Below are 55,492 nucleotides of genomic sequence, written 5' to 3'. Positions count from 1 at the left end.
GGCCAAGGCCGGTGGCTTCGGCGTCCTCGGTGCCGTCGGCTTCACACCCGAAGAGCTCGAAATCGAGCTGAACTGGATCGATGACCACATCGGCGACCGTCCTTACGGCGTCGACATCGTGATTCCGGGCAAGTACGAGGGCATGGATTCCAACCTGTCCGCCGACGAGCTGACGAAGATGCTGCAGTCGATGGTGCCGCAGGAAACCCTGGAGTTCGCCCGTGGAATTCTCACCGACCACGGCGTTCCTGTGCCCAAGGACGACGACGATAACGCGTTGCAACTTCTCGGCTGGACCGAGGCCACCGCCACGCCTCAGGTCGAGGTCGCGCTGCAGCATCCGAAGGTCACTCTCATCGCCAATGCGCTCGGTACTCCGCCTGCCGACATGATCGCGCACATCCACGACTCGGGTCGCAAGGTTGCGGCGCTGTGCGGTTCCCCGTACCAGGCCCGTAAGCACGCGGATGCCGGAGTCGACATCATCATCGCCCAGGGTGGCGAGGGCGGCGGACACTGCGGCGAGGTCGGCTCGATCGTCCTGTGGCCGCAGGTCGTCAAGGAGGTCGCGCCTGTTCCTGTGCTGGCAGCCGGCGGCATCGGCAGCGGCGAGCAGATCGCCGCTGCGCTGGCGTTGGGCACGCAGGGCGTCTGGTCGGGTTCTCAATGGCTCATGGTCGAGGAGGCCGAGAACACGGCGGTCCAGCAGGATGCCTACATCAACGCAGGCAGCCGCGACACCGTGCGCAGCCGTTCGTTCACCGGCAAGCCCTGCCGCATGCTGCGCAACGACTGGACCGAGGCGTGGGAGAAGGACGAGAACCCGAAGCCGCTCGGCATGCCTTTGCAGTACATGGTTTCCGGCATGGCTGTTGCCGCCACCCACAAGTACCCGGACGAGTCCGTCGATGTCGCGTTCAACCCGGTGGGCCAGGTCGTCGGCCAGTTCACCAAGGTGGAGAAGACCTCCGCGGTCATCGAACGGTGGGTCCAGGAGTACCTCGACGCGACAGGCACCCTCGAGCGACTGAACAACGCCGCGAACGCATAGAACTCCGCCCGTGCGTGGTTCTGGTAGCGGGGACTACCGGAACCACGCACGGGCGGTCACGCCGGTGGCGTCATGAGTTCCCCGAGGTTCGTCGCCGAACCTCCGCCATCGCGGCACAACTGCACCGTCGCGGCCCGTCGGCCCGGGTACTCGATGCACGGCATGTTCCTTGCCCCTCGCACCGCAATCGGCGAATCGGCGGGCAGTTTGCAGTACAGATCCGTCGGCGTCTCCGGCACATCGAGCTCGGTAGGGGAGCGCCGCTGCTCGGGCGGAAGGAAACCCTCGATGCACGGCGGAGGATCGTTGTACGAGTTGACGAAATAGGTGTTCTGCGAAGGATTGTCGACGTTCGGCAACCCCGCGGATTGCGTCGACGCCATGATCGACGGGAACAACACCAGCATCTGCTCGAGCGAGGGACGGTACACGGCCGCAACCTGTTCGACGGTGATCAGGTTCGCGAGCAGCAGCGGCATCGTCGGCTCCATCTCCTCGAACATCGCCTGCACCTGCGCAGCGGCGGGTGCAGCGACATCGAGCAGCGCACGAATGTCCGCATCGGATTCGCGCAGTTGTGCGGTAGTTCCCGCGAGGGCGCCGGCCCATTGCGTGATCGACTCCGACGCCGTGATATTCGTTTCGAGCAGGGGGCCCGCCTGATCGAGCAGCGCCGCGATGGTGTCGGCGCTGTCGGCACCGTCGGCGCTCACGGCCGCGGCAGCGTCGATCAGCGTCCGTAGAGCCTCATCGGATTCACCTACTGCCGTGTAGGTTTCGTCGAGTAGCGTCGCAAGGCGGTCGTTCCCGACGGACTGCAGGGTCTCGTCGAGTTGGTCCAGCGCCCCGGCGATGGGCTCGGGAAGCGACACCTGCGCTGCGGCGACGACGGCACCGTCGCGCAGATACGGTCCCTCCTCGCTCCCGGGCAGGAACTCGAGGTACTGCTCACCCACCGCCGACATACTGCGGACCTGCGCCGGTGCATCCATAGGCACAGCGACCCCGGAATCCAGCGAGAGCACTGCTTCGGCCCCCGAGGTGTTCATCGCGACATCGGTCACCCGTCCTATCTCGAAGCCCCGATAGGTGACATTCGCCGACGGATACAGTCCTGCGGCATCGACGAGTTCGACGCGGACCTCGTACCTGCCGACCCCGAGCAGCTGCGGCAGGTTCACGACCCACAGCGCCACTGCCAGCACCGCAGCGATACCGATCGTGAAGAACACGATCAGCCGGGCACGCAGAGCTACGGTGGGACTCATCGGGTTGCCTCCTCGATGGGCGGAACCAGCAGCGACACGAGGTCGGGGATCGGAGGACCCGACCCGGTGAGAGCGCCTTCGAACGGCGTCCCGAGCAGCAGTGCGTTCTCCAGCGTCGGGAGCGTGAGGTCGAGGATGACCGTGCCGTTCGCATAGTCACCGCGGACCGCATTCTTGTAGGTGTCGATGGGGAACGGGAACGTCAGCAGGTAGCGCAGCGACTCGGTCAGCGAATCGCCCGTGCCCGCGAGCGCCGCGAGGACCGGCTCGAGGTCTCGGAGATTCGCGACGGCGTTGTCGCCGCCGGCTTCGACGACCTCCGTGGCGACACGGCCGAACTGCCCCAGAGAATCGACGGCCCTCGTCAGATCTTCACGCTGCTCGTTCAATACCTCGAGAGTGGGGGCGAGCTGATCGGTAGCGGCCGCGAGGCGCTGGTTGTGCTCGGCGACCTCCGCGGCGAGCGCGTCGACGGATTCGATCGCCCCGATGATCTGCTCTTTCTGACCGTCGAGTCCGACGAGCACGGTGTCGAGACGGGTGATCAGTGCCCGCGCCGACTCCTGACGTCCGTCGAGAGCGGTGTTCAGTTCGCGGCTGATCTCCTGCGCTTGTGCGAGCCCGCCGCCGCTGAGTACCAGCGACAGCGACGACAGCGTCTGCTCGGTCGTGGGGAACAATCCCGCCCGGTCGAGCGGAATGACGTCGCCGTCCTCCAACCGGCCCTGCGGCGCTTCGGCTGTCGGTGCGTCCAGCTCGACGTGCGCGGAACCGAGCAGGCTGGTCTGCCCGATCTTCGCGGTCGCGTTGGCGGGAAGCTCGCTACCTTCGTCGAGCATCACCGTCACCACCGCGTGCCCGTCGGCGAGCTGCAGATCGGCGACGCGCCCGATCGTGACGTCGCCGGTCCGTACACGCGAATTCCGTTCGAGTGTGGTGACATCGGGCATCTCGATGATGACCTCGTATGCGCCGTCGCCCCGGCCATGGGTGCCGGGCAGTTCGAGTGAATTCAGTCCGCGCCACTCGCACCCCGCGACCAGCACGGTGAACATCAGTGCAAGTGCGATCTTCGACAGTCGTGAGGTCACGGTCCCCCCGGGAGCAGGAGTTCGGAAAGGTCGAGTGGAGCGACCACCGGCACCGGTGGAGAAAGCACCTGCTGGGGTTCGAGATCGGCTTCGGTGTACACCAGCTGATCGGGCAGCGCCCCGACCCCGCGAGTGGGATTGATGCGCACGGGCGGGTATTCCATCGTGAGCAACGGAAGGATCGGGCCGAGGTACTGCACGCACAGTTCGGAGCCGGTATGGGCATCGACCTGCTCCGCCGCGGCAAGGGCCGAGCACACGAACTGGGCCGGATTCGCGAAGTTCGACAGCGCCAGCGCGGACACCACGGTGTTGTGAGCGGGCTGGTAGATGCTCTGCAGGTTCGACAACGCGGTCGGCGCGACATGCAGGACCTGCGCGATTCCGTCGCGCTGCGCTGCGAGCGTCTCGGTGAGCGCGGCGGTGCGATCGAGCGTGGTGTCGATGTTCCCACGGTTGTCGCGCACGAAGCGTTCGACGTCGACGAGCACCGTGTCGAGGGTGGCGAGCGCGGCGCCCATGTCGTCGCGGTTGTCGTCGAGAGTCTGCGTCACGGACGCGAGGTGGGTGTGAAGAGAGACGATCTGGCTGCTGCTGAGCGACAGTGCCTCCACGAACACCTGGAGATTCCCGATGGTGCCGAACATGTCTTCACGTCCGTCCGAGATGGTGCGCAGCGCAGCAGACAACTGTTCGAGGGACTCGCGCATCGCCGGACCGTGCCCTTCGACGTTGGCGGCAGCGGTGTCGAGGACCTCTCCGAGAGGGCCCTGCGGGTCGTCGACGGTCGGCCCGAGTTCGGTGGTCAACCGGGTCAGTTGTTCGGTGATCTCATCCCATTCGACGGGCACTGCCGTGCGCTCGAGCGGAACCGCGGCTCCCGGGGAAAGTTCCGGCCCGCCCGTGTACGCGGGAGTGAGCTGCACGAACCGCGCCGAGACCAGCGTCGGGGCGAGGATCGCGGCCTGCGCGTCTGCGGGTAGGGGCCGATCCGAAGTGAAGGTCACCAGAACGTGGTTGCCGCGCGGTTCGATATCGGTGACCCGCCCGACCTCGACGCCCATCACCCTCACGTCGTCGCCGACGTACAGGCCGCGACTCGTATCGAACTCGGCGGCGTATTCGACCGACGAACGCCACGGCGCCACCGTGAACGACAGCACCGCGACGAGTGCCAGCACGACCAGGGGAACGAGCCAGGTGAGAAGGGGGCGTACGCGGGTCATCGGCCACCTCCCACCGGGGCGATACCCGCACCTTCGAGCGCGGCGGTGAGCGCGGGCTCGATGATCTGCGCAGGCAGCAGATTCTGGATATACGAGTTGAAGAACGGGCCCGACGCGACCGCTTCACCGAGTTCGGTCGCGTAGGGGCCGAGCCGCTGGATCGCCAGGGCGATGTCGTCACGGTTGCGGGTCAGGATGTCGAGCACCGAGTTGACCTTCTGCAGCGTAGGAGCCAGCTGCGCTTCGTTGTCGACGATGAGGTTTCCGATCTCGACCGACAATGCCTGCACGTTGGCGAACAGCGTCTCGAGCGAACTGCGGCGGCGGTCGAGTTCGGTGAGAATGCGATCCGCGTCGACGATCAGCGAATCGATTGCGGTACTCCGCTCGGCAAGCACGGTGGTGACTTCTTCGGCGTGCCGAAGCAATTCGCGCAGGGATTCGTCGCGGGAGGCGACCGTGCCGGACAGTCGCACGACTCCGTCGAGGGCTGCGGCGACGTCGTCGGGGGTGTCGCGCAGGGTGTCGGACAGGACGTCCATGGAGGTGCGCAGTTGTTCGGCATCGAGTTCTGCTGCGGTCTCGGTGAGATCGCCGAGGGCATCGGTGAGCTGATACGGAGCGGTGGTGTGGTCGACGTCGATGGTGGTGTCGGGGTCGAGGGTTCCCGGCCCGGCGGGGCGCACACGCAGGTGCCGTGCGCCGAGTGCTGTGGCCGTGGCGATCTCGACGGTGGTGTCGGTGCCGAGGACGACGTCGTCGGTGACGGTGAAGGTGACGGCCACGGCATCGTGGTCGATCTCGATGTCGGTGACCCGCCCCGCGTCCTTGCCCGACACCTGCACGGCGTCGCCGGTGTTCAACCCGCCGGCGTCGACGAATCGGGCGCGATAGGTGCTGCCGTCGTCGACGAACGGGAGTGCCCGGATATTCAAGGCGCACAATATGAGCACGATGATCGCGACGGAACCCACGACGCCGACTCGGACCTGATTCATCTCACGGAATTGGGTCATTGTGGAGTGCACCTGCCCGTGGTCTGCCCGAACAGCGGAGAGGTGAGGGTGTTTCCGGACGGATCGCTGACCTTGATGAGCATGCCGCACAGGTAGTAGTTGAAGAACCCGCCGTAGGCGCCGAGGCGGGTGAGCGAGGCATACGCTTCGGGAAGTTCGGTGGTCAGTTGTTCGATGGTGTCGCTGCGCGAGTCGAGTAGCGTTGCCAAGGTTCCTGTTTCGCGGATTGTGCCCGCGAGTGGGGCTCGAGCCTCGGTGAGGAGCGCGGCCACCTCTGCGCCGGCCGCGTCGATATGGGCGACGGAGTCGGCGAGCAGGGTGCTGTCCTGAGCGAGACCGGACGCGAGTTGCTGCGCGCGGTCGAGAGCGGTGTCGATCGTGTCGCGGTGTGCGGCAAGGTTTGCCAGCACCGAGTCGAGGTTCGCGACGACCTGACCGACGAGGGCATCGCGGTCGGCGATACTCGAGGTGAGCGACGCGGCGTGCACGAGAATCGATTCCACGGAGCCACCCTGGCCCTGGAGCACGGTGATGAGATCGGCGGACAACTGGTTGACCTGCTCGGGTTCGAGCGCCCGGAACAGGGGCTTGAAGCTGCCGATCAGCACGTCGAGGTCGAGCGCGGGTTCGGTGCGGTCGGTTCCGATGATCTCGCCGGGTTCCATGGGGGTGGCGTCGCCCGGCCCGTCGGACAGTTCCAGGTACCGGTCGCCGACCAGGTTCAGATAGCGGACGGTGGCCACGGCCGCTCGGGTGGGTGTGTACGAGGACTCGACGTCGAACACGATCTCGATGCGGTTTCCGTCGGTGTACTCGACCGACGACACTTTCCCTACCTCGACACCGGACACACGCACGAACTGGCCTTCCTCGAGTCCGGACACGTCGTCGAATACCGCCCGGAATTCGGTGGTGTCGCCGAATCGGACCTGGCCGAACACGACGAACAGTCCGCCGAGGATCAGCAGCATCACCGTCGCGTAGATGCTCGCCGCGACTGCCGTCCTGGTCATGAGGGCGCTCCGGAGAGCAGTTCGAACAGTGAGTCCGGCACGAACACCGGCGACGTGTTGCCCCGCTCGAAGGGATTCGCACCGGTGCGCGCGACGAGGTAGGGGGCCGGTGTCTGTTCGGGTTCGACGACCGGCAGCAATCCGCAGCGAGGTCCACCGGTGGCCTCGACGACCGGCAGGTGCCGCGGGTACTCGTACGGATCCACACCCAGCAGGAACGTGGAGTTGAGCATCATGGTTGCTCCGTTGCCTCCGGACGCCGGTTCGGCGAGCATGCGGGCGCGGTCGGCGCCCTGGAAGAAGCAGGGCAGCACCGGGGAGTATTCGTCGAGGAGTGATGCGGTGGGACGCAGCAGCTCGAGGACTTCGACGATCTCCTCGGTGTGCGGACCGACCACGCGGAGTCCTGCGTCGCTCATGCCGGTGGCGGCGAGGAGGACTTGGTCGAGGTCGTCGGCGCGGTCGACGATCGTGCCGCCGGTGACGGCGAGGTTGTCGAGCGCATCGACCAGATCGTCGGTGGCGCCGGCGTAGATGTCGGCGGAGGCCTCGGCTGCGGCCAGGGCGCGGTCGATGACGTCGAGCCGAGGTTCGATCTGCGACAGGAGCACGTCGGCATCCTCGATCGCTCCGCCGAGGGCATCGCCACGTCCGCGAAGCGCGGAGGACAGTGCACCGAGGGTGCTGTTGAGCTCGGCGGGATCGACGGCCTGCAGCACACCCGACAACGACTCGAAGACGGTGTTCGTCTCCACCGTGACGTTCGAGGCGAGCAGAACGGTGCCGTCGGACAGTCCCGTCGGTCCCGGTATCGGCGGGTCGGTGAGGGTGACGTACTTGGCGCCGAAGACCGTGGTGGCGCGAATGTCGGCTCCCACCCCGGCAGGGATCCGTGCAGCATCGTCGGGGTCGAGGCTCAGTTCGACGACAGCTCCGGACGGAGTGTGCGCGACAGAGGTGACAGTGCCGACCTGCACCCCGTGCGCTTTGACCATCGATCCGCGTTCGAGCATCAAACCGGCCCTGTCGCTCTCGACGGTGACGGTGATTCCGGGGGCGAACGAGCCGCGGAAGCTGTGGTAGACGAGAAGCAGGACGGCGGCGATCACGACGACCAGTGCGGCCGTGACGACCTTCGGGAGCCATGTGGGGGACTGACCGGCGGGCATCGGATCACCCAGCCAGGTGCAGCTGCCGGCTGCTTCCGTAGAGGGCCAGGGAGATCAGCAGGGTCACGGTGACCACGCCGATCAGCGACATCCGCACGGCGCGCCCTGTTGCGACACCGACGCCGGCCGGGCCGCCGGTGGCGGTGTACCCGTAGTAGCTGTGCACGGTCATCACGACGACGGCCATCGTGATGGCCTGGAGGAACGACCACAGCACGTCGGCGGGACGCAGGAATGTGGCGAAGTAGTGGTCGTAGACGCCAGGTGACTGGCCGAGCACGACGACCGTCGCGATGCGGCTCGACAGGAACGACGCGAGCACCGACAGCGCATACAGGGGGACGACCGCGATGAGGCCTGCAAGGATGCGGGTGCCCACCAGATACGGAATCGAGCGGATGGCCATGACCTCCAGTGCGTCGATCTCCTCACTGATCCGCATCGCACCGAGCTGGGCCGTGGTGCCCGCGCCGATGGTTGCGGCCAATCCCACACCCGCGACCACGGGCGCGACCACTCGGACGTTGACGTACGCGGACAGGAACCCGGTGAGCGCTTCGACGCCGATGTTGCCGAGTGAGGTGAAGCCTTGGACTGCGACGGTGGCGCCTGCGAACAGCGTCAGGAAGCCCATGATCGCGACGCTTCCGCCGATCATCGCGAGGACGCCTGTGCCGAGACCGATCTCGGAGACCACACGCAGGGTCTCGCGCGGGTAGTGGCGTGCGGCACGGCCGGTCGATACGAGAGCGCCGACGAAGAACATGACCTGGCGACCGACGGAGTCGATGCCCCGCGACACGGATCGGGCCGCACGTTTTCCCGCGAGTACCCCGCGGCTCGCCGTGAACGCCACGAGGTTCATCGGCCCATCACCGCGATCCCGACCGTGGTGAGCAGCATGTTGGCGAGGAACAGTGCGACGAACGCGAACACGACGGTCTCGTTGGCGGCCTCGCCGACACTTTTCGGGCCGCCGGTGACCGAGAGTCCCCGATAGCACGCGATGAGTCCGGCAAGGAGACCGAACACGGCGGCCTTGAGTTGGGAGAGCAGGAGTTCTCCGGGCCCTACGAGCAGGGTGACCCCCGCGGCGTAGGCGCCGGGGTCGACGTTCTGCAACATCACGGAGAAGAAGAACCCGCCGGTGAGCCCGATCGCGCACACTGCACCGTTGAGCGTGACGGCGACGGCGGTCGAGGCGAGTGCCCTGGGGAGTACGAGCCGTGCGGCGGGATCTATCCCGAGTACTTCGAGCGCGGCGATTTCGTCGCGGATGGTGCGGGAGCCGAGATCGGCGGCGATCGCGGTCGCGCCCGCGCCGGCGACCACGAGGACCGTGACGAGGGGCCCGATCTGGGTGATCGCCCCGAGGCCCGCGCCGGCCCCGCTGAGGTCTCCCGCGCCGATCTCGAGCAGCAGTGTGTTGAGGGTGAACACCACGAGCACGGTGAACGGAATCGACATCAGCACGGTGGGGACGAGGGAAACCCGAGCGATGAACCAGAATTGGGTGAGGAATTCACGCCACTGGAACGGCGCGCGGAACAACCCGGTGAAGGCGTCGAGCGACAGCGAGTAGAAGCCACCGAGTGCGGATGCAACGTTCCGAGACACGGAGGTTCGAGACACGGAGGTTCGAGACACGGAGGTTCGAGACACTGAGGTTCGGGAATTCGACACCATCGGTGCTCTCGCCTCCCCCACGGATCACGCTCCCGAACTACGGGTTCCGCCAGACCATACCGCAGGGTATGTGGGGCGACAAGGGAATCGGCATGCGTTGCGCCGGATAAGGCGTTCTATGCTCAGGCGGTGGAGACCTTGTCCATGTTGTGCGCGAGTTCGTCTGTCAACAAATGGAATTCGTTCTGGCCACGTTCGCGGACCCACACGGGATCCGAACAATGCCACCGTTCGGCGGACAGTGAGCGCGTGAGGATCTTGAACGTTGCAGTGCGGGGAAGACTACGCGCCACCCGAACGAATGTCGGGAGCTGTTTGGGGCCGAGATCGGCCTGTGCATCGAGGAATTCGGCGAAGGAGATCGGGTCGAAATCGTCGTCCACAGTGGGAACGACCGCGGTCATCACCCGGTCGCCCACATATCGATCGGGCACGCCGTAGACCGTCACCTGCGCGAAGCCCGGATAGCGCAGCAGGACCCGCTCGATAGGCGCCGCGCCGAGATTCTCACCGTCGACGCGCAACCATCCGGAACTGCGGCCGGCGAAATACACGAAGCCGTCGTTGTCCCGATAGGCGAGGTCGCCACTGTGGTATCTGCCGTCGCGGATCCGCTCTGCATCGGCCTCCGGATTCTTGTAGTAGCCGGAGAACGCGCCTGCGCCTTCGTTGTTGACGAGCTCGCCGGTGGCCTCGTCGGCGTTGACGATGCGGCCGTCCGCATCGAATTCCGCGGCCGGACACTCCAGTCCGGTCTCGGGGTGAAGGATCACGACATTGCCGGGAAGTCGGCCCAATGCCCCGGGCGGTGCGCCGGGTGTCGCGGCGATCGACACACCACCTTCGGTCGAGCCGAACCCGTCCACGACGACCGCATCGAAACGTCGGGAGAACTCGGCGACCGCGGGCGCACTGCCCTCGTTGCCGTACATGATCCGCAGGGGATTGTCGGCGTCGTCGGGCCGCGCCGGTGTTGCCACGATGTACGACAGCGGCTTGCCCACGTAATTCGCGTACGTCACCGAGAACTTACGCAGGTCGGGAAGGAATCCCGACGCCGAGAACCGGCGGCGCAACGCGACCGAACTCCCGGCGGCCAAGGCGACGCCCCACCCTGCCATCATCGCGTTCGAATGGAACATCGGCATCGAAAGATAGACGGTGTCGGCCGGACCCAGCCCGAACCTTTCGGCCAGCATATGACCGGGCCCGGAAATCTTCGCGTGGGTACAGCGCACCGCTTTCGGGTCGCCGCTGGTGCCGGACGTGAAGATCAGCATGAATAGGTCGTCCGGATCGGTGGTGTCGACGATCTGCTCCGATCCCGCGTACGAGGAGATCATCGTGTGCCACTCGTCGGAATCGATGTCGATCACCCGCACCCCGGAGAGGTCGAGCCCCTCGAGCAGACTCAGGTGGGTGGTCTCGGTGAACACCACCTGGCAATCGGCGAGCAGGATGTCGCGGGCGAGCGCCTCGCCGCGCCTGGTGGTGTTCAGACCCGCAACCACCGATCCCGAGAACGCGGCCGCTCCGAGCAGGAGCGAGAACTCCGGCACGTTGTCGAGCAGCAGACCGATGTGCCGGGGACGCGACGGATCGAGAATGCTGCGCAGTAGCGCCGCGCGATCGTGGGAGAGCGCGACCTGGTCGCGCCACGAGACGAAGGAGTCCTCGAACCGCATGCCCCGGTCGTCGACCGTGTCGAGACGCCGGAGCAGTGTAGTAACGGTGTCGGGCATGATGACTTCCTCCGAACGTCAGGGCAGGGGAGCGTCAGGCAGGAGCGTCGGCGAGTTCCCTGCCGAGTGCACGCAACTGCGCCGTGGCCGATCCCAGCAAGAACTCGTGATGCTTCGCAACGAGGAAGTACCGGTGAACGGGATGGTCCTCGTCGAGCCCGACACCGCCGTGCACGTGCACCGCGGTATGCGCGACCCGATGCCCGGCGTCGGCGGCCCAGAATGCGGCGGTGCGCAGTTCCTGTTCGTGAGGATCGCCCTCGGCGATGCGGAAGGCTGCCTGCCACAGCGTCAGGCGCACGCCTCTGACGTCGATGTACGCGTCGGCCAGGCGTTGTGCGACGGCCTGGAAACTGCCGATGGGACGATCGAACTGGACCCGCTCGCGGGCGTACTCGGCGGTGAGTTCGAGCGCCCGGTCGAGGACACCGCACTGGTAGGCGGCCGATCCGAGAAGCAGGTGGTCGCGCAGCCGGGCTGCGACGGCTGCACCGTCGGAACCGAGAATGCGGTCAGGTCCGAGCGCAACCCCGTCCAGTGTGACGATGCCGGTGGACCCGAAACCGGTGGTCTGTTGCGGAGTGACGCTCACACCGGGATCGTCGGCGCGGACCAGGAACACCGCGACCCCGTCGTCCGTCGCGGCAGGCACGAGAAAGCCGTCGGCGACGGGTGCGGTGTCGACGACGATCTTGGTGCCGTTCAGCACGTGGCCGGAACCGGAGACGATGGCCGAGGTGGTGGGATGGAGCGGATCGTCGTGGATCTCTTCGGCCAGCGCGGCGGTGAGGATCTTCTCGCCGGATGCGGCTGGTGCACCCCACTCCTCGAGCTGTGACTCTGTGCCGAATTCTGCTATGACGGAAGCAGATACGACGATCGACGTCAGATAGGGGACGGTCGCGGCGCCGCGACCGAGTTCGATGAGGACGGCGGCCTGTTCGAGGGGGCCGAATCCGTCGCCGCCGACCGAATCGGGCAACGCCGCGCCGAGAACACCCGAGGAGGCAAGGGCATCCCACAGAGTGTGGTCGGTGCGATCATCGGCGGCATCGAGACTGCGCTGATGGTCGTTGGTGACGATGTCGGTGACGATGCTGCGCGTGAGTTCCGAGAGGTCCTGCTGCGCTTCGGTGAGGGTGAAATCCACGGTGGGCGTCCTTTTCTAGCGCTTGGAAGGCGGCAGGCCGAGTGCGGTCATCGCGATGATGTCGCGCTGCACTTCGTTGGTGCCGCCGCCGAAGGTGAGGATCAGCGAACTGCGATGCATCCGCTCGATGCGTCCGCGCAGCAGTGTGCCGGGGGAGTTCTGACGCACTGTCGCCGCCGGGCCGAGAATCTCCATGAGCAGGCGGTACGCCTCGGTGGCGAACTCCGTTCCGAAGACCTTGTTGGCCGAGGCAGGTGCGGGTCCGAGGGGGCCGGTGCCGGAGGCGATGTCCCAGTTCATGAGCTGGAGGTACTCGGCCTTCGCGTGCACCCGCGCCAGGTTGACCTGAACCCATTCCTGGTCGATCACGCGCCGCCCATCGGGAAGGTGCGTGTGCTGTGCCCAGGCCCGAACCTCGCGCAGTGCGCTCAGGACGGGGCCGGCGGAGGTCAGCGCGACCCGCTCGTGGTTGAGCTGATTGGTGATCAGGGCCCAGCCGCCGTTCTCCTCGCCGACGAGTGCGGAGGCGGGGACTCGGACATCCTGGTAGTAGGTGGCGCTGGTGTCGGGGCCGGCCATGGTGTGCACGGGCGTGTAGGAGAAACCCTCGGCGTCGGTGGGGACGATGAGGATGCTGATTCCCTTGTGCTTCTTGGCATCAGGATCGGTGCGTACTGCCAGCCACACGTAGTCGGCGTAGGCGATCAGGCTCGTCCACATCTTCTGGCCGTTGATCACCCATTCGTCGCCGTCGCGTACGGCGCTGGTGCGCAGTGACGCGAGGTCGGTGCCTGCCTCCGGTTCGGAATATCCGATGGAGAAGTGGAGTTCACCGGCGGAGATGCGTGGGAGGAAGTAGGCCTTCTGTTCGTCGGTGCCGTAGTGCATGATCGTCGGCGCGACCGAGTCGATGGTCAGGAATGGAACAGGCGCGCCGGCGACGGCGGCTTCGTCGCTGAAGATCAGCTGGTCCATCGCCGGACGATTCTGGCCGCCGAACTCTTCCGGCCAGCCGAGCGTGAGCCACCCGTCTTTGCCCATCTGCTGAACGACCTCGCGGTACACGTTGCCCGAGCCGTACTCACCGGTGGTGGCGGCGAGTGCCTCGCGTCGTTCTTCCGTCATCAGGTCTGCGAAGTACTCGCGCAGTTCCTCGCGTAGCCGTTGCTGCCCGGGGGTGTAGTCGATGTCCACGAACGCTCCTCCGTCGTCTCAGGATCCGACGAATCATTGCACAGAATTGTAACGCGTTCTAGTCTGAGTTCGAATGACTCCTACGGTGAGGAATGAGGTCCGGAGATGGATGTCGAGGTCGACTTCGACCGCTGTGAGGCCAACGGTGTGTGCGTGGGTATCGCACCCGACGTCTTCGATCTGAACGACGACGACGAACTGATCGTCGTGCATCCCGTTCCCGCGGGGAGCGAGGATCTCGTTCGTGATGCGATCGCGCAGTGCCCCCGCGCGGCGCTGTCCGAGGTTTCGGCAGCGACGAGCTGACGGCGAGTTCGCGGGTCTTGTCATAAACAGCAACAAGTTCTAGATTCCGGGGCGGCTTCGGATCCCCGGAGTGGACCACGGGTGAGGGCATCTTGGATGTCTTGCCCGACTTCGCAAGGGAGTGCGTGAATGAGTGCTGTCGGTAACGGTCGCGACGGGGATGTGTCGCTCGAGGGCAAGGTTGCGGTCGTCACCGGTGCCGGCGCGGGACTCGGACGCGCCGAAGCGCTCGGTCTCGCCAGTGCGGGAGCGAGGGTGATCATCAACGATCTCGCTCCGGGCGACGCGGTGGAGGACACCCTCGCGCAGATCCGTGCGCTGGGGGTCGACGCCGACTTCGTGCCCGGCAGTGTCGCCGAACGTGCCACCGCCGATGCGCTGGTGTCCCGTGCTGTGGATCGGTTCGGTGGGCTCGACATCGTGGTCAACAATGCCGGTGTCGTCCGCGACCGGATGCTTCCGAACATGTCGGACGAGGAATGGGACACCGTCATCTCGGTGCACCTGCGTGGCCATTTCCTCCTGTGCCGCAACGCCGCGGCCTACTGGCGTGGCAGGTCGAAGGAGATCGGTGGCCCGGTCTACGCGCGGATCGTGAACACCTCGTCCGAAGCCGGACTGCTCGGCCCCGAGGGGCAGGCCAATTACGGTGCCGCGAAGGCGGGCATCACTTCGCTCACCGTATCGGCGGCGCGCGGTCTGGCGCGGTACGGCGTCCGCGCCAACGCGATCTGCCCGCGGGCGCGCACCGCGATGACCGAAGCGGTGTTCGGGGATGCGCCCGACGGCGAGATCGATCCCCTTTCGCCCGATCATGTCGCATCGCTGGTGTCCTACCTGGCCTCTCCCGCGGCAGAGAACGTCAACGGCCAGGTCTTCATCGTCTACGGCCCGATGGTTGCGTTGATGGCAGCGCCGACCGTCGAGCAGCGCTTCGACGCCGACGGGCAGTGGACCCCTGCTGCGCTCGCTTCCGAACTCGGTGGGTACTTCTCGGACCGGGATCCGGGCAGGACGTTCTCGGCATCTGCCGCGCTCGCCCTGTAATTCGCCTCTAAGCTTCGTGGCAGGTCCGATCCGGACGCTCGTCCGGATCGGGTTTACTGCAACCGGCAGTGTCGGTTACTGTTGCACTCCGCGCGCCTCCGGGCGTCGGCGCCCGGCTCCGGCTGTGAAGAAAAGCAGCTTTCTCGATGCCGAAACAACATGGGAATCTGTTCTAGTTTTTCTGCCGGAGCAAGTCGATTTCGATGTAGCGGCAGCATGGCGTCGGCAATTCGGAAAGGTTGCCCGGTGATGCGCATTCTCATCAAAACCCCAGTGTAAACCGGCTTATGTCCGCTTGGGATCTTTGAACCCGCCCATGTTTTTTCGTCAGTAGCACCGACATTCCAACCGTGGAAGCGACGCATCTTTGACACGTGAACACGTTCTAGTTAATATGGCGCGGGTCACAGCAATACTGCTGCTGTGGCGTGGGGCAAGCACATCATCGAACGAAGGGGAAACGCGGTGGTAGACCTCTTCGAAGTCCCCCTGCGGGCCGTCGGTGGCTTGTTCGCCATGACAGGCGAGACCGCGCGTGCCGCCTTCGTCCGTCCGTTCCAGCGCCGCGAATTCATCGATCAGGCATGGTTCGTCGCCAGGGTCTCCCTGATGCCGACCATCCTCGTCGCGGTCCCGTTCACCGTGCTCGTCAGCTTCACGCTGAACATCCTGCTGAGGGAGATCGGCGCGGCCGACCTCAGCGGTGCGGGAGCCGCCTTGGGTGCTGTCACCCAGGTCGGGCCCATGGTCACCGTGCTCATCGTCGCCGGCGCCGGAGCCACCGCGATCTGCGCCGACCTCGCCGCCCGCACCATTCGCGAGGAGATCGACGCGATGAAGGTGCTCGGTATCGATCCGATCCAGCGCCTCGTCGTACCGCGGGTCCTCGCGTCCACCGTGGTCGCGCTTCTACTCAACGGACTCGTCTGCACCATCGGCATCCTCGGTGGCTTCGGCTTCTCCGTCTTCTTCCAGGGCGTGAACCCGGGCGCCTTCGTCAACGGCATCACTCTGCTCACCGGATTCGGAGAACTCATGATCTCCCAGGTCAAGGCAGGCCTGTTCGGCATGATCGCCGGACTCGTCGCCTCATACCTCGGTCTGAACGTCAGGGGCGGTGCCAAGAGTGTCGGCGACGCCGTCAACCAGACGGTGGTGTTCGCATTCATGGCGCTCTTCGTCGTCAATCTCCTCGTGACCGCAGTCGGCATCAAGCTCACGGGCGGATGAGGGGGCACACACGATGGCATTGATGACAGGCCGATTCCCCAGAACTACGCGACGACTCGGCAAGACGTCGAAATCGATCGACAGGCTCGGCGAGCAAGCATTGTTCTTCGCCCGCGCACTCGGCACCATGCCGCGCGCGGTGATGCACTACCCGAAGGAGACCGTGCGGCTGATCGCGGAGATCAGCATGGGCACAGGCGCGCTCGCCGTCATCGGCGGCACCGTGGTGATCGTCGGCTTCCTGACCTTGTTCACCGGCGGAATCATCGCCGTGCAGGGATTCAGCTCGCTCGGCAACATCGGAGTCGAGGCCCTCACCGGCTTCTTCGCCGCATTCATCAACGTGCGCATCGCCGCCCCGACCATCGCAGGTATCGGACTCGCCGCGACGATCGGCGCCGGTTCCACCGCGCAGCTCGGCGCGATGCGTGTCTCCGAAGAGATCGATGCCCTCGAGACCATGGCGATCCCGTCGATTCCCTACCTCGTCTCGACCCGCGTGATGGCAGGAATGATCTCGATCATCCCGCTGTACTCGCTGGCGGTCATCGCGTCGTTCATCGCCAGCAGGTTCGCGACCGTCGTGCTCTACGGGCAGTCGGGCGGCGTCTACGACCACTACTTCTCGACCTTCCTCATACCCACCGACATCCTGTGGTCGTTCGTGCAGGCGATGGTGATGGCGGTCGCGGTGATGCTCATCCACACCTACTACGGTTTCACCGCAAGTGGAGGCCCCGTCGGCGTCGGTGTCGCGGTCGGCAACGCGGTGCGGGCCTCGTTGATCGCGGTCGTGACGGTGACCCTCCTCATCTCCCTCGCGGTGTACGGCACCTCCGGCAACTTCAACCTGTCGGGATAGGGCGGCGCGCATGGATACTCCTTCGTGGAAGAAGAAGCTTGCCGCCTTCGGGTTGGTCGGGGGACTGGTGGCGATCGTCGCCGTGGCGCTGACATTGTTCGTCGGTGGCTTCACGTCGACGACACCGATCACCGTCACCTCGGCCCGGTCCGGGCTGGTGATGGAGACCGAGGCCAAAGTGAAATTGCGCGGCGTCGAGGTGGGCCGGGTCGCATCGATCGAGCACAGCCCGAACGGCGCCGTGCTCGAACTCGCGATGCAGCCCGGACAGATGGACCTGATCCCGTCGAATGCTCAGGTAGCGATCGAATCGACCACGGTGTTCGGGGCGAAGTTCGTCAACATCATCGTCCCCGACGACCCGTCGTCGACGCCGATGCAGGAGGGCGCGGTGATCGCGGCCGACAGCGTGACCGTCGAATTCAACACCGTTTTCGAACATCTCTCCGACGTCCTGGCGCAGATCCAGCCCGAGAAGCTCAACGCAACCCTCGGCGCGTTGTCCGAAGCGCTCAACGGGCGCGGGGACGAACTCGGCGCGACCCTCGTCGCGGCCGACGAGTACCTGGCCGAGATGAACCCGTCTCTGCCACAACTCGAATACGACCTCGAGGTCGGCGCGACTGTCGCGCAGCTCTACGCCGATGTCGCGCCCGATCTGATGACCACGATCGGGAATGCGACGGAGGTGGGCAACACCGTCGTCGACGAGCAGGAACAACTCGATCTGCTGCTGATGAACCTCACCGGTCTCGCCAATACTGGGCGGGACGTACTGGGGGAGAACGAAGCCCAGCTCACCACCGCGCTCGATGCCCTGACTCATACCACCACGCTGCTCGGCGAGTACTCGCCCGAACTCACCTGCTTCATCACCGGTCTCAACGATGCGCGGGTCGCGTTCGAGCCGATGGCGGGCACCGGTAAGTACGCGGCATTGACGCTCAGTACCAGTTTCATGGGCGGAGCGACCCCCTACAACCACGAGGAGGACCTTCCGGTGGTCGGTGCGTCGGGCGGCCCCAACTGCCACGGAATGCCGAATTTCGATCCGGTCCGAGACGGGAATGCGCCGTTCCTGGTGACCGACACAGCGACGGTCCCGTTCAAGCCCGCCACTGAGGCATGGATCCGGTACCCGACGATCTTCGGATTCCTGTTCGGCGACTACCTTCCGGCAGGGCAGTGACCATGAGGGAATCCACAGTCAAGTTCTCGATCTTCGCCCTCGTCATGGTGCTGGTGTTCGCCGGCCTCACGGTGGTGTTCAGCCAGGCACGCTTCACCGGAACAGAGGACTACCACGCCACATTCGACGACGTATCAGGGCTCGAAGCAGGCGACAAGGTGCGTATCGCAGGAGTTCAGGTCGGGTCGGTGACGGGCGTCGACATCGGGGACGGCAATCACGCCGAGGTCGATTTCAATGTCGACTCCAAGCACACACTGTTTGCGAGCACTCGCGCGACGGTGCGTTACGAGAACCTGGTCGGCGACCGCTATCTCGAACTTCTCGAAGGACCCGGCAGTCTCGACATCCTCGCTGCGGACGGCAGCATCCCCCTCGAACAGACCGAACCCGCCCTCGACCTCGATCTTCTGCTCGGCGGATTCAAGCCGCTGCTCAGGGGCCTCGATTCCCAGCAGGTCAACGACCTGTCGGGTGCGTTGCTGCAGGTCTTCCAGGGGCAGGGCGACACCCTGGTGTCGCTGCTCGGCTCCACCAACTCGTTCACCAACTCGCTTGCCGACCGCGACCAGTTGATCGGCGACGTCATCGACAACCTCAACGGCGTTCTCGGGACGATCGACGATCACGATCGTGAGTTCACCGAGACCATCGATCAGCTGCACAGCCTGGTCGGCGGACTCGCCGACGACCGCGACCCGATCGGCGCTGCCATTCCGCAGATCGCCGCAGGTACGGCCGATCTCGCTGCACTGCTGCAGAACACGCGTCCCGACCTCCAGTCGGTGATCGCCGAAACCAACCGCACCATGACGCAGCTCGACATGGGAGAGGACGACATCAACACGACACTCTCGCGGCTGCCGTCGGACTACAAGAAGCTGATCCGCGTCGGTGCGTACGGAAACTTCTTCCAATTCTTCCTGTGTGCCAACACCTTCAAGCTCTCGGGACCGGACGGGACGACCATCCGATTCACGACTGCCGCACAGACGACCGGAAGGTGCGCGAAACTCGAATGAGCGGAATACGAGAACCCGACACACTCAGGATCGGCGCGGTCGGTCTTGCGGTGTCCGTCGCGATCGTCGTGGCAGGACTCCAATACGACCAACTGCAGTTCCTGTCCGGTGGCCTGACGTATTCGGCCCGGTTCGCCGATGCCGGCGGTCTCGTGTCCGGCGACGACGTCACCCTCTCCGGCGTCGACGTCGGTGCGGTCACCGACGTCGCCCTCGACGGTGATGCCGTGCTCGTGACCTTCAGGATCCGCGACGGCATCGGCCTCGGCGACGGCACAGGCGCCGACATCAAGACCAACACCGTGCTCGGTGCGAAGTCCCTCGCGGTGCGTCCCGGCGGCCGGGGTGTGATGCGACCGGGTTCGGTGATCGCCCTCGAACGCACCAACTCGCCGTACTCGCTGACGGACGCCCTCGGCGATCTCACGACGACCACGTCGGACCTCGACACCGACCAGATCAACGAATCGCTCGAGGCACTGTCGGATACGTTGCAGGACACACCGCCCGAGATCCGCGGGGCCCTCGACGGCATGACACGCCTGTCGCAGTCGATCAACGCGCGCGACGAATCGCTGTCACAGCTTCTCGCTCGCGCGGAGGGTGTCACCGGCATCCTGTCGGAGCGCAGCGATCAGGTCAACGAGCTGATCGTCGACGCGAGCTCGCTCTTCGGTGAGCTGAGCCTGCGGCGCGACGCCATCACCGAACTCATCGCGAACATCTCGTCGGTGTCGCGGGAGCTGACCGGCCTCGTGCAGGACAACCAGGCCCAGATGGGACCGACGCTCGAGGTGCTCAACAGGGTGACCGAGAATCTGCAGGCGAACAAGGAGAACATCGCCGGTGCTCTCGACGGGCTCGGTCCCTACATCAGCGCTCTCGGCGAATCCGTTGCGAGCGGACCGTTCTTCAACGCCTACGTGTCGAACATCCTCCCGGCGCCGTGGTGGAAGGCCATAGTGGACAGTCAACTGGCACCCGACCTGCTGCCGCAGGATCTACAGGACGTGATTCCGAAGGAACCGCCGTCGATCAAGAGGGATGGCGAATGAACGCCCACACCACACCCGCCGAGAGCGCGGCCCGCGGCCGACCGAAATGGCTCCTCCCTGCGATCGCCTGCGTCGTGGTCATCGCGCTCGTCGCGGTCGGACTCGCAGTGTTCTCCGGACTGGGTAAACGAACGATCCATGCCGAATTCCTCTCCACGAGTGGCCTGTACGAAGGCGACGACGTGCGGGTGCTCGGGGTGTCGGTCGGGAAGATCACCGATCTCGATCCCGGCGACGAGATCGTGCGAGTAACCATGCAGGTCGACGACTCGGTCGATGTCCCGGCCGACGCCAAGGCCGTGATCATCGCCCAGAGTCTCGTCTCCGCGCGGTTCGTCCAGCTGACACCGGTCTACTCCGGCGGAGAAGCGATCGCCGACGAAGCGACGATCCCGGTGGAGCGCACCGCATCCCCCGTCGAATGGGACGAGATCAAGACCGAGCTGATGCGGTTGTCGGAGGCACTCGGACCGGAAGAGCTCGACCCGCAGGGTTCGCTCGGACGGTTCATCGACACCGCCGCGGAGAACCTCGAGGGCAACGGTGCGACGATCAACAGCACCCTTCGGGAACTGTCCGACACGATGCACACGCTGTCGGAGGGACGCACCGACCTGTTCGGCACTGTCCGTAATCTGCAGGCCTTCGTGTCGGTGTTGTCGCAGAGCAACGAGCAGATCGTGCAGTTCGGCGGTCGCCTGGCGTCCGTGTCGAATGTGCTGGCCGAAAGCTCCGACCAATTGGGAGTCTCCCTTTCCGATCTCAATATCGCCGTCGGGGACGTCCAGCGGTTCATCCAGGACAACCGCGCAGGGCTGACCGAATCGGTGGAGCGACTCGCCGACGCCACCGAGGTGCTCGCCCGTAAGCGCCCCGAGATCGAACGTGTGCTGCACTCCGGCCCGACGGCGCTGTCGAACTTCTACAACATCTACAAGCCGGCCCAGGGCTCGCTCACCGGCGCACTCGCCATCAACAACACGGCGAACCCGATCGAGTGGATGTGCGGGTCGGTGGGTGCTGCGGCGAATGCGACGTCCGAGCGCAGCGAAGAATTGTGCCGACAGCATCTCGGTCCGGTCTTGTCTTCGATCCAAGCCAATTACCTTCCGGTCCTGGCAAATCCGTTGGCCGGTGTCCAGGCGTTCCCCGACCAGATCGAGTACTCCGAGCCGGGGCTCGAAGAGGCGTCGGCCGGGCGTGGAACCGCTCCGGAACAGCCCGCGATGCCTGCGTCGCCGCTGGACAGTGTGCTTCCGGGGCTTCCAGGGATCACGGTTCCGGGCGATCTCGGGTCGCTGCTGCAGCCGGGAGGAGGACGATGAGAATTCGGAGCAGAGCAGTGCGGTTCGCCGCAGCGGCAACGACGGTGGTCGCGGCGGCCACGCTGTCCGGGTGCGAATGGAACGGGCTCAACTCCGTTCCGATGCCCGGTGCGGCGGGTCGCGGCGCCGACTCGTACCAGGTTCAGATACGAATGCCGAATGTCACTACGCTGACACAGAATTCGCCCGTGCGAATCGACGACGTCACCATCGGTTCCATCGAGAACATCGAGGTCGAGAACTGGCACGCGCTGGTGACGGTGTCGCTCGAAGGAGACGTCGAGTTACCCGCCAACGCGACCGCCCGCATCGGTCAGACGTCGCTGCTCGGATCGCAGCATCTCGAATTGGCGGCGCCGACCGCCGAGCCTCCGCAGGGCCGGCTCGAACCCGGCGACATCATTCCCCTCGAGCGTGCGGGCGCCTACCCCACGACGGAACAGACCCTCTCGTCGCTGTCGCTGGTACTCAACGGCGGCGGACTCGCGCAGATCAACGACATCACCACCGAACTCAATGCGGCCCTTGTCGGGCGCGAGGATTCGATCCGCAATCTGTTGCCGCGTGTCGACGAGCTGGTCTCCACCCTCGACACTCAACGCGACGACATCGTGTCGGCACTCGAGGGTATGGATCGTCTCGCGTCCACGGTCGACAATCAGAACGAGACGCTGGTCAGAGCATTGGAGGAACTTCCTCCCGCGCTCGAGGTACTCGCAGGTCAGCGGCAGAACCTCACGGCGGCGATGACGTCGCTGGGAGAGATGAGCACGGTCGCGAGCCGGCTCGTGGAGAACAGCGGTGAGGATCTGAAGACGAACCTGCAGGCGCTGTCTCCCACGCTACGTGCGCTCGCCGATTCGGGTAGTTCGCTCACGGAGGTGCTCGGTGTGCTGCTGACCTACCCCTTCCCGCAGGCGGGGATCGATCAGGTCATCCGCGGCGACTACGCGAACCTCGCGATGACCATCGACCTGACTCTCGAGCGGCTCGACCTGAACTTCCTGACCGGAACCCCACTGGCCGGACGACTGGCGGGCCCCGAAGGCATCCTCGGTACGGATGCAGGACTCGCAGCACAGGCGGTAGACCCGTTCCAAGCGCCGCTGGCGCCTCCCCCTCCGGCGCCGCAAGGCACGGAAGGGACGGTGACCATCCCGGGCATCGGCGAAATCAAGATTCCGGGACTGCCCTGGGAGGTGCCGACACCATGATGCTCACCAAGTTCGTCCGCATCCAGCTCTCGATCTTCGCGGTACTCACCGTGATCGGGCTCGTGGTGATGTCGTTGATGTACGTGCGTCTTCCACAGTTGGTGGGTATCGGTCAGTACAACGTCACCGTCGAGCTCCCGTCGACCGGTGGGCTGTATCCGCATTCGAACGTGACGTATCGCGGAAACGCCGTCGGCAAGGTCACGAGCGTGACGTTGTCGCCCGGCGGTGTCGATGCGGTACTGGCCATCGATTCCGACCAGAAGATTCCCGCCGACGTCGATGCCGCGGTGCGCAGCGTCTCGGCGGTCGGCGAGCAGTACGTCGACCTCGTGCCGCACGAAGGCGCATCGGCAGATGCTCATCTCGCCGACGGCGACGTGATCCCGGTCGATCGGACCACGGTTCCGCAGGAGGTCGGTGCGCTGCTCGATCAAGCGGATGTTCTGCTCGCCAGCATCTCCGACACACGATTGCAGACCGTCGTCGACGAGGCATTCGACGCGTTCAACGGGACCGGCCCGGAACTGCAGCAGCTCCTCGACTCCACACGGCTTTTCGTACAGGAGGCCTCGGCGAACTCGGGTGAAACGCGCAGGCTCCTCGACGAGCTCGGGCCACTACTGGACACCCAGGTGGTCACCAGCGATTCGATCCGATCGTGGACCCGCGACATGGTCACATTCACCGACCGACTCCGTGAGAGCGACCCGGACATACGTTCCGTCATGGAGAAGGGTCCCACCGCTGCTGCGGAGGCGGAAACTCTTCTGCAGGAACTGCGCCCGACGTTGCCGCTGCTGCTCGCGAACCTGGTGAGTGTCGGTGAAGTGGGCGTCATCTACAACGCGGGAATCGAGCAGATCCTCGTGCTGTACCCGCCGATGACGACCGCGTTGATCACCGCTGCGGGCGGCGGCCCCGCCGAAGACGGTGCGGTCGTGGACTTCCACCTGCAGTTGCACGACCCGCCGCCGTGCCTGTCCGGCTTCGTGCCTCCCGAAGAGTGGCGAAGCCCGGCGGACACGTCGATGGTGGACACGCCCGACGACATCTTCTGCCAACTGCCGCAATCGGATCCGAATGCCGTACGCGGTGCACGGAATGTACCGTGCATGGAGTACCCGGGGCGACGTGCGCCGACCCCCGACATGTGCCGCACGGGTTACACGCCGGGTTACACGGACAATCCGTGGCGGGGCCCGCCCACGCCGGTCGCATCGGAGAACGACATGCCGACACCGGCTTCGCACACGGAAAACGGTGCCGACGAAGTTCCGGCAGGCGTGACCGCGCGACGGATCGATCCGGATACGGGCACGTACATTGGTCCGGAAGGCAACGTGTTCCGGCACGCCGACCTCGGAGATGGAGCGAGTTTGGAAACTTACATGAAGGCGCAGCAGGGCTGATGGCCGACGACGAAGAGAAGAAGGATCCCGAAGCTCCGGTCGAATCGGACAGTGCCATCGAACCGGACAGGGCCGTCGAACCGGACAGGGCCGTCGACCTGACGAAGGCGGACGGACCTGAACGGCATTCGGAACCTGAGCGCGTAGACCCGGCTCCCTCTGCGAGTCCGCGTTGGGCGAAGCTCGTCACCGTCGTAGCGTCGGTACTGGTTGTCGCGCTCATCGCGGCGGGGGCGTGGTTGCTGTTCGAGAGGCAGTCCGCCGCCGACCGCAACGACCGACGCGAAGAGTATCTGCAGGCAGCACAGCAGACCGTCCTCAACCTCACGAGCATTCGAGCCGAGACCGCCGATGCCGACGTCAAGCGGCTCATGGAAGGCGCGACCGGAGACTTCAAGGCCGAGTTCGAAGGCCGAGAGGGACCATTCGTCGAGGTCGTGCAGCAAGCGGGGGTCACGACCACCGGCGAAGTGCTCGAAGCGGGTATTCAAACCGAGGACGGGCCCTGCACGGCATCGCTCGTGGCGTCACGGGCGATGGTGAGCAATGCCGATCAGACCGAGCCCGCACCCCGCGATTTCCGACTCCGGGTGACGATCTGTGACGAGGAAGGCCGCTTGTTGGCATCGAAGGTGGAGTTCGTGCCATGAGTGATGACCGGAAGGAAGACCCTGTGACAGCTGTGGACGCCGACACCACCGACGCCGAGACCAAGACCGCCGCCGGGAGCGTGTCGGATGTCGAGCCGTCGAAGTCGCCTCTGCCGCTGATCGCCGGTGCCCTCGGTGTGGTGGCGGTGGTGTTCGCGGTGCTCGTCGGCTGGTTGGGCTACGGCACGATCCAGGATGCGGCCGCCGAGTCCGCCCGGACGGACGCGGTGGCCGCGGCGCAGGAGCAGGCAGTTGCGATGCTCGCGTACGACTTCGAGAACGTCGACGAGCAGACCGCGGCCGCGGCCGACGGACTCACCGGCGACTTCCGCGACGAATACATGAATCTGATGCAGAACATCATCGCGCCCGGCGCGAAGGAGAAGTCGATCAGTGTGCAAGTGAACGTGCAGGCGTCGTCGGTGGTGTCGGCCGACGCCGATCACGCAGTGACGCTGCTGTTCCTGAACCAGATCACCACCAGTTCGGAGAATCCGGAGGCGGTGAGTAGCGGAAGCCGGGTGCGGGTGGAACTCGAGAACCAGGATGGGCGTTGGCTCGTGAACCGGTTGACTCCCATCTAGAACGCGCGGTCAGTTCGGCTCGCCGGTCTCCGCAGGCGCGACCAGCGCCGGTCCGGCGGCCCCTTCGTGCGCGAGCGCGTCGAGGAACGCGTGGGCCCATCGATCCACGTCGTGGGTGAGCACCTGACGACGGAGGGCCCGCATCCGCTTGCGGCCTTCCTCGCGGGTCTGTGTCAGTGCGGCTTCGAGCTTGTCCTTGACGTCTTCGAGGTCGTGCGGGTTGCACTGGTATGCCTGTTTCAATTCCTCGGCGGCACCGGTGAATTCGCTGAGAACCAGCGCTCCGCCCAGGTCGCTGCGACACGCCACGTATTCCTTGGCGACGAGGTTCATGCCGTCGCGCAGGGGAGTCACGAGCATCGCGTCGGCTGCGACGAAGAACGCGATCAGGTCTTCGCGGGGGACCGGGCGGTGGATGTAGTGCACGACGGGGCGGCCGACTTCGGCATACTCGCCGTTGATGCGGCTGACGACCATCTCGATCTCGCCGCGCATCTGCACGTACGACTCGACGCGTTCACGGCTCGGTGTCGCGAGTTGCACCATCACCGTATCCGCGGGGTCGACGCGACCTTCGGCGATGAGCTCCCGAAGTGCGTCGAGCCGGATGTCGATGCCCTTGGTGTAATCGAGCCGGTCGACGCCCAGCAGGATCTTCGTCGGGTTGCCGAGTTCCTTGCGGATGGCCTTGGCACGCGCCCGGATTTCCTTGCTTCGAGACTGCTCGTCCAACGTTCCGGACGCGATCGAGATCGGGAACGCTCCCACCCTCACGGTGCGGAACCCGACCTGCACGACACCGAGTTTGGACCGCACACCGACCGTCCCGCGGGACGTCTGGTGTCCGGCGAGGCGACGGGCGAGGTAGAGGAAGTTCGTGGCGCCGCCCGCGAGATGGAAGCCGATGAGGTCGGCGCCGAGCAGGCCCTCGACGATCTCGGTGCGCCACGGCATCTGCATGAACAGCTCGACCGGCGGGAACGGGATGTGGAGGAAGAACCCGATGGTGAGGTCGGGCCGCAGCATGCGGAGCATCTTCGGCACCAGCTGGAGCTGGTAGTCCTGGATCCACACCGTCGCGCCCTGCGCGGAGGCCTTCGCCGTGGCTTCGGCGAATCGCCGGTTCACTTCGACGTAGGAATTCCACCATTCGCGCCGGTACTCCGGGCGCACGATGACATCGTGATAGAGCGGCCACAGGGTCGCGTTCGAGAAGCCTTCGTAATAGTCGGAGATCTCGTCTGCACTGAGCGGTACGGGGTGCAGGACCATGTCGTCTTCGACGATGGGGTCGATGTCCGCGTCTGCGACACCCGCCCAGCCGACCCATGCGCCTCGGTTGCTGCGCAGGATCGGCTCGAGCGCGGTGACGAGACCGCCGGGACTGCGTTTCCAGCGTGTCGTGCCGTCCGGTAGGCGTTCGAGGTCGACCGGGAGGCGGTTCGCCACGACCACGAAATCCGATTCGGTGAACGTGTCGGAACCTTGGCGTGGTATCGCCTCGCCAGTCGTCACATCGTGTCCTCTCCGCCTGTGGTTCGTGTGATCAGTGCTTGTCGACGGGGGCGATGCCGAGCATCGACAGGAGCATGCGGCACTCATCCGCATCCTCGGCGTATGCGGCGACGACGCGCTGCGCCTGGCGTGCGGTTTCGTCGGCGAGGGGTTCGAGATCCTCGTCCGCGATGTCTTTCGCCGTGGGTTCCGCGGCCATGATTATCCTCCCGGGGTGACTGCTGTGAGCAGGCGCTCTACCTGACTCTATGAGAATTGGACACCTCGACGCCACCCGCCTTCCGCTGGACCGAGTTCGGTACCTGGACCGGGCGGGGCGATGACCCACCACGGTACGGTGTATCGGGAGTTGCGCCACCGCGTCGACGCGTGGCGCTGTTCGCTATTCGCCGAGGAAGGTTTTCATGCCCATCGCCACGATCAACGGAATCCCACTGAACTACCAGGTCAAGGGTTCCGGCGACCTGGTCGTCCTGATCATGGGAACCGGCAGCCCCGGCCGTGTGTGGGATCTGCATCAGGTTCCTGCGCTGGTGAAGGAGGGGTACCGCGTCGCGACGTTCGACAATCGCGGTATCGCACCGTCGGGGGAGAGCCTCGGCGGTATCACCATCGAGGACATGGTGAAGGACACCGCGGGTCTGATCGAGTTGCTCGGAGGGCCGGCGCACGTCGTCGGGACGTCGATGGGTTCGCGCGTTGCGCAGGAACTCACACTGGCCCGGCCGGATCTCGTGCGAAAGGCCGTGTTCCTCGCGGGGCATGCTCGGATGGATCACTTCCAGATCATGCTGACCGAAGGTGAGCGTCAGCTGTACGACAGTGGAGTGGAACTGCCCGCGAAGTACAAGGCCGCGCTCACCGCGGTGATGAACCTGTCGCCTGCGTCGCTGGCCGACGAGAACACCGCCCGCGACTGGCTCGACGTGTTCGAATTCAGTGGTGGTCGCGCATCCCCGGGTGTGCGAGCCCAGCTGGGGATGGATCGCGAATTCGATCGCCGTGCTGCCTACCGGGCGGTGCGTGTGCCGTGTCTGTCGGTCGGTTTCGCCGACGACCGGATGATTCCGTCGTACCTGTCGCGTGAGGTCGCCGATGCGATTCCGAATGCTCGGTACGAGGAGATTCCGGACGCCGGTCATTACGGGTACCTCGAGCGTCCGGAGGCTGTGAACAAGCTCCTGTTGGACTTCCTGGCCGACTAGAAGCGGCAGTAGAACGCGTGGCAAGCGCGGCGGAATCCCTATGGGGTTCCGCCGCGCTCGTGCATTTCCGGGCATTTCGGGAGCGGTCGGGATGTGTCCGATCGGAGATCCCCACGGAGCGGACTTCGCTTGGTACGCTCCCCGAACCAAGGTTAGCCTGAGCTTTGTTCAGGGGGTTGAGGCGAGCCGGCTGCGGGCATCTTGCCCCCGACAACGGAAGTTGAGTGATGATCGACCGATCCAGCACATTCACCGGTCAATCGGAGGTGCAGGGCGACCCGCACGGGGAGGTCTTCGACCTCGTCGGTATCGGTTTCGGACCTGCGAACCTGGCGTTGGCCATCGCGATCGAGGAACACAACGAAACCTCTCCGCGCGACGAGGTTCGCGCGTGTTTCTTCGAGCGTCGTACCGAGTTCGCATGGCATCCCGGAATGCTCCTCGAAGGCTCCACCATGCAGATCGCGTTCCCCAAGGATCTGGTCACCTTCCGCAATCCGACCAGCAGCTACAGCTTCTTCTCCTACCTTCATGAGCACGACCGGCTCGTCGACTTCGTCAATCATCAGACGTTCTTTCCTACCCGGCTCGAGTTCCAGGATTACCTGCAATGGGCTGCTCGACGGGTCACTGCCGAGGTTCGCTACGACTCAGGCATCGTGTCCGTCGAGCCTCTGCGCAACGCGCGGGGAACCGCGGACCTGTTCGCGATCCGTGCTGCCGACGGAAGCGTCGTGCATGCTCGGACGGTCGTGATGGGTGTCGGCCTGCGGGCCCGCGTTCCGGAGTGGGCGAGCGAGTCGTCGCGCTGCTTCCACAACCACGACTTCCTGTTCCACCTCGAGGAGATGCCTGCGCCGGTCCACCAGCGATTCGTCGTGGTCGGTGCCGGTCAGAGTGCTGCAGAAGTGGTGCAGTACCTGCACACCAACTACCCGCAGGCCGAAGTCCACAACGTCTTCGGCCGGTTCGGATACAGCCCCGCCGACGACAGCCCGTATGCCAACCGGATCTTCGACCCCGAAGTGGTCGACGAACTGCACGGAGCCCCGATCGAGGAGCGCGAGCGTCTCCTCGCGCTGCACAAGGGCACCAACTACGCGGTCGTGGCGCCCGAACTGATCGAAGCGTTGTACGCAGCCGAATACCGGGAGCGGGTGCGTGGGCCGCGCCGCCTGTTCATGCGTCGTGCATCCGAGGTGGTCGCGGCCACGGAGACCGCCGCGGGCATGGAAGTGGAAATTCGTAACAACCTGGGCGGCGTGTCCGACACACTGAAGTGCGACGCCGTCGTCCTCGCGACCGGCTTCGAGCCGACGCAGCTCGGCTCGGTGCTCGGAGATCTCGCGTGGGATACCCCGGTGCCGCCGGTGGCGCGCGACTACCGTCTGGAGTTGCCGGACGACGTCGCAGCCGACATGTATCTGCTGGGAGGGACGGAGAAGACTCACGGTTTGACCGCGTCGCTATTGTCGAATGCGGCGGTTCGGGCGGGAGAGGTCCTCTCCTCGGTCCTCGAGCGCCGGTTGCGGGAGCAATCGGTGGAGCACGCAGGGATCGGCGAGCTTGGTAGAATACCGAACCAGCACACCTACGCAACAAGTGAGGCGAGATGAGCACGAATCCATTTGACGACGAAGACGGCCGCTTCTACGTTCTCGTGAACGACGAGGAGCAGTACTCGCTGTGGCCGACCTTCGCCGAGGTCCCGCAGGGGTGGCGGGTGGTATTCGGCGAAGAGTCGCGCGCCGCATGCGTCGAGTACGTCGAGCAGAACTGGACCGATATGCGTCCCAAGAGCTTGCGCGACGCGATGGAGGCCGACCAGAAGGCCCGCCAGGGTAGCGCCTAGGAACTTCTTCTACATTCGACGAGAGTCACGCAGCCGACGAAATCGCTGCGTGACTCTCGTCTTTTGTGTAGGCATCGGTGCGGTGGAGAGCGGTGACGTCGGAAGCGGTCCTGTGCCGTCGAACATGGGTAGGGCCCCGGTGGTGCCGTCGATGACCGGGATCGGTCCGGTCGTTGCGGTGGCGCTGGGGCGGTCCTCTGCTTCTTCCCGGGCCGTCCGCGACCCGGTTCGACGCATCTGCGGCCGGCGCAACCCGCTCGCTGCGGCGCCGAGGAGAAAACGAGGATGACGTGTCGTGCGGGCGAGCCACTCACCCAGGGTCACCCCCGCGGCGAGGGCGCACCCGATGCCGAACGCCGAGAACAGCGCCGTCATGCCGCTGGTGACCTCGTTGCGCAGCATCGCGTACAGACCCCGGTACAGGGCCAGACCCGGCAGCAGGGGAGTGATACCGGCAACCGCGACGACCAGCGGCGGGATCAGAGCGCGGCGAGCCATCAGACCACCCGCGAAGCCGATCACCGTCGCGGCTGTTGCCGACGAGACGATCGGACCGAGGCTCAGCCCCAGCGACAACTGGTAGACGAGGGCACCGGCGGCGCCGGCAAGTGCCGCCACCGTCAGTGCCCGGCGCTCCGCATAACAGGCCAGGGCGTAGAACAGGGCGGCCGCGGCACCCGCAGTGACCTTCGTAGGCAACTGAGCCAGATCGGGTAGCGCAGCGTAGGTGATGAGGGGAAGCTCGGCTCCGAACACTTCGGCGATGCGCAGCGTCGTCGCCACGCCCGCGATGATCCCGCCGGTCATCATCAGCAACTCGAAGAACCGCGCAGATGCGGTGATCGGTGCGCCCGTGATGGCGTCCTGCACCGAGCCGACCAGAGAGAGGCCGGACAGCAGCACCGTGACGCCCGCCGCGATGATCAGTCCCGGCGAAATCTCGAAACCGAGCGTTTCGCGGAACCCGTACAAGGTGATTGCGGGGGCCGTCGCGATGATGCCGCCCATCACGTGCTGGAAGAAGAACGGCAACCCTGCACCGTTGAGAAGCCGGTTGGCGCGGTCGATGACGAACGTCGACCCGAAGGCCACCAATGCGACGAGGAACCCGCCGCCGAGCAACACGGAGATCGCCGCGGCCATGCCCGACCATGCGACCGTGGCGACCCAACGGTTGTAGGGGTGAGGCGCTGTGGTGAGCGCCATGAGTTCTTCGTGGGCCTGCGCCGGAGAGATCGCGTCGCGTCGGATTCTTCGAGTGAGGCGATCGACCGCGGCCAGACGCGTGAAGTCCATCGACCGGTACTGCACCACGCGCATGCTGCTCGCCGGAGGCATCGTCTGTCCGCGATAGGCCGACAGCACGATCGAGTTGTACGTGACGTCGACGTCGCACTGGGCCAGTCCGTACGTCGCGGCGACGAACCGTACCTGTTCGGCGGTATCGATCGCGCCGGTGCCCGCGGCGAGCAGAACTTCACCCACGCGGACTGCGACATCGAGGGCTTCGGCGACCACTGCGTCGTCCGTCAGATCGATCGGCTGGAGCGGCGCGGGTGCGGCGGTGACCGCGTCGATCGTCGCGCGGCGCTTCCCGAAGATCAGATTCGCGGCGTCATTGAGGATGTTCACCGGCGACCGTCCACAGCGAACTCGTGGCAGGCAAGGGTGAAACGCATGGGACCCACGGTAACCACACAGGGTGGATGTGCGCGGCGAGTGTGACGCACTATATGATGGGCCGCGCTCGAGATGCCTCCTTAGCTCAGTGGTAGAGCACTCGCCTTGTAAGCGAGCGGTCGTCAGTTCAATCCTGACAGGGGGCTCGGGACTGTTTCACGTGAAACAGCAGGTCAGGGGCCGATTCCGGAGACGGGGTCGGCCCCTTTCGCTGTATTTGGACCCCGAATGGACGCGGACGCCTCCAGTGCGTGTGCCACATCGTCGAGATCGTCCTCGAACAGGGCCGCGTAGGTGTCGAGCGTCATCGCCGCCGATTGGTGGCCGAGGGACCGCTGGATGGCCTTCACGTTCGCTCCGGCCGAGACCATCAGGGATGCGGCGGTGTGGCGCAGGTCGTGGACCGTGACGCGGGGGAACTCGCCCCGGAGCTGGCATCGCCGGACCGCCCCCGATAGCCACGAGTCGTGCGCGGAGGGTGGCCCGAGGAAACCGCCGGTCTGGGATGGCCATAGCAGGTCGTCGCGGGCTTTGCCCTCGCACTGCCGCGCCAGCGCTTCGGCGACGAACCCGGGCATGACGACCTCGCGGGACTTGTGGCCCTTGAGCGTGCCGACCCGGCCGTTGACGGCGTTTCGCTCGAGTCGCACCCGTCGCCGCAGGAAATCGATATCGCTCGGGCGCAGGGCGGCAGCTTCACCCCACCGGAGGCCGCAGTAGGCGAGCAGCAGGACGAGCGAGCGGTAGCGCTCGGGGGCTTCGTCGGCGAGGTGGCCGACCTGCTCGTGCGATAGGAATACGTGACGTGGCGGAGGCTTGCGGGGTAGACGTACCCCCCGCGCCGGGTTCGACGCCAGCAGGCCATCCCGGACGGCGTCTTCGAGTATCCGCGACAGCACCGAATACGCGGTCTGGACGATCACCGGCCCCCGTTGGGCGGCGATCTGGGCTACCCACGCCTGGACATCGGTGTATTTCACCTTCGACACCTGCACCCGCCCCCAGGATGGCTCGACCCAGATCCGCCACGCACTCTCGTAGGAACGCCAGCCGGACGGCTTCATGTGGCCGCGCTGGCGTTCGAGCCAGGCTGGCCCCAACGACCCGATGGTGGCTCGTCCCGCCGAGGTGGCGACGAACGCGCCCTGGGCGATCGACACCCCGAGGTGGTCGGCCCAGCGTTGGGCGTCACGTTTGGTCTGAAACCCGCGTTTGCGGGAGGTCGTGTTATCGGGCTTCCGGTACCGCACTTCCCAGCGGTCGCCGCTGCTGGTGGCGTACCGCCGGACGCTAGCCACGGCGAAGCTCCTGGACGAGCTCGCCGACGAGGTTCCGCGTCACATTGCCTCGTGCCTGGGCCCCGGGGCCGGACCGGGCGTCTCGCTCCTCGGTGAGCGTCCGGCCCCACAGCCGCTGGGCCGCTGCCACGACCTGCGCTATCGGGATGTCGAGCTTGCGCGCGGTCCGCTCCTCGGCGAGGCCGATACGTGGCTCCGGCTCGACCCAGCGCGACGCGACTCCGCCCACGAGGGCCCCGGCGAGTTCCTCCGGCTCGAACCGGAGGACTTCGTTCACCTGGACGGGCCCCTCGGTGGCCAGCAGGTCCGCGACCGACACCGGGGGCCCTCCGCGTAGCTGGCGCAGGCTCGAGAGCGTGGCCGCGACGGCGATCACGGTCGGCAGGGCGAGACCGACCCGGCCGTGTTCCCAATCGGACCAGCGCCCGACGGACCACTTCAACCCGTGTTCCCGCGCGGTCTGTGCGGCCAGCTCCAGCGGTATTTCCATCGCGGTTCGCTCCCGCCGGGTGGCGGCTCCGAGTACGTCGCTCAAGTCCATGCACGGGATATTACGCGACGTTACCGGAAACCACGGAACTTGACGTCACGTGGATTACCGTGTTTCCATATTTCCGGTAACGCCGCTCCGGCGGCCCCACTTCGAGAGGAACCCTCAGATGAACACCGAAGCCCGCAAGACCCAGACCGCAGCAGTCCGCAAGGCTGGCCAGTTCGTCAAGACCACCACAGCGTGGCTGGCCTCCGGCTGGACCGAAGCCCGCCACGGTCGCCACCAGGCCGCGATGGACTGGGCCACCGGAGCCCGCGACGAGGCACAGGCCGCCCTGCGTCTACTGGATGGCATCTACACCCGTACAGCCGTCGCCCACCGGAACGCCGCCCTCGACATCCTGGAGCAGGTCGCCGCGATCTACGCGGCCGTGGCCTCCTCGACCGACCCCGTCGCGGCCGAGGTCATCGACGACATCGCCGCCGGAGCCACCGAGGTGGCCTGGCTGAACGGTGACGCCTCGAGCCTGGGAACCGCCGCAGATGGCCGGTCCGCCCTCGTCCAGAAGCTCTCCGGCGGGCGGTTCTGCTGGACGATCTTCGACACCGACGGGAATATCACCGAGACGGGCCAGACCTACGGCCGGGAGTCGGCCCGTGGAGCGGCTACGGCACGCCTCCGGGCGTCCACCCCGGCCGAAATACCCGCCCCTGCACCGGAAGCCCAGGACGTGGCTCCGGAGGCATCAGACGATACCGCCGACGCCGACGACCTCGCCCAGGCGTGGGCCGAGCGGGTCTCCCAGCGCTACATCGACGGGGAACGCGGGCTGATCCGGGAGCAGGTTGGAGAGCTCGAAATCGACCTCGCCATCGACCAGGACCGCGACCTGTGGGTGGCCTCCGCGCGCCGGGGCGACGACCTGATGGCGGAGACGTTCGCGCCCCGGCTGGGTGAAGTGATGCTCTGGCTGATCCGCCAGCTCGAGGAGGAGGCCACGACCGCGTACGAGATCCAGTACTGCTACCGGGGCCGCTGGTTCACCGAGGAGGTCAAATACGCGGGGGCCGAGGCTGACCGCCGGGTGGACCAGCTCCGCCAGCTCTCGCCCGAGCGCAGTTTCCGGGTCCTCGTGCGGTACCCCGCGTCCGTAGACGTCTGATCCCTGCACCCGAGGGCCGGGGGTGTCCTTAGCACCCCCGGCCCGCCACCACCATATCCACCCCCCCGAAGGAGTTCCCGTGAGCACACTCGCCACCCCGTCCGAGGTCGCCCGCTATCTGGGCGTGTCAGTCGGTTCACTCGCCCAGATGCGCCACCTCGGACGCGGACCCGCGTTTACGAAGATCGGTTCCCGCGTCCGGTACCGCTGGGCATCGGTCGAGTCGTACGTCGACCAGCAGACCCGCCAGCAGACCAGCTAGACCCCGCAACACCAACGAAGGAGAAACCATGTCCGAGAACACCGCCCCCGCCACCATCGATTTCGCCGCCGAAATAGCGGCCAGGTACGCCGAGATGGAGGTCAAGTACGGGCCCTGCTTCGACGACGAGGACCCGAACGCCACCGAGTGGATCGAGGTCTCGGACGCGGTCCGCATTCGAACTAACGACTGCCTGGTCGAGGCTGACATCCTCGGAACCGAGTTGACCCTCGACGCGGAGGGGGCACACACCCTGGTCGACGGCCTGCAGGTGGCTCTGCAGCGACTCCGCGCCGCCGAAGTGATCCCCGCGCTCGTCCTCGGTCCGGACGCTGGCTGATCTTCCGAGCACGAGACCCGCCCCCGAATGCCGGGTGGCGGGTTTCAGTGTCTCCGAAGGCAAAGGAGGGGGCGTTGCTGTATCAGTCGCCGAACGAGTAGTGCACGGAGCCACCCACCGACGCCCCCAACAGGCGATGGTGTTCGTCCGTGAACAGGAGTGCCGCATCGGGGTTCGACAGCGTGCCGGACTTCGTCCACGGACCGATGCCCTTCGCGTAGGACACGTGACCTACGAGGGCCGCTGTGGTCAACGCACCCCGGACTACTTCCAAGGCCACGAGGCGGGCAGACGGGCTATCGGAAGGTGTATTCGGCGCGATCTCGAGGATGCGCTTATTCGCGGCTTCGAGCAGCAGCGCGGCTAGCTCGGTTTCCTGCGCGGACAGCGGACGCCACAGCGCGACGAACTCGGACGTGGTTAAGAACTGCATATTTCCTCCTTGGATACGACGACGCCCCCGACTCCGGGGGTGGAGGCGGGGGCGTTGACGAAGGGGCGAATGGATCAAACCATGTCGTCCCTCGGCGCATCCGCAATTTTACTACAGGTGTAGTGGACGACGAAATCCGATGTGGCACAACGGATCCCACTTGCACCCATTACGTGACCTGGTGTTGACTTTTTCGTGGGGCCACTCCGGACCCTTACGAGACAGGAGCTTTCGATGACCGAACCCACGGTCGAGATCACCGCAATCGAATACGCCCAGCTCGTCCACGACGCGGCCCTGTGGCGTAAGTGGCGCGAGCGTCGGAACGAGCAGGAAGCGCGGCGCAAGGCCCGCAAGGCCGCACAGCAGGTGGCCGAATGACCGCCCCGACGACGAAGAAGCGCGGGCCGGGCTACTACGGCTACCAGGCCGCGCGAGGGCTCCGGGTTTATCTCAATAAAGCCGAGGACCAGGGATGGCCCGGCGCGCATATCAAGGCCGGGGGCGTCTGGATTGATGCCGAGTTCGCCGAGGATGGCGACCTGCTGCTCCAGATCGAGGGTGGCCCCACGCAGCGACTCGAGTTCGAGGACGCCCTCGAAGCGGTCCGGCAGGCCGCGATCGCCGCTGCTATTTGTCGACTCACCCAACCCGCATAGAAGAACCCCCGTCCTGTGGCATCAGGTCGGGGGCCGAAACGGAACCTTGGTGGATGGTCACGTCACACGACCAGCCTACCGGGTTCAAGACCCGAAGGACCATTACTATGGCGTTCTCAACCCACGCTCCTCCGCTGGCCGAACGCGGTTTCCGCGTTGTGCCGCTCATCCCGAGGACCAAGCGTCCCCGGTTCGCGAACTGGCTTAACGTCGCGACTTCCGACCCTGAGACAGTCGAGCGCTGGAGCCGTCAATACGGGCACTGCGGGGTGGGTCTCGTGCCCGCATCGCAGCTCGTCGTCGACATCGACGACCCCGTCCCCTTCCACGAATACCTCGCCGAACGCGAGGTCACGTTGCCCCCGACCTGGACGGTCGCGACCGCGCGGGGTGAACACCGGTGGTTCGCCCTCCCAGGCGAAACCAGCCTGCCGAACACGAAGATCCCGGGGGCGGACGTCAAGGTTCGAGGTCTGCTGGTCGGGCCGGGTTCGACGCACCCGACCGGAGTGGTCTACCGCGTCATCGACGACCGCCCCCTCGCGCCTGCTCCCGAGTGGCTGTTGAGCGACCTCGCCGAGCGTGCCGCACGTCGGCAGGCGGTCCCGCAGCAGGGAGCAGTGGGGGGTGCCGCTGGGGGCCGGAAGAGCGACTCCCGCCGGGTTATCGGCCGGGTCCACGCGGCGCGCGCTGGGGAGCGCAACGACATTGCATTCTGGGCGTTCTGCAGGGCCGCAGACGAGCGAGACGAGTCCTACGTATCCGGAGTCCGTGACGCGTGCGCAGCGATCGGGCTGGACGACGACGAGATCGAGACGGTCGAGCGCTCCGCGCGCCGCCGGACGGGATGGACCAAGTGAAGATGCCCGGTAACGACGACGACAACGTCGACCCGCTCGACGAGATCCTGGATTCCGGCTCCCGCGTCATGCTCGACGATTCGCCGCTGTCCGGGTTCCTCGCCCGTCGGCTCGTCGAACGCTACTGCTTCGCCCCTGGCCTGGGATGGCACCGGTGGACCGGAAAGGTCTGGGCGCGCGAATCCGAGGAGCGCATGACGAAGGTCGTTCAACGCGAGTTCGCGCGGCTCTGGACTTCGGAGGCGTTGACGGCCGATAACGATCGCCGGAAACGGCTCTCGTCCCTGCTCAACGCGGGGAAGATCCGGGCCGTGAAGCAGCTCCTGCGCGGTCTGCTCCTGCGGGAGACCTCGGGGTTCGACTCGCTCCGAGAAGCGCACCTGCTCAACGTCCAGAACGGGGTCGTCGACCTGCGGACTGGCGACCTGCGGCCCCACGACCCGGACCTGCTGTTTACGAAGATCGCCGCAGTGGACTACGTGCCGGGGACCAGTCATCCCGATTGGGACGAAGCGCTCGGGGCGTTGCCGGACGATGACACCCGCGACTGGCTACAGCTGAAACTTGGGCAGGCGATCACCGGGCATCCGCCGACCGACGACATCATGCCGATCCTGTGGGGCGGGGGCGCAAACGGCAAGTCGACGATCCTGGCCTGCCGGTACGCGCTCGGGACGTTCGCGGGAGTCGTCCCGGACCGGGTCGTGCTGGCGCGCCCGAATGACCACCCGACCGAGCTTATGGTCCTTCGGGGCTTGCGGTTCGCGGTCCTCGAGGAGCTGCCCGAGGCGGTGCTGTCGGTGCGCCGGTTGAAGCACATTCTCGGGACGTCGCAGATCACGGCGCGGGAGACCGGGGCGAACAACGTGACGTGGGACGCGACGCACACCCTCGTGGTGTCGACGAACTACCGACCACGGGTGATGGAGACCGACCACGGGACCTGGCGACGGCTCGCGCTGGTGGCGTTCCCCTTCCGGTTCCGCAAGCGGTCCCAGACGCTCGAGCGGCCCGAGGACCGTTACGGCTCCGAGGGCCTGCGCGAGCGCATCGAGCGCGGCCGGAAGCAGCGCGAGGCGGTCCTCGCCTGGCTCGTCGAGGGAGCCGTCCGGGTGTACCAGGGTGACGACGAGCAGCAGCTCCCGGAGCCCTCGGCGCGGGTGAAGGCCGACACCCGGGAGTGGCGGGGGACCGTGGACCTCGTCCAGCAGTTCATCGAGGAGCGACTCGAGTTCGACGAGGGGTGCGCGGTCCTGTCCACCGACCTGTTCGCCGCGTTCACTCGAGGGCTCGGGACGACCGGCAACGCCGAGTGGACGGACCAGACTTTTACGGACCGTTTTTCGGCCCACGAGGCCGTACTCGACCAAGCCGCAGTGAGGAAGGAACGCGTCCGGAACGCCGCGCGGCTCCGGCTCTCGCGACCGACGTGGAACCACGACACGAAACCCGTCACGGGACGTCGGACGGTCTGGCACGGACTGCGTTTCCGGGCCCCCGAGGATGGTTAGTCCGCCCTAAATGGACAGGGGTGGACAGGGTTCCAAGGTCGTCTTTTAGTGACTTCCCGTTTTAAAGAACGACCTTTTAACCCCTGTCCACCCCTGTCCACCCCCTCCGACCTGGGGCGGAGCAATCACCCCCAGGACCTACAGGAGCAGGGGTGGAGAGCCGACCCCCTTCCCCACCACTGCTCCCGTCAAGCAACCACGAACCCCACAGGAGACCGCATGACCGACTACTCCGAAGCGCAGCTAGAAGCGCAGGGCCGACTACGCGAACGAGCGACATTCCGCGACGACTGCTGGCTCTTTCCGACCCCCCGGGGGTGCGACTACGGCCAGCTCTCGTTCCGCTCCCGGCGGTGGCGCGCCCACCGGCTGGCGTGGTTCGCCTGGTTCGGTGAACCCTCAGGTGGCTACCGAGTTTCGCAGGACTGCGGCCACAGCGCGTGCGTCAACCCGGCCCACCTGCGCTGCGAACGCGCAACGAGCCGCGTGCAGTCCGGCCGGGAGCCGGTCGCGTGGACGACTGAGAACCTGCGGGCACTGCTCGGTAGCGGCGACGTGGTGTTTACCCCGACCTGCTGGGTTTGGCGCGGGAAACTCTCGACGTCCGGACGGCACCCGCAAGCCCGCGTGGCTGGACACCGAGTGGAGGCGTACCGCGCGGTTTGGGAACTCTACCGGGGTCCGATACCGCGCGGCCAGGTGGTGAACCGCGACTGCGGACGCCGGAACTGCGTTAACCCCCTGCATATGTCGCTCTCGTCGTTCGCGGAGACGAACCGCAGGGGCAACAGCCCGTCGGCGATCAACGCCCGGAAACGGCTTTGCCCGGAGGGGCACCCGTACCCGCCATACGAGCCTGGCGAGACTCGGGTGTGCGCCATCTGCCACCCGGACGCACCCCAGGAGCGGACGCCGAAGACCCACTGCCTCAACGGCCACCCCCGGACACCGGAGAACCTCTACGCGGTCAAGCTGGGGGGCTCGCTGGCGTGTCTGGTCTGCCGGAAAGAGCGTGAGAAGGCCCGCTGGCAAGACCCGGAGTTCAAGGCGCGCCAACGGGAGTTGGCGAGGGCGCGTCGGCAGACTCCAGAGGGTCGCGCCAAGGCCCGCGAGCACGAGCGTCGGAAGCGCGCGCGTCGCAAGGCCCGGAATGCCCAGTAACCGGGGCATTACCCCACTACTAGGGGTCCCCCCTTCTTATGGAGAGAGAAAACGCCAATTGATTTAAACGGGATTGGCGGTGGGGGGTATCTCGATAGCTCCGGAGCCACTCCGCCCCAGTAGAACTCGTCCCCCTGAACCTGAACACCTCCCGAATCCTCGCGTCACGTTTCAAAGGAGCGCAGATGGCAAACCAGCGGCTCGACTTCCGACCGTACGACCTACCGGCGGAGGCCCGAGTGGCCCTGTGGCTCCGCGACGAACTCGAGCGCGGCGTCCGTAGCCCGGCCGTTCCGATCGTCTTCGACGCGGACTTTGCCCTGAAGTACGGCTGTCCGGACGAGGACACGCTCGACCGGGCGATCGCTCAGGTGGCGAACCCCGGCGAGAACTTCGAGCAGCTCTACCGGCGCGTACTCGAGTGGACGGAGCACGTCCAAGCCTTCGAGGCCGACCCGCTCTATCGCGTCAAACAGAAGCGCCGGAAACGCCCTCGCCCCCACGGAAATACCCCCGGGCGCTCCTGATCGCTCCCGAGGCAAACGAAATACCCGAACGACCCATCTACGAAGGAAGACACCATGAACCTCAACCCGTTTAACCGCGACGACCGCGATAACAACCCCCTCGGCCTGGATGGCGACCCCGACGAGGTCGATATCGTCGCGACCTGCGCGGCGCAGCTCCAGATGAAGAACCCCACGGTCCGCGTGTCGATCGAACTCGACCCCGAGGGTGGCCGGATGGATACCGGGGTCGGCGAACACCTGTCGTGGCTGGAGGACGTCGAGGAGGCCGAGGAACTCGAGGATGAATTCCTGGGCGTCACCGAAGACCAGGACCTCGGCCCGCGCTCGTGGGGTATCGACGACGAGGACGAGCTGTGACCAGCCACGTAGTGGCCGGGGTGCTGCTCGACGCCGATGATGCCCGGTTCCTGGCGCAGGTCCTCGACGCCACGGGGCCCGTACTCGCTCGTGGCGGTGCGAAACTCCCACCACGGGCGGTGGCACTGGCGCGGTTCCTCGCTGACGCCAGCGCTGATGCGGACGCCAGCGCACCAGTTCCGGCCGACCCTGGGCTGGTTTCGTTGATCCCAGACGCCGACCCATTCGTGGACTCGGCTACGGCAGCGGCCCACCTGGGTTGCACGACCTCGAACATCCGCGACCTGTTGCGACGCGGACGGCTCCAGGGAGTACGCCACAACGGTCGGTGGCTGGTCGACGCAACCAGCCTCCACGAATACACAAACAGGAGTTCCGATGGCAAACGCTAACTTCCTCGTCCCCTCGCTCAACGAGGGTGGCACGAAGCTCACGGTCGAAATGGCCCTCAAGATGCCGACTACGATCCGGCAGCGCATCGCCGAGGTCGTCGCCCGCCGGACCATCGCCGGGGCGTTCTTCTCCGCGACCGGCTCGAAGGTCGAAGGCGGTGGCATCCTGCACTCGGTCCTGAAAGCCGAAGACTTCTACGCCTCGGACCCCGTGGACCGCGCCCCCGGCTCGGAGTACGAGCGCATCGACACCCCGGAGCCGACGTACGACCTGGCAAAGCTCCAGGACTTCGGCGGGTACTACGAGATCACCGACGAAGAGCGCGACCGGAACATGACCGATGTGATTATGGAGCGCACCGACACGGTTTCGAACTCGATTCTTCGGTCGCTGGATCGTCGCGCCATCGCCGCTATCGACGCGGCCGTCGCGAAGATCCCGGCGGGAGGTGGCATCGTCCCCGGTGTGGACGTGAGCGCGATCGAGCTCAACGGCGACCCCACCACCCAGACCGCGACCTCGGCCCGGTTCGAGGCGACGCTGTCGGCCCTGAACCTCTCGGTCGAGATCGACGAACTCGGGTTCGAGCTGGACACGCTCGTCCTGCACCCGAGCGAGAAGAGCCAGCTCGCGTTGGCCTACGGCAAGGACCTGTCCGAGCTGCTCGACGCGTTCGGCTTCAAGATCATCTCGTCCCCGCTGGTCACCGCCGGTACCGGGTACGCAGTGGCCACCGGGCAGGCTGGCCGCATCGGTTACGAGAAGGCCCTCACGGTCGAGTCGATTCCGCAGCGCGAACGCCGCACCACTCGGGTGCAGGCGTACATCGTCCCCGCGTTCGCCGTGACGAACCCGTACGCCGTGAAGAAGATCACCGGGATGGCGGGCTGATCATGAACGAGCAGATCAGGGCGGAAGCCCAGGACCGCGTCCACCGGGCATTGGCGGACGGCCGAATCCTCGGCTCCCGCGTCGAATTCTGGACCGCGCAGCTGACGCAGCAGAACGAGCTGCAACGGGAGCGAGCGGCCGAGGTTCTCGACGGCCTCGAGAACGGCCTGCCGGTCGGCGACTGGTTCGACTAACTGAAGACGTCCCGATGAACCGCTTCGCGTCGGTTCCGCTCGGGTAGCAGGGACGAGGGTTCTTACTCCTTCTTTGACTCGTCCCTGAGTAGTGCGGGATTCGTTACCCCGGCGACTGCAAAACCGGAGGTTTGAGTGGTGCCTTACTCCGGGTGCTGAAGACCCCCGGTCTGGACGCCGGGGGTCTTCGCATATCTGGACACGGTTTGGACCCGAACTGCCGTGATGTGGACGAATCCCGCGTTACTGGAAACCCTGTAACACCCGAGGTGGGGGCGTTTCTGGCCGCATCGCCGCAGGTCCGGCAGGCGGCGCGGGAGAGTTCAATCCTGACAGGGGGCTCCAGTGACGGGGCTCTGACCAGCCGAAATGGTGGTCAGGGTCCCGTCTTTTGCTATCCAGGTCCCGTGACGGGCTGCGCCTCACCTCATGCGTGGTGTGAGTTACGAGTTCACGAGTTGGCTGGCTCGTTGGAAGGTAACGTCGAGGATCGCACCGATATCGCGGACGGGGACGTTACGTTCGGCCAGGTCGTGGGCGAGCGCTTTGGCGTCAGCAAGGGCGCGGGCTCGAGGCGCAAAGCCTCGGCACGGTGGCTGCGGACGGTGCCCGGACGTCTCTACGGGCACGGGAACGCTCTGCGGTGGGGGATTCGGCTGGTCGCTGTGCACGAGACCGGAGGCTACCGGTCTGCTCCGACACCTCTGCGCGAGGAAAACGTCCTCACCAGGAGGTTTGGGGGAGACGGTGCGATAATGACAATTTTCGTCGGTCACGCCGCGCATACCAGGAGTGACAAACCCCCAGGTCACGAAAAAGCGCCCGATTTATCCTATTTCTTGGTTTCTATGCCACTCGAAGGGCGACGTGAGACTTCCCTGAGACTCTGCACGAAAATTTCAGTGGTGCGACCTGCGGTTTCGTCAGTGCATGTCAGTGGCTCTCGTCACGAGAATGTCAGTGGCCGCGGAGAGAGTCCGTCCCGGGGATGTCAGTGCGGTGAGCTGGGGTTTCCCTCCGTGGTAGTGGGCTTCCACTCGATGTTGGTAGGGGCCCGGTCCGACCAGGCTGGACGGGCGGGATCAGCACACGGCGTCGGGGAACATCCCGGGAAGGTTGAGGACGGCGGTGCTGTGGAGCCAGCCGTCGCGCCACGGGTGCAGGGCCGGCAGCATCAGCCCGCACATGCGGGCGGTGCGGTGCAGTCCGCCGTCCCTGCCGATCGCCTCGGCGAACAACCGATCAGCGGGTCCGGTGCGTGTTTCTTGGAAGACGACGGCGGCGTGCAGCAACGGTCTCGCCGGTGGTGGGATCACCCACACACCCAGGTCGGCCGGGTGACCGGCACCGCGGGTACCGGTGAAGATGATCGTGTCCCCGGTGACGGCGCACCGCTGAAGAAACGTCAGCTCCCGATAGGCGGCGCCGGTGAACAACACGGTGGCCAGCGCGGCGGCGTGCGCCGGGTTCGCGACGTGGGCCCGGATCCGGGCGATGACCTGCTCAGTGATCGGGGTGGTGCTCAGGCCCACCCCGACCATGTGGTTCAGGTTCGGCGGCAACGTCAGCGTCAGACCGTGCCGTTCGAACGCAGCCCGGGCACCGCGGAGCCGGATGAGGGTGTGGGTGCGGCCGGGACTGTCGGCCACGAGATCACCGAGGAGTCGGCAGAGGCCGACGGTGGCATGCCAACGGCGGGCCCGACCGTGCGGGATCGTGCCGTAGAGGGTGCGTAGGTGGGAGCGCTGCGCGGGCAGGTAGGCGAGCATCCGCTGCGCCAGATCGGGGGACCGGCCGCAGGTGGTCAACCGCCTGCCGGTCGTCTCGGCAGCGTGATGGTAGATGGCGGCGAAGCGGGTGTAGTCGGCGCGCGAGAGTACGGCGGCCGCGTCGAGGAGGAAAGTAGCGCAGTCGCTGTCGGGCACTGCGGGCAGTTCCGTCGTGTCCGTCGGCGGGCGGGTGTCGCGTCGCGGGGGAGCGAGACGGTCTGTGACGGCGGTCAGGTCGTCGGTGATGTGGTGGCGCACCCCGGCCGGCATCTCGAGGCGGGAGGTGAGCGGGTCGCGGCAGTGCCAGACGAGCACGAGGTGCAGCCCGGTCGTGGCGTAGCCGAAGCAGCCGGGTGTGCTGAGCGGTCGACAGTCGGTGGGCGCGCAGCACGATCAGGTGCCGGATGCCGTCGCCGTGGACCCATGCGGTCACCGCCCGCCACGCCGAGTCCGGGCCGGTCGCTCCTGCTGCCCCCGCTCGGTCGAGCGAGTGCCCCAGCGCGAGCAGCAGGTCGTGGGCCAGCATGACCGCGGTCGACATCCCGGGGGTGGGGTGCAGGGTCACCACCGCGGACGCAGGGTCGTGGGCCCGCAGCAGGGTGTGGGTCAGGTGTGCGTCGTCGTCCCGGTCGAGCAGCACGGTGACCGGGGTGAGAGCGGCGGCGTGGGCACCAGTGGGCGGGGACGTCGCGTCACCCGCTGCGGCCGGCCATCTTCGCGAACACCGAGCCGAGCACCTCGCGGTCGACACAGTCGCGGTCGAGGCGCTGCAGTGCACGGACGGTGTGCGCGGTGAGCTTGGCCCAGGACCGGAAGTTGCCGTGCCCGGCGTGCGCATCGGCGAAGGAGAGGACGTCCGGATCGATGTGCTCCCACACCGGGTGGAACGCCGGAATCACCCGGAGTATCTGTTCCGGGGTCATCCGACGGAATTCCTGCCACACGTACACCCGGCTCGAGAGCATCGTTCTCTGGGGGAACTGGACCCGTGGCGTGATGTCGTGTCGCTGACACTCCGGAGGGGTTTTGCGTCGGTTCTCTGGGGCGTGTAGCTCTGTGGCTCCGTAACGATCGAGAACGGAGAACGGAGTGGTGGTGCGAGCATTTTTGGTGAGGATGCCGTCGGGTGGCCGGTACTGGACGGTGATCGATGAGAACTATGAGGTGGAGCCGGTTGCCGACCGGTACTTGAGAGAGCTGCGGTTCGGGCGGGATCGGGCCGAGTCGACAACGAAGGCCTACGCCGAGAGTGTGTCGCTCTACCTGCGCTGGTGCGCGAGCACGAATCGGGAATGGCGCACTGCAGCACAGGAGTTCGGCTTGTTCATGGTGTGGCTGAAATACACTCCGGCCCGCGGTGGTGGGTGGGTGGTGATGGGGCCCGGGGCCGCACCGGTCCGCACGGAGTCGCGGATCAACAAGATTCTCGTGGCGACACGCGGCTTTTTGGTGTTCGCGGTGACGGCCAGGGAGGCACCGGGCGAAGTGATGGATCAGCTCTTCGAGATCGGTGACACCCGAGACCTGCCGACGGTGGCTCAGGGCGAGGCGAGTCGGCTGCGGTATCGGCTGCGCGCTCGCCACAGCCTGCATGAGCCCGAGACCAGGGTGGACCGCGCCAGCGACGCCGAGATCGTCGCGTTGTTCCGGGTCTGCCACTCAGCCAGGGACCGGCTGATCGTGCTGATGCTGTCGCGCGCCGGTCTGCGCCGCGGTGAAGCCGTTGGCCTGCGCCGCAGCGATCTGCACCTGCTGCCGGACAACACAGTCCACGACTGCCGGCTCCAGGGCGCGCACCTGCACGTGATCCGCCGAGACAACCCCAACGGCGCCTGGGCGAAATCGCGCCACAACCGGGCGGTTCCGCTGGACTTCCTCACCGTCCGGGCGATCGACCTCTACCTGATCGAACGCGACGCACTGTCCGCGGCCGCAGACTGCGACTTTCTTCTGGTCAACTTGTTCCGCGAGCCCCTGGGCGCACCCATGCCACCGGATGCGCTGAACGAACTGTTCGAGGCACTCAGCCGGCGAGCAGGGTTGCCTCGGTCGATTTCGCCGCATCAAGGGCGGCATGGCTTCGCCAGCAACCTCGCCGATTCCGGGGCGATGCTCGATGAGATCCAGATGCTGTTGGGGCACGCGAGCCCCACATCCGCCCAACCGTACCTGCATCCCTCGTCGGACCGATTACGCGCCGCGGTCGAGCGGGTGCCGTCTGCCCGGGGACTGCTCGAGGGACTCCGGTGACCGCGCGCAACGTGATCGCTGCCGCTGCGGTCCGCGACGACACCGATGAGATCACCGCAGAGTTGTGGGCTGCGCTCTCGCCGGAGCTACTCGAGCTGGTGAACTGGTCCGACGAACGCCGAGTGCTCAGATTTCCGCAACACCACCCGGTTCTGGGCTGGCGGGGTTGCGCAGTAGTGAACTGCGATCAGAGGGGTATGAGCCGCCATGGTTTCTGCAGCATGTGTCACCAGCGCTGGATGGCGGCAGGCCAACCACCACCCGAGGGGTTCAGTGCCGTCGAACGAGCGCAGGTTCGTCGACTGCGGGTGCAGCCGTGTTCTGTTGCCGGCTGCCGGCGTCCGTGGAAGACCGCGACAGCCGCAGTCTGCGACACGCACCACTATCAGCAACGATTCGTCCTCCAGCTGCCGTTGGCGGAGTTTCTGCACCATCCCCAGGTCGTCGGACTGCCGTCGTTCGGCCCCTGTGAGGTTGCAGCGTGCACGCGGGACAGGACCGGCACAGGCCCGTATTGCCACCTGCACATGCAGCGCATACGCGCACTGCGGAAGCAGGGCAAGATCCGCACCGGCGAATGGGACGAGCAGCACTGGCGTCGGACCCAGGGCGGGATCGCCGCCGATGGCGAGATCAGTGTGCGCGGCCTGCCCGATCGAATGATCGCCGAGTTGCTGTTCGGCCTGCAGCACCGGATCGCCCAGGGCGTGAAGACCACTGCCTCCACGCTCCGCAGCATCGGCGATGCCGCGCGACGGCTGGAATGCGGAAGTCTCGAAGAACTGGACCCGACGGCGGTAGGGGAGGGCGCAGCAAAGGTGCTCCGAGCAACGCTGCTGGCCTTGCATCGTCACCGCAGTCACCCGCACACAGAAAGACTCAAAAACGAGTGGGACGCAGTCATTTTCGGTTGCTCAGGGGGAACAGTGCGCTTCACAGGTCTCGCGCAACGATGGCTTCGCGAGGCGGCGAAAGCCTGGGCCCTCGACGATCTGCCGCGTCGCCGCGGATCCGGTGTCGCGGGCACCTGCCAGGCCAAGATCAACAGCCTGGTGCAGTTGTCGGAGAGCTTGCACCTGCAACGCCAGGACCACGGTGCCGATCCATCGGTCCTGAGCCGAACCGACATCACGGACTGTCTGAACCGGCTGGCGTTCTTGCAGAGGGAGGGGACCATCAGCGCCTACCAGCGACTGAACACGGTGCGGAATCTGCGCCGAATCCTGGAGCGGATGCGCACACTCGGCTTGACCCGCCCCGATCAACCACTGCACAGGCTTCCCGACGACTTCGCGGTCACCGTCCACGACTTTCCCGATGACCCCGAGGACACCGAGGCCGGCAAGGATCTGCCGGTCGAGGTCATGCGACACCTCTGCCAACACTTGGACCTGCTCGAGGCGATGGCCAACCGAGAAACCCGGGTCGGCGTCGAGTTGTTGATCGACACGGGGCGCCGGCCCGACGAAATCTGCCGGCTCGCACTCGATTGTCTCGAACGAGACGAGCAAGGAAGACCGGTCCTCGTCTATGACAACGTCAAATCCCACCGCCTGGGACGCCGCCTTCCCATCCACGAAACCACGGCCGAGTTGATCGAAGGCCAGCAGCAACGAGTCCGGCATCGCTACCCGACCGAGCCGATGGATCGGCTGAAGCTGCTGCCCTCACCGATCAAGAACCCGCACGGCGGGAAACCGCTGACCGGCGACACCATCTCCACCCGGCATCGCGAATGGGTCGATGCTCTCCCGGACATCCTGGTACCCAGCACCGACCACGTCGAGGGCAAGCCGACCAACAGGATGCTGCCGTTCGACAAGAAGAAGATCTTTCCCTATGTGTACCGGCATTCTTTCGCCCAGCGTCACGCTGACGCCGGCGTCGCAGTCGATGTCCTGATGGAACTGATGTCCCATCGCCAGATGACCACCACTCAGGGCTATTACCGCGTCGGGGACAAACGCCGCAGGGATGCCGTCGACCGAGTCACCACGATGCAGTTCGACCGGCACGGCAACCGCCTCTGGCGCGACGCCAGGGCACTACTGGACTCCGAGCACCTGCGCCGCGCCGTCGGCGAGGTCGCCGTTCCCTACGGCACCTGCAGCGAACCCGGCAACGTCACCGCCGGCGGCGGCGAGTGCCCGGTCCGGTTCCGTTGCGTCGGTTGCGCGCATTTCTCCACGGACGTGTCCTACCTGCCGGACCTGGAGGCATATCTGGCCGATCTGCTGCGCAGCCGGGAACGGCTGCACGCCGCGTTCGCCGCCGATGACTGGGCCAAGGCCGAGGCCATGCCGTCGGACGAGGAAATCACCCGCATCCGTCGCCTGCTCTCCGGCATCAAGGACGATGTCGATGAGCTGTCCGCCGAGGACCGCGCCCAGATCACCGAAGCTGTCAGTGTTGTGCGCCGCGCCCGCAACACCGTCGTCGGGCTCGGGTTACCGCGGGTCCGACAGTCTCTTCCCGATGTTCGCCCGGACAGGACTGACTGAGCATGACCAACACCATGATCCAAGGCCGGAAAGCCGACTCCGCACGACGACGGAAGCGAGTGACCGAGGCACTGAACACCGCTCACGAGGACGGCCGCGAGATCAGCGTCTCAGCGATCGCTCGCGCCGCAGGGGTCGACCGCAGCTTTCTCTATCGGCATCCGGACCTGCTCGCCCAGATCCACACCGCCCAAACCAGCCCGCCGCCGCCCGACGGGACCGCGGCGTCGGTGACGATGGCGTCGCTGCGGGCCGACGTGGCCAACGCCCAGGCCCGCATCGCGCGCCTGGCCGGACGCAACAAGCAGCTCGAGAAACGACTGTCCGAGCTGCTGGGCCACGACGCCTGGCGTGAGTCCGGACTCGGACCCCCGGTCGCGGTCGACCAGGTGCAGCGGCAGATCGTGGCCCTGGAACAGCAGATCGTCGAGCTGCGCGCTCAGCTGGAAGAACGCGATCAGGAGCTCGACGCAGCCCGGGCCACGAACCGGGAACTGATCGCCAGAATGAACAAACCGCACTGACAAGGAAGCTGGTGGGTGTTCCCGCGCGGGTCCCAGCAGAAGTCGGACATCCGCGTCGCACCACGTGGTCGGCGAAGGTCGACGTGCAACAAGGATTCTCCCCGATGGTCATCGGGTCCGCTGGATTCCCGGCGCTGCGGGCATCCTGCAGCCCGGGCCTTCCCGGCCGCTCTCGGGCACCCGCCAGTGATGCCACACCGACACCGCACACACCAGTTCGTGCACCACACCTGTCGTGATCTGTTACAGTTTGCCCGAGAGCCTCTGAGCTGCACAAACGTCTTCAGATCCGACATTCCTTCCGGGTTTCCCCCAGAGAAGCATCGGCTCCCGGGAGAGCACGTGGTAGCAGTCCCCGCCACCGACGAATACGATCGCGATGTCGGTGCGCCGGTCGTCCCACAGATGCCGCCAGTACTCGAAACACTCCCGCGACATCCACTGCGCCTCATCGCAGACCAGCACCCGGAACCGTTCGGCCAGCACGCTTTTAAGTGTCTGGTCGAACTCGATGGGCCGCAGTGGCGGTACCCCGGCGACACCGAGCGCATCGAAGGGGCCGCGCCCGGAACTGCACCCGGCATACCGTGTCCGCAGCGAGTTCGCGCAGTGAGGCGTTGACCGAGAACGTCTTTCCCACCCCGGCATCGCCGTGCACGCACATCATCGCCTTGGCGTCGATGACGTCGGCGATGTTGTCGCGGGTCAACATCAGCGCGTCGGTCACGACGGGAGGCGGCGCAGCTCCCGTACTCGGCTGCAGTCTGCGCGATCACGATCGCCGTCGGGTGGGACAGTCGATCGGCGTGGTGGGCGCCTCACCTTCCGCCGCCGCGCCCGCCTTGTGTCCCGACTCGAACCGTTGGTTCGGGGCCAGGATTTGTTCGCCAGGATGGTGATCCGGCCAGGACGGTCCGCGCCGCGGATCATGCCGTGAACGGGCGTGGTCGCGACGGTTCACGAACCGGGTCGACCTGCTGCGTCTGGTGCACAAACCGGCACCATGGATCGTCCCACCGAAGTGTCGAGGGCATCAGTTCTGTGCTGTATCTGCTTTCAGGGAGTCGATGGCGGCCTGCAACGCGGTGGTTGCGTCGTCGGCGACCTCCGCGAGTCCCGGCCGATCGGCGACCTGAACCATCATCTGCGGGTTCATCGCGTCGACCACCACCGTTCCGGGGGACTCGGGATCGGTGCGGACCACGACGTTGCAGGGGAGCAGGAGTCCGATCTGCCGGTCCACGGTCACCGCGCGATGTGCCAGTGGCGGATTGCAGGCGCCGAGGATGACGTAGTCCTCCATGTCCTCGCCGAGCTTCGCTTTCAGGGTGGCCTTCATGTCGATCTCGGTTAGAACGCCGAATCCCTGTTCCGACAGTGCTTTGCGGGTGCGCTCGATTGCGTCGGCGAACGAAGTGCGCAGGGTGGTCGAGAGTGCGAGTGTCATGAGTGTCCTGCTTTCTCTGCGGAGGGGGTGGGGGTCAAGCGAGAGCGAGGAAGAGCTTCTCGAGCTCGCTCTCGGCCATTTGTTCCTTGCCGTCCTGGGCCGTTCCGGTGAGGCATTCCCGTAGACCGCTCGCTATAATCTTGAATCCGGCGCGGTCCAGGGCACGCGAGACTGCGGCGAGCTGGGTCACGACATCTTTGCAATCGCGGCCCTGTTCGATCATCGTGATCACTCCGCCGAGCTGCCCCTGTGCGCGGCGCAGCCGGTTGAGTACCGAAGCGATGCTGTCTTCGTCGCCGACCATGGCACGTCCTTTCCTGGTTGTGTCGACCAGTGTACCCCCGGGGGTATCTTTCCTGGGTGTGAATTGTGCGACCGGACCTGCCTCGGCCGACGATGTGTGTGGCACCCACACGTGCGGACGCAAAGCCTGTCGGCCGGCAGGCTTCGGCTCCGCCGATGAGGCCGAGTTCGCGGGCGCAGTCGAATTCGTTGTTGACGGGAGCGACGATGCGTTCGGCATCATCGATGCGGCGATCGACGAGCGGTAGCCGGATGTGTAGTGCTCCCAGACCTCTCCCTCCGGGGGACCCCGTCGAGACGGCCGCAGTTCGTGCTGTGCGCTGCTGACGGAGCCGTCGAAGGCGGCGGTGATCGCCCAGTCGATGCTCGTGCCTCTCAGGCGCGAGATCAGGCCCGCGAGGCCGGTCGGCAGTGCACGGTCCGGAAGCAACCCCACGGCACTGCCCGCAAAGGTGGCCCGGAATGCCGGTGGCGGCAAAGATGCCTGCCAGACCTCACTCGACCTGGTGGACGCGCACTTTCTGCAGCGCCCCACTGCTGATGCCACGCCGACGACGGTCAGTGGGATCGAGATGGCCTGTCCATGAGCAGGATCAGGCAGAAGACTCGCGCCGGGACCGCAGGGTTCGATCTCCCTCCACCGAGCAGGATGAGCAGCACGCCGATGACGGCGCCGAAGCCGAGCGTGAGCGCAAACGTCATTTCGATCCTTTCCGTCGGGATGCTCTGGCAGTTGTACCCCGGACGGGCACGGTCGACCCAGTGTCGATGTCGTTCGCGCACCGGCACGGAACCGATCTCGGCTCTACCGTCGTTGCCGAACCACGCGGACTGCGACAGCAGCGAACGCGCCGAGCGCGGCGATCAGGAGTATCCCGGGACCAGGCATGTCTGCGACCCATCGTCCGAGTTCGACCTGCAGGTCGAACTGCTCGTCGACGCCCATCAGGCTGGTCAGATTTGCTGTCCCGTCGGTGACGAGGAACAGCACGCCGATGCCGACGAACAGCAGCCCCGAGATCAGCGAGGTGGTATGAGTTCGCAATGGGCCCAGCACAACGGGACGTCCTCGCAGCCAGGTGCGCTTGTGCAGATCGAACCGTTTCCACACGACGGCGAGTGCGAACAACGGCAGTGCCATGCCGAGGGCGTAAACGGCCATCAGCGTCGCACCGTGGAGTGGGTGACCGCCGGCGACCGCAATGGTCAGCACGCTCCCGAGCAGGGGGCCGGAGCAGAATCCCGCGAATCCGTACACGGCTCCGAGCACGAACACCGACAGGGCGCCGGAGCCGGTAAGCGAGTTCGCTGCTCGCTGCGCCGATTTCGACGCGAAACCTCCGCCGACAACGGTCATGATGCCGAGGCCGATGAGCACGATGCCGCTGACCAGGGTGATCCAGGCGCGATGCTGAGTCAGGAGCGCACCGATCAATCCCAGTCCGGCTCCCAGGGGCGTGAGCACCGCGGCCAATCCGGCAAAGAAGAGTGCGGTGCGTGTCGCCAGGCGTCCCATGCCGTCGAAGGCATACGCAAAGAACGAGGGCAGCAGAAGGGCCGAGCATGGACTGAGGAGGGAGAGAACGCCGCCGAGCAGGGCTCCGAGCAGACCGATCTCGGTCACTCTTCCGACCCGGCTGCTGCCTCGATGACCTGTTCGAAGACCCCGATCGGTTGTGCGCCAAGGACCGGGGTGCCGTTGATCACGAACGACGGCGTGCTCGATACGCCAATAGTGTTCGCCTCGAGCATGTCGGCGTAGATGTCCTGGTCCACGGACGGGCCGGCGGCCTGCTGGTCGAACCGACCCAGGTCTGGAACTCCGGCCGTCGCCGCGAAACCGCGCAGTGCCTCCGCGGTCAGGTCGGGATGTCCGCGATCGGGAGAGGCTGCATACAGGGCCGTCGCGTACTCCCAGAACCTCCCTTGTGCGGCAGCGGCGCGGCCGGCGCGGGCCGCAGCCATCGACTGCTCGCCGAAGATCGGAAGGTCGCGCCATTCGATGCGCAGAATGCCCTCGTCGACGTACTTGTCGATCAAGGCCGGTTCGGTGTCCCGGCTGAACTTGGCGCAGAACGGGCAGCGGTAGTCGGAGTACGCGACCATCACTACGGGAGCGTCCACGGAGCCGATCGCCAACGGGTGACCGTCGATGCGTCGGGACATGTCTCCGACCGGCCCGATCTGTGGAGTCGATGCAGGTTTGACTGTCTCGTCTGCGCCAGTGCGGTCGACGACGAGAAACGCGAACAGCACCGCCACGACGACGCCGAGAGCGCCGAGTAGCCACAGGTCTCGGCGTGAACGGGCGGATTGCTTCGTCGGGGTCATGCGTTCCTCCACGGTCGGTCGTCCCGGGGTGGGGCGATCACCCCGATCTACTAAGCCAGATAGTAGCTCGAGCTACTATCTTGCTTAGTAGATCGAGCCCCTTCCCTTCGACAAGGATCAGATGTGACAACCCCACGCGTAGATCGGCGCACGCGCGATCATCCTGCAGTACAGCAGATTCCGGATCGGGTCACGGCGGTGTTCCGGGCCGCTGCAGCAGGGGTGGTCACGGTCCTGCTCGTCGGCATACCGACCGACATCCTCGCGAACCCGTGGTTCGGCCGGGAGATTCCGGTGCGGTGGTGGGAGTATCCGGTGCTGGGAGCGACGGTGGTACTGACCGCCTTGTGGTTCGGTGTGCAGAACTCTCGCTCCGACGGGCCACGGGCGGCAACACCCGCTGCCGGCGTGATGTTGACCGTGTTCGCTGTGGGCTGTCCGATCTGCAACAAACTAGTGCTCGTCACGATCGGCGCGTCCGGAGCGCTCGGATGGTGGGCCCCGCTACAACCGATCCTCGCCATCGTCTCGCTGGCACTTCTCGCCGGCGCGGTTCTCTACCGGTGGCGCCAACGTCCCTGCGGCAACTCCTGTGAATCTCCGAGCGTGGCGATCACACCGTGAGGCAGGACGCGGTCACGATCCCGACGACGGAAACTCCAGTGATCAAGGCGGGAAAAGCGGAATAAGCCAACGCGAAAGGCCGGGTGAGCACGCAGTGGGGGAGACCGGAGCGACGAGCGGGAGCCAGCCACCGGAGCCGCGCTTCGAGAAAGCCGCCGGATGCTTCGTCGCGGACTGCCGCCTCGTGGGTCCGGGAGCACTGGAGCAACGAGTCTCGAACCGCCTCGTGGCCACAGGAATACGCGGCCCGGCGATCCGCTGCCAATTCGACAAGCACCCGCATCCGCAGCCCGCCCTGCCGGCACAACGGAACGAAAGGCAATGCGCTGCTCAAAGCACGACTGATCGCCACGAGCATGTGGTGGTGTCCGTGGATGTGCGCGTATTCGTGGTCGAGTACTGCTCGGCGTGCGGTCGGGTCTAGTGCCTTGAGCCCTTCGGTGGCGACGACGGTGCCGTCGCGGCCACCGATGCTGTATGCGGCGCAGGCTGCATCCCGCAGCCAGATCACTTCGCCGTCGGCGTCGGCCCGGCTCTCACCGAGAATGCGGACAAGGTTGAGATGAGCGGCGGTCTCGCGACGATGCCTGCGGTAAGAACGCGAGACCACTACGAGTATCCGTGTCAGGACTGCCCCGGCGACGACCCACAGTCCAGTCTCAAGATAGGGCAGCCACGGTAACAGTCCGTCCTCCCGTGCCGTTCGTACACACGCCACGGGCAAGGGCAGCCGGTCCAGCTGCAAGCCGGGCTTCGTGGCCACCGCCAGTGGTCCACCGGCCAGTGCGGCGACGAAGAGCACCTGCGTCGATATCCATGCGGTGAGCGCACCACGTGGATCCCGACCGGGGACAGTCAGACGCGCAAGCCACCGTGGCGCTGCGAAGCCGAGCACGAGCGCTGCCACGAACAGAGCTGTGGCAACGATCACGAGAGCGGTTTCCTACGGGTACGGTTCGTGGTCCGCCGCGCGGCTCGGCGCAGGATCCGGGATTCGTCTTCGGTCGCAGAACTGGCGAAATGCAGCATGACCTGCTCGGCGTTGCCCGAGGTTCGGAGCACCTGACGGAGAAGCTCCGCGGCGGTCTCCTCGCGGCTGCGGGTTGCCCGGTAGCTGTAACCCCGGCCGAGCCGGTTCCGCTTGACCATGTCCTTGGTGTGCAGATTGTCGAGGACCGTCATCACCGTCGTATAGGCCAGGGACCGTTCGGGCTCGAGCCGCGACAGCACATCGCGCACGCGAAGGGATTCGTCGCTCTGCCACAGCACATCCATGATCGCCGATTCCAGGTCGCCCAGGCCCATCAAGTCCGTGTCACCGCTTCCGTTCACTCCCACCGCCCGGGCGCGGGCCCGGCAGGGTTCCACTCTACGGTCTGTGCACCGTCGTCGACGACGGTGCACCTCCTTCAGCTCCGCGAACGGCCCGTCGGTGGCGGTGACCC

The 55,492-nt window shown here is 66.0% G+C and carries 61 protein-coding genes and 1 tRNA gene (1 of these 62 cut by a window edge); 34 read left to right on the top strand and 28 right to left on the bottom strand.

From position 1 onward, the window contains the following. Positions 1-1,051, top strand: partial view of a nitronate monooxygenase gene (locus tag ACFWB0_RS03085; RefSeq protein WP_378488959.1) — the 3' portion only. 83 nt of this gene lie to the left of the window's left edge; 1,051 of the gene's 1,134 nt are visible here — the last part of the coding sequence; its start codon lies off the left edge, out of view; it ends in the stop codon at positions 1,049-1,051. Positions 1,052-1,107: 56 nt separating this feature from the next. Here the strand turns inward: ACFWB0_RS03085 and ACFWB0_RS03080 are convergent, their stop codons facing one another. The 11 genes from ACFWB0_RS03080 to ACFWB0_RS03030 all read right to left on the bottom strand — a co-directional run bounded on the left by ACFWB0_RS03080 (position 1,108) and on the right by ACFWB0_RS03030 (position 13,606). Continuing rightward, on the bottom strand, positions 1,108-2,319 hold the full coding sequence (locus ACFWB0_RS03080) for an MCE family protein (RefSeq protein ID WP_378488958.1): 1,212 nt from the start codon (positions 2,317-2,319) through the stop codon (positions 1,108-1,110). Further along, a complete protein-coding gene (locus tag ACFWB0_RS03075; RefSeq protein ID WP_378488957.1) occupies positions 2,316-3,410 on the bottom strand; it encodes an MCE family protein in 1,095 nt (364 codons plus the stop codon). Before ACFWB0_RS03075 ends, ACFWB0_RS03080 begins: the two co-directional genes overlap by 4 nt. After that, positions 3,407-4,636 (bottom strand): MCE family protein, encoded by a 1,230-nt coding sequence (locus tag ACFWB0_RS03070; protein WP_378488956.1) that lies wholly within the window; start codon positions 4,634-4,636, stop codon positions 3,407-3,409. The genes ACFWB0_RS03075 and ACFWB0_RS03070 overlap by 4 nt, the downstream gene beginning before the upstream one ends. Continuing rightward, on the bottom strand, positions 4,633-5,652 hold the full coding sequence (locus tag ACFWB0_RS03065) for an MCE family protein (RefSeq protein WP_378488955.1): 1,020 nt from the start codon (positions 5,650-5,652) through the stop codon (positions 4,633-4,635). Before ACFWB0_RS03065 ends, ACFWB0_RS03070 begins: the two co-directional genes overlap by 4 nt. Further along, complete coding sequence (locus ACFWB0_RS03060; RefSeq protein WP_378488954.1) at positions 5,649-6,665, bottom strand: MCE family protein; 1,017 nt, start codon at positions 6,663-6,665, stop codon at positions 5,649-5,651. The genes ACFWB0_RS03065 and ACFWB0_RS03060 overlap by 4 nt, the downstream gene beginning before the upstream one ends. After that, on the bottom strand, positions 6,662-7,834 hold the full coding sequence (locus tag ACFWB0_RS03055) for an MCE family protein (protein ID WP_378488953.1): 1,173 nt from the start codon (positions 7,832-7,834) through the stop codon (positions 6,662-6,664). Before ACFWB0_RS03055 ends, ACFWB0_RS03060 begins: the two co-directional genes overlap by 4 nt. Before the next feature lie 4 nt (positions 7,835-7,838). Beyond that, positions 7,839-8,699 carry an MlaE family ABC transporter permease gene (locus ACFWB0_RS03050; protein ID WP_378488952.1) on the bottom strand — a complete coding sequence of 287 codons (861 nt, stop codon included), beginning with the start codon at positions 8,697-8,699 and terminating at the stop codon, positions 7,839-7,841. After that, the gene (locus ACFWB0_RS03045) at positions 8,696-9,451 is read right to left on the bottom strand and encodes an MlaE family ABC transporter permease (protein WP_378488951.1); all 756 of its coding nucleotides are present in this window, start codon (positions 9,449-9,451) and stop codon (positions 8,696-8,698) included. Before ACFWB0_RS03045 ends, ACFWB0_RS03050 begins: the two co-directional genes overlap by 4 nt. 191 nt (positions 9,452-9,642) lie before the next feature. Then, positions 9,643-11,262 (bottom strand): long-chain-fatty-acid--CoA ligase, encoded by a 1,620-nt coding sequence (locus tag ACFWB0_RS03040; RefSeq protein ID WP_378488950.1) that lies wholly within the window; start codon positions 11,260-11,262, stop codon positions 9,643-9,645. A gap of 34 nt (positions 11,263-11,296) precedes the next feature. Next, positions 11,297-12,412 (bottom strand): acyl-CoA dehydrogenase family protein, encoded by a 1,116-nt coding sequence (locus tag ACFWB0_RS03035; RefSeq protein ID WP_378488949.1) that lies wholly within the window; start codon positions 12,410-12,412, stop codon positions 11,297-11,299. Between the two features lie 15 nt (positions 12,413-12,427). Then, on the bottom strand, positions 12,428-13,606 hold the full coding sequence (locus ACFWB0_RS03030) for an acyl-CoA dehydrogenase family protein (protein ID WP_378488948.1): 1,179 nt from the start codon (positions 13,604-13,606) through the stop codon (positions 12,428-12,430). A 105-nt stretch (positions 13,607-13,711) separates the two neighbouring features. Between ACFWB0_RS03030 and ACFWB0_RS03025 the strand changes: the two genes are divergently transcribed. From ACFWB0_RS03025 to ACFWB0_RS02970, 12 genes are all read left to right on the top strand, one after another. Then, positions 13,712-13,912, top strand: a complete 201-nt coding sequence (locus ACFWB0_RS03025; RefSeq protein WP_378488947.1) for a ferredoxin — start codon at positions 13,712-13,714, stop codon at positions 13,910-13,912. A 129-nt stretch (positions 13,913-14,041) separates the two neighbouring features. Beyond that, the gene (locus ACFWB0_RS03020; protein WP_378488946.1) at positions 14,042-14,959 is read left to right on the top strand and encodes a 3-oxoacyl-ACP reductase; all 918 of its coding nucleotides are present in this window, start codon (positions 14,042-14,044) and stop codon (positions 14,957-14,959) included. Between the two features lie 465 nt (positions 14,960-15,424). Next, entirely contained in the window at positions 15,425-16,189 is a 765-nt protein-coding gene (locus ACFWB0_RS03015; protein ID WP_378489116.1) for an MlaE family ABC transporter permease, read from the top strand. Between the two features lie 13 nt (positions 16,190-16,202). Further along, positions 16,203-17,051 carry an MlaE family ABC transporter permease gene (locus ACFWB0_RS03010; RefSeq protein ID WP_378488945.1) on the top strand — a complete coding sequence of 283 codons (849 nt, stop codon included), beginning with the start codon at positions 16,203-16,205 and terminating at the stop codon, positions 17,049-17,051. Positions 17,052-17,061: 10 nt separating this feature from the next. Then, positions 17,062-18,240 (top strand): MCE family protein, encoded by a 1,179-nt coding sequence (locus ACFWB0_RS03005; protein ID WP_378488944.1) that lies wholly within the window; start codon positions 17,062-17,064, stop codon positions 18,238-18,240. A gap of 2 nt (positions 18,241-18,242) precedes the next feature. Then, positions 18,243-19,262, top strand: coding sequence for an MCE family protein (locus ACFWB0_RS03000; RefSeq protein ID WP_378488943.1), 1,020 nt, complete (start codon positions 18,243-18,245; stop codon positions 19,260-19,262). After that, entirely contained in the window at positions 19,259-20,317 is a 1,059-nt protein-coding gene (locus tag ACFWB0_RS02995) for an MCE family protein (RefSeq protein WP_378488942.1), read from the top strand. Before ACFWB0_RS03000 ends, ACFWB0_RS02995 begins: the two co-directional genes overlap by 4 nt. Then, entirely contained in the window at positions 20,314-21,642 is a 1,329-nt protein-coding gene (locus tag ACFWB0_RS02990; protein ID WP_378488941.1) for an MCE family protein, read from the top strand. Before ACFWB0_RS02995 ends, ACFWB0_RS02990 begins: the two co-directional genes overlap by 4 nt. Then, positions 21,639-22,856, top strand: coding sequence for an MCE family protein (locus tag ACFWB0_RS02985; RefSeq protein ID WP_378488940.1), 1,218 nt, complete (start codon positions 21,639-21,641; stop codon positions 22,854-22,856). Before ACFWB0_RS02990 ends, ACFWB0_RS02985 begins: the two co-directional genes overlap by 4 nt. Next, positions 22,853-24,268 (top strand): MCE family protein, encoded by a 1,416-nt coding sequence (locus ACFWB0_RS02980; protein WP_378488939.1) that lies wholly within the window; start codon positions 22,853-22,855, stop codon positions 24,266-24,268. The genes ACFWB0_RS02985 and ACFWB0_RS02980 overlap by 4 nt, the downstream gene beginning before the upstream one ends. After that, on the top strand, positions 24,268-24,918 hold the full coding sequence (locus tag ACFWB0_RS02975) for a hypothetical protein (protein ID WP_378488938.1): 651 nt from the start codon (positions 24,268-24,270) through the stop codon (positions 24,916-24,918). Before ACFWB0_RS02980 ends, ACFWB0_RS02975 begins: the two co-directional genes overlap by 1 nt. Further along, positions 24,915-25,502: a twin-arginine translocation pathway signal gene (locus ACFWB0_RS02970; RefSeq protein ID WP_378488937.1), complete on the top strand. Its 588-nt coding sequence runs from the start codon at positions 24,915-24,917 to the stop codon at positions 25,500-25,502. Before ACFWB0_RS02975 ends, ACFWB0_RS02970 begins: the two co-directional genes overlap by 4 nt. 9 nt (positions 25,503-25,511) lie before the next feature. On the opposite strand, the gene ACFWB0_RS02965 is transcribed toward ACFWB0_RS02970, so the two are convergent. Both ACFWB0_RS02965 and ACFWB0_RS02960 read right to left on the bottom strand, forming a co-directional pair. Next, positions 25,512-27,017: a trehalose-6-phosphate synthase gene (locus ACFWB0_RS02965; protein WP_378488936.1), complete on the bottom strand. Its 1,506-nt coding sequence runs from the start codon at positions 27,015-27,017 to the stop codon at positions 25,512-25,514. Between the two features lie 31 nt (positions 27,018-27,048). Then, on the bottom strand, positions 27,049-27,216 hold the full coding sequence (locus ACFWB0_RS02960; protein WP_378488935.1) for a hypothetical protein: 168 nt from the start codon (positions 27,214-27,216) through the stop codon (positions 27,049-27,051). Positions 27,217-27,421: 205 nt separating this feature from the next. Here ACFWB0_RS02960 and ACFWB0_RS02955 point away from each other — a divergent pair, with 205 nt between their 5' ends. From ACFWB0_RS02955 to ACFWB0_RS02945, 3 genes are all read left to right on the top strand, one after another. Further along, a complete protein-coding gene (locus ACFWB0_RS02955) occupies positions 27,422-28,222 on the top strand; it encodes an alpha/beta fold hydrolase (RefSeq protein WP_378488934.1) in 801 nt (266 codons plus the stop codon). A gap of 227 nt (positions 28,223-28,449) precedes the next feature. Continuing rightward, a complete protein-coding gene (locus tag ACFWB0_RS02950; protein WP_378488933.1) occupies positions 28,450-29,838 on the top strand; it encodes a lysine N(6)-hydroxylase/L-ornithine N(5)-oxygenase family protein in 1,389 nt (462 codons plus the stop codon). Then, entirely contained in the window at positions 29,835-30,074 is a 240-nt protein-coding gene (locus ACFWB0_RS02945; RefSeq protein WP_378488932.1) for an MbtH family protein, read from the top strand. Before ACFWB0_RS02950 ends, ACFWB0_RS02945 begins: the two co-directional genes overlap by 4 nt. 9 nt (positions 30,075-30,083) lie before the next feature. Here the strand turns inward: ACFWB0_RS02945 and ACFWB0_RS02940 are convergent, their stop codons facing one another. Continuing rightward, on the bottom strand, positions 30,084-31,706 hold the full coding sequence (locus ACFWB0_RS02940) for a threonine/serine exporter ThrE family protein (RefSeq protein WP_378488931.1): 1,623 nt from the start codon (positions 31,704-31,706) through the stop codon (positions 30,084-30,086). Positions 31,707-31,828: 122 nt separating this feature from the next. Here ACFWB0_RS02940 and ACFWB0_RS02935 point away from each other — a divergent pair. After that, positions 31,829-31,900: transfer RNA gene (locus ACFWB0_RS02935), tRNA-Thr, on the top strand. Positions 31,901-31,927: 27 nt separating this feature from the next. Here the strand turns inward: ACFWB0_RS02935 and ACFWB0_RS02930 are convergent. Both ACFWB0_RS02930 and ACFWB0_RS02925 read right to left on the bottom strand, forming a co-directional pair. After that, complete coding sequence (locus ACFWB0_RS02930; RefSeq protein ID WP_378488930.1) at positions 31,928-33,052, bottom strand: tyrosine-type recombinase/integrase; 1,125 nt, start codon at positions 33,050-33,052, stop codon at positions 31,928-31,930. Continuing rightward, the gene (locus tag ACFWB0_RS02925) at positions 33,045-33,593 is read right to left on the bottom strand and encodes a hypothetical protein (RefSeq protein WP_378488929.1); all 549 of its coding nucleotides are present in this window, start codon (positions 33,591-33,593) and stop codon (positions 33,045-33,047) included. The genes ACFWB0_RS02930 and ACFWB0_RS02925 overlap by 8 nt, the downstream gene beginning before the upstream one ends. A 118-nt stretch (positions 33,594-33,711) precedes the next feature. Here ACFWB0_RS02925 and ACFWB0_RS02920 point away from each other — a divergent pair, with 118 nt between their 5' ends. The 3 genes from ACFWB0_RS02920 to ACFWB0_RS02910 all read left to right on the top strand — a co-directional run bounded on the left by ACFWB0_RS02920 (position 33,712) and on the right by ACFWB0_RS02910 (position 35,309). After that, positions 33,712-34,707, top strand: coding sequence for a hypothetical protein (locus ACFWB0_RS02920; protein WP_378488928.1), 996 nt, complete (start codon positions 33,712-33,714; stop codon positions 34,705-34,707). A gap of 79 nt (positions 34,708-34,786) precedes the next feature. Continuing rightward, positions 34,787-34,969 carry a helix-turn-helix transcriptional regulator gene (locus tag ACFWB0_RS02915; protein ID WP_378488927.1) on the top strand — a complete coding sequence of 61 codons (183 nt, stop codon included), beginning with the start codon at positions 34,787-34,789 and terminating at the stop codon, positions 34,967-34,969. 28 nt (positions 34,970-34,997) lie between these two features. After that, a complete protein-coding gene (locus tag ACFWB0_RS02910) occupies positions 34,998-35,309 on the top strand; it encodes a hypothetical protein (RefSeq protein ID WP_378488926.1) in 312 nt (103 codons plus the stop codon). Between the two features lie 82 nt (positions 35,310-35,391). On the opposite strand, the gene ACFWB0_RS02905 is transcribed toward ACFWB0_RS02910, so the two are convergent. After that, the gene (locus ACFWB0_RS02905) at positions 35,392-35,742 is read right to left on the bottom strand and encodes a hypothetical protein (protein WP_378488925.1); all 351 of its coding nucleotides are present in this window, start codon (positions 35,740-35,742) and stop codon (positions 35,392-35,394) included. Between the two features lie 234 nt (positions 35,743-35,976). Between ACFWB0_RS02905 and ACFWB0_RS02900 the strand changes: the two genes are divergently transcribed. The 10 genes from ACFWB0_RS02900 to ACFWB0_RS02855 all read left to right on the top strand — a co-directional run bounded on the left by ACFWB0_RS02900 (position 35,977) and on the right by ACFWB0_RS02855 (position 42,298). Next, positions 35,977-36,123 (top strand): hypothetical protein, encoded by a 147-nt coding sequence (locus tag ACFWB0_RS02900; protein ID WP_378488924.1) that lies wholly within the window; start codon positions 35,977-35,979, stop codon positions 36,121-36,123. Then, complete coding sequence (locus ACFWB0_RS02895; protein WP_378488923.1) at positions 36,120-36,401, top strand: hypothetical protein; 282 nt, start codon at positions 36,120-36,122, stop codon at positions 36,399-36,401. Before ACFWB0_RS02900 ends, ACFWB0_RS02895 begins: the two co-directional genes overlap by 4 nt. A gap of 107 nt (positions 36,402-36,508) precedes the next feature. Next, on the top strand, positions 36,509-37,261 hold the full coding sequence (locus tag ACFWB0_RS02890) for a bifunctional DNA primase/polymerase (RefSeq protein ID WP_378488922.1): 753 nt from the start codon (positions 36,509-36,511) through the stop codon (positions 37,259-37,261). Positions 37,262-37,263: 2 nt separating this feature from the next. Next, on the top strand, positions 37,264-38,772 hold the full coding sequence (locus ACFWB0_RS02885; RefSeq protein WP_378488921.1) for a phage/plasmid primase, P4 family: 1,509 nt from the start codon (positions 37,264-37,266) through the stop codon (positions 38,770-38,772). A 219-nt stretch (positions 38,773-38,991) separates the two neighbouring features. After that, positions 38,992-39,933, top strand: coding sequence for a hypothetical protein (locus ACFWB0_RS02880; protein WP_378488920.1), 942 nt, complete (start codon positions 38,992-38,994; stop codon positions 39,931-39,933). A 185-nt stretch (positions 39,934-40,118) separates the two neighbouring features. Beyond that, on the top strand, positions 40,119-40,460 hold the full coding sequence (locus tag ACFWB0_RS02875; protein WP_378488919.1) for a hypothetical protein: 342 nt from the start codon (positions 40,119-40,121) through the stop codon (positions 40,458-40,460). 54 nt (positions 40,461-40,514) lie between these two features. Next, on the top strand, positions 40,515-40,820 hold the full coding sequence (locus ACFWB0_RS02870; RefSeq protein ID WP_378488918.1) for a hypothetical protein: 306 nt from the start codon (positions 40,515-40,517) through the stop codon (positions 40,818-40,820). Beyond that, complete coding sequence (locus ACFWB0_RS02865) at positions 40,817-41,212, top strand: helix-turn-helix domain-containing protein (RefSeq protein WP_378488917.1); 396 nt, start codon at positions 40,817-40,819, stop codon at positions 41,210-41,212. The genes ACFWB0_RS02870 and ACFWB0_RS02865 overlap by 4 nt, the downstream gene beginning before the upstream one ends. After that, positions 41,199-42,104 carry a major capsid protein gene (locus ACFWB0_RS02860; RefSeq protein WP_378488916.1) on the top strand — a complete coding sequence of 302 codons (906 nt, stop codon included), beginning with the start codon at positions 41,199-41,201 and terminating at the stop codon, positions 42,102-42,104. The genes ACFWB0_RS02865 and ACFWB0_RS02860 overlap by 14 nt, the downstream gene beginning before the upstream one ends. A gap of 2 nt (positions 42,105-42,106) precedes the next feature. Next, the gene (locus ACFWB0_RS02855; RefSeq protein WP_378488915.1) at positions 42,107-42,298 is read left to right on the top strand and encodes a hypothetical protein; all 192 of its coding nucleotides are present in this window, start codon (positions 42,107-42,109) and stop codon (positions 42,296-42,298) included. 1,082 nt (positions 42,299-43,380) lie between these two features. Here the strand turns inward: ACFWB0_RS02855 and ACFWB0_RS02850 are convergent. Both ACFWB0_RS02850 and ACFWB0_RS02845 read right to left on the bottom strand, forming a co-directional pair. Then, a complete protein-coding gene (locus ACFWB0_RS02850) occupies positions 43,381-44,382 on the bottom strand; it encodes a hypothetical protein (RefSeq protein ID WP_378488914.1) in 1,002 nt (333 codons plus the stop codon). Positions 44,383-44,759: 377 nt separating this feature from the next. Continuing rightward, positions 44,760-44,990 carry a hypothetical protein gene (locus tag ACFWB0_RS02845; RefSeq protein ID WP_378488913.1) on the bottom strand — a complete coding sequence of 77 codons (231 nt, stop codon included), beginning with the start codon at positions 44,988-44,990 and terminating at the stop codon, positions 44,760-44,762. Between the two features lie 328 nt (positions 44,991-45,318). On the opposite strand from ACFWB0_RS02845, the gene ACFWB0_RS02840 reads away from it, so the two are divergent. Genes ACFWB0_RS02840 through ACFWB0_RS02830 form a run of 3 tightly spaced genes read left to right on the top strand, consistent with a single transcriptional unit; the run spans position 45,319 to position 49,342 of the window. Continuing rightward, entirely contained in the window at positions 45,319-46,317 is a 999-nt protein-coding gene (locus ACFWB0_RS02840) for a tyrosine-type recombinase/integrase (RefSeq protein ID WP_378488912.1), read from the top strand. Further along, positions 46,314-48,818, top strand: a complete 2,505-nt coding sequence (locus tag ACFWB0_RS02835; protein ID WP_378488911.1) for a tyrosine-type recombinase/integrase — start codon at positions 46,314-46,316, stop codon at positions 48,816-48,818. The genes ACFWB0_RS02840 and ACFWB0_RS02835 overlap by 4 nt, the downstream gene beginning before the upstream one ends. A gap of 2 nt (positions 48,819-48,820) precedes the next feature. Then, entirely contained in the window at positions 48,821-49,342 is a 522-nt protein-coding gene (locus ACFWB0_RS02830; protein ID WP_378488910.1) for a DUF6262 family protein, read from the top strand. 243 nt (positions 49,343-49,585) lie between these two features. On the opposite strand, the gene ACFWB0_RS02825 is transcribed toward ACFWB0_RS02830, so the two are convergent. The 7 genes from ACFWB0_RS02825 to ACFWB0_RS02795 form a co-directional block, all read right to left on the bottom strand. Then, positions 49,586-49,855, bottom strand: a complete 270-nt coding sequence (locus ACFWB0_RS02825; protein ID WP_378489115.1) for an ATP-binding protein — start codon at positions 49,853-49,855, stop codon at positions 49,586-49,588. Continuing rightward, entirely contained in the window at positions 49,833-50,069 is a 237-nt protein-coding gene (locus ACFWB0_RS02820) for a hypothetical protein (protein ID WP_378489131.1), read from the bottom strand. The genes ACFWB0_RS02825 and ACFWB0_RS02820 overlap by 23 nt, the downstream gene beginning before the upstream one ends. 306 nt (positions 50,070-50,375) lie before the next feature. Further along, entirely contained in the window at positions 50,376-50,789 is a 414-nt protein-coding gene (locus ACFWB0_RS02815) for a DUF302 domain-containing protein (RefSeq protein WP_378488909.1), read from the bottom strand. 34 nt (positions 50,790-50,823) lie between these two features. Further along, positions 50,824-51,093 carry a metal-sensitive transcriptional regulator gene (locus ACFWB0_RS02810; protein WP_378488908.1) on the bottom strand — a complete coding sequence of 90 codons (270 nt, stop codon included), beginning with the start codon at positions 51,091-51,093 and terminating at the stop codon, positions 50,824-50,826. Positions 51,094-51,650: 557 nt separating this feature from the next. Then, a complete protein-coding gene (locus ACFWB0_RS02805; protein WP_378488907.1) occupies positions 51,651-51,794 on the bottom strand; it encodes a hypothetical protein in 144 nt (47 codons plus the stop codon). A 103-nt stretch (positions 51,795-51,897) separates the two neighbouring features. Further along, the gene (locus ACFWB0_RS02800; protein ID WP_378488906.1) at positions 51,898-52,716 is read right to left on the bottom strand and encodes a cytochrome c biogenesis CcdA family protein; all 819 of its coding nucleotides are present in this window, start codon (positions 52,714-52,716) and stop codon (positions 51,898-51,900) included. Next, on the bottom strand, positions 52,713-53,423 hold the full coding sequence (locus ACFWB0_RS02795; RefSeq protein WP_378488905.1) for a DsbA family protein: 711 nt from the start codon (positions 53,421-53,423) through the stop codon (positions 52,713-52,715). The genes ACFWB0_RS02800 and ACFWB0_RS02795 overlap by 4 nt, the downstream gene beginning before the upstream one ends. Positions 53,424-53,546: 123 nt before the next feature. Between ACFWB0_RS02795 and ACFWB0_RS02790 the strand changes: the two genes are divergently transcribed. Beyond that, positions 53,547-54,047 (top strand): hypothetical protein, encoded by a 501-nt coding sequence (locus ACFWB0_RS02790; RefSeq protein WP_378488904.1) that lies wholly within the window; start codon positions 53,547-53,549, stop codon positions 54,045-54,047. Here the strand turns inward: ACFWB0_RS02790 and ACFWB0_RS02785 are convergent. Further along, positions 54,037-54,978 carry a M56 family metallopeptidase gene (locus ACFWB0_RS02785; RefSeq protein WP_378488903.1) on the bottom strand — a complete coding sequence of 314 codons (942 nt, stop codon included), beginning with the start codon at positions 54,976-54,978 and terminating at the stop codon, positions 54,037-54,039. The two genes, ACFWB0_RS02790 and ACFWB0_RS02785, sit on opposite strands and share 11 nt — an antisense overlap. Beyond that, positions 54,975-55,352: a BlaI/MecI/CopY family transcriptional regulator gene (locus tag ACFWB0_RS02780; protein ID WP_378489114.1), complete on the bottom strand. Its 378-nt coding sequence runs from the start codon at positions 55,350-55,352 to the stop codon at positions 54,975-54,977. Before ACFWB0_RS02780 ends, ACFWB0_RS02785 begins: the two co-directional genes overlap by 4 nt. Positions 55,353-55,492 lie beyond the last annotated feature (140 nt).

Source organism: Rhodococcus sp. NPDC060086, assembly GCF_042730275.1.
GTDB lineage: Bacteria > Actinomycetota > Actinomycetes > Mycobacteriales > Mycobacteriaceae > Rhodococcus.
Note: the sequence above shows the minus strand (reverse complement) of the source record. Positions and strands in the feature narration are given on the sequence as shown.

Excerpts from the sequence above, each read along its gene's own strand:
- ACFWB0_RS03080 (WP_378488958.1), bottom strand. The coding sequence starts at position 2,319 with ATGAGTCCCACCGTAGCTCTGCGTGCCCGGCTGATCGTGTTCTTCACG.
- ACFWB0_RS03070 (WP_378488956.1), bottom strand. The coding sequence starts at position 4,636 with ATGACCCGCGTACGCCCCCTTCTCACCTGGCTCGTTCCCCTGGTCGTG.
- ACFWB0_RS03065 (WP_378488955.1), bottom strand. The coding sequence starts at position 5,652 with ATGACCCAATTCCGTGAGATGAATCAGGTCCGAGTCGGCGTCGTGGGT.
- ACFWB0_RS03060 (WP_378488954.1), bottom strand. The coding sequence starts at position 6,665 with ATGACCAGGACGGCAGTCGCGGCGAGCATCTACGCGACGGTGATGCTG.
- ACFWB0_RS03055 (WP_378488953.1), bottom strand. The coding sequence starts at position 7,834 with ATGCCCGCCGGTCAGTCCCCCACATGGCTCCCGAAGGTCGTCACGGCC.
- ACFWB0_RS03050 (WP_378488952.1), bottom strand. The coding sequence starts at position 8,699 with ATGAACCTCGTGGCGTTCACGGCGAGCCGCGGGGTACTCGCGGGAAAA.
- ACFWB0_RS03040 (WP_378488950.1), bottom strand. The coding sequence starts at position 11,262 with ATGCCCGACACCGTTACTACACTGCTCCGGCGTCTCGACACGGTCGAC.
- ACFWB0_RS03025 (WP_378488947.1), top strand. The coding sequence starts at position 13,712 with ATGGATGTCGAGGTCGACTTCGACCGCTGTGAGGCCAACGGTGTGTGC.
- ACFWB0_RS03020 (WP_378488946.1), top strand. The coding sequence starts at position 14,042 with ATGAGTGCTGTCGGTAACGGTCGCGACGGGGATGTGTCGCTCGAGGGC.
- ACFWB0_RS03010 (WP_378488945.1), top strand. The coding sequence starts at position 16,203 with ATGGCATTGATGACAGGCCGATTCCCCAGAACTACGCGACGACTCGGC.
- ACFWB0_RS03005 (WP_378488944.1), top strand. The coding sequence starts at position 17,062 with ATGGATACTCCTTCGTGGAAGAAGAAGCTTGCCGCCTTCGGGTTGGTC.
- ACFWB0_RS03000 (WP_378488943.1), top strand. The coding sequence starts at position 18,243 with ATGAGGGAATCCACAGTCAAGTTCTCGATCTTCGCCCTCGTCATGGTG.
- ACFWB0_RS02995 (WP_378488942.1), top strand. The coding sequence starts at position 19,259 with ATGAGCGGAATACGAGAACCCGACACACTCAGGATCGGCGCGGTCGGT.
- ACFWB0_RS02990 (WP_378488941.1), top strand. The coding sequence starts at position 20,314 with ATGAACGCCCACACCACACCCGCCGAGAGCGCGGCCCGCGGCCGACCG.
- ACFWB0_RS02985 (WP_378488940.1), top strand. The coding sequence starts at position 21,639 with ATGAGAATTCGGAGCAGAGCAGTGCGGTTCGCCGCAGCGGCAACGACG.
- ACFWB0_RS02980 (WP_378488939.1), top strand. The coding sequence starts at position 22,853 with ATGATGCTCACCAAGTTCGTCCGCATCCAGCTCTCGATCTTCGCGGTA.
- ACFWB0_RS02975 (WP_378488938.1), top strand. The coding sequence starts at position 24,268 with ATGGCCGACGACGAAGAGAAGAAGGATCCCGAAGCTCCGGTCGAATCG.
- ACFWB0_RS02970 (WP_378488937.1), top strand. The coding sequence starts at position 24,915 with ATGAGTGATGACCGGAAGGAAGACCCTGTGACAGCTGTGGACGCCGAC.
- ACFWB0_RS02960 (WP_378488935.1), bottom strand. The coding sequence starts at position 27,216 with ATGGCCGCGGAACCCACGGCGAAAGACATCGCGGACGAGGATCTCGAA.
- ACFWB0_RS02955 (WP_378488934.1), top strand. The coding sequence starts at position 27,422 with ATGCCCATCGCCACGATCAACGGAATCCCACTGAACTACCAGGTCAAG.
- ACFWB0_RS02950 (WP_378488933.1), top strand. The coding sequence starts at position 28,450 with ATGATCGACCGATCCAGCACATTCACCGGTCAATCGGAGGTGCAGGGC.
- ACFWB0_RS02945 (WP_378488932.1), top strand. The coding sequence starts at position 29,835 with ATGAGCACGAATCCATTTGACGACGAAGACGGCCGCTTCTACGTTCTC.
- ACFWB0_RS02925 (WP_378488929.1), bottom strand. The coding sequence starts at position 33,593 with ATGGACTTGAGCGACGTACTCGGAGCCGCCACCCGGCGGGAGCGAACC.
- ACFWB0_RS02920 (WP_378488928.1), top strand. The coding sequence starts at position 33,712 with ATGAACACCGAAGCCCGCAAGACCCAGACCGCAGCAGTCCGCAAGGCT.
- ACFWB0_RS02910 (WP_378488926.1), top strand. The coding sequence starts at position 34,998 with ATGTCCGAGAACACCGCCCCCGCCACCATCGATTTCGCCGCCGAAATA.
- ACFWB0_RS02905 (WP_378488925.1), bottom strand. The coding sequence starts at position 35,742 with ATGCAGTTCTTAACCACGTCCGAGTTCGTCGCGCTGTGGCGTCCGCTG.
- ACFWB0_RS02900 (WP_378488924.1), top strand. The coding sequence starts at position 35,977 with ATGACCGAACCCACGGTCGAGATCACCGCAATCGAATACGCCCAGCTC.
- ACFWB0_RS02895 (WP_378488923.1), top strand. The coding sequence starts at position 36,120 with ATGACCGCCCCGACGACGAAGAAGCGCGGGCCGGGCTACTACGGCTAC.
- ACFWB0_RS02890 (WP_378488922.1), top strand. The coding sequence starts at position 36,509 with ATGGCGTTCTCAACCCACGCTCCTCCGCTGGCCGAACGCGGTTTCCGC.
- ACFWB0_RS02885 (WP_378488921.1), top strand. The coding sequence starts at position 37,264 with ATGCCCGGTAACGACGACGACAACGTCGACCCGCTCGACGAGATCCTG.
- ACFWB0_RS02880 (WP_378488920.1), top strand. The coding sequence starts at position 38,992 with ATGACCGACTACTCCGAAGCGCAGCTAGAAGCGCAGGGCCGACTACGC.
- ACFWB0_RS02875 (WP_378488919.1), top strand. The coding sequence starts at position 40,119 with ATGGCAAACCAGCGGCTCGACTTCCGACCGTACGACCTACCGGCGGAG.
- ACFWB0_RS02870 (WP_378488918.1), top strand. The coding sequence starts at position 40,515 with ATGAACCTCAACCCGTTTAACCGCGACGACCGCGATAACAACCCCCTC.
- ACFWB0_RS02860 (WP_378488916.1), top strand. The coding sequence starts at position 41,199 with ATGGCAAACGCTAACTTCCTCGTCCCCTCGCTCAACGAGGGTGGCACG.
- ACFWB0_RS02855 (WP_378488915.1), top strand. The coding sequence starts at position 42,107 with ATGAACGAGCAGATCAGGGCGGAAGCCCAGGACCGCGTCCACCGGGCA.
- ACFWB0_RS02845 (WP_378488913.1), bottom strand. The coding sequence starts at position 44,990 with ATGACCCCGGAACAGATACTCCGGGTGATTCCGGCGTTCCACCCGGTG.
- ACFWB0_RS02830 (WP_378488910.1), top strand. The coding sequence starts at position 48,821 with ATGACCAACACCATGATCCAAGGCCGGAAAGCCGACTCCGCACGACGA.
- ACFWB0_RS02815 (WP_378488909.1), bottom strand. The coding sequence starts at position 50,789 with ATGACACTCGCACTCTCGACCACCCTGCGCACTTCGTTCGCCGACGCA.
- ACFWB0_RS02810 (WP_378488908.1), bottom strand. The coding sequence starts at position 51,093 with ATGGTCGGCGACGAAGACAGCATCGCTTCGGTACTCAACCGGCTGCGC.
- ACFWB0_RS02805 (WP_378488907.1), bottom strand. The coding sequence starts at position 51,794 with ATGACGTTTGCGCTCACGCTCGGCTTCGGCGCCGTCATCGGCGTGCTG.
- ACFWB0_RS02795 (WP_378488905.1), bottom strand. The coding sequence starts at position 53,423 with ATGACCCCGACGAAGCAATCCGCCCGTTCACGCCGAGACCTGTGGCTA.
- ACFWB0_RS02780 (WP_378489114.1), bottom strand. The coding sequence starts at position 55,352 with ATGGGCCTGGGCGACCTGGAATCGGCGATCATGGATGTGCTGTGGCAG.